This is a genomic window from Flavobacterium tiangeerense, from assembly GCF_007830355.1.
Lineage (GTDB): Bacteria > Bacteroidota > Bacteroidia > Flavobacteriales > Flavobacteriaceae > Flavobacterium > Flavobacterium tiangeerense.
The window spans coordinates 230686-288356 of sequence record NZ_VLKO01000004.1; the positions used below are offsets into that span (position 1 = coordinate 230686).

Consider the following 57671-nt stretch of genomic DNA (forward strand, 5'->3'; position numbering starts at 1 on the left):
AAAACAAAGAAATTATGAAAAAAGAAGCGGAAAAAAGCATTTTTGAAATTGGTGAATCGGCACCAGCTGAATATTTCACAGGAAATGTAAAAGCAAAAGCATTACTTTCTGATGATGAGTATTTTCAATGTAACATTTATAATGTGATTTTTGAAAAAAATGCAAGAACAAATTGGCACACTCATCCTAGTGGACAAATTCTACTAGTTGTTGAAGGAGAAGGCTCTTATCAACGAAAAGGAGAAGCGGTTCAAACAATGAAAAAAGGCAATATTATAACTTTCAAACCTAACGTTGAGCATTGGCATGGTGCATCAATACATAGCGCTATGACTCACATTGCCATTAATCCAAATACAGAAAAGGGCTTAGTAAATTGGCTAGAAAAGGTAACTGACGATGAATTCAAAGATATAAATTTAGAGTAATGAAATCGGACAATAATAATTCTACAAAAGGAAGAAGAGAATTTATACAACAAGCAACACTGGCGGGTACAGGTTTGCTACTGGCCACTCCATTACAATTATTTTCAAACGAAAAAAACACAAAAACGATGAGCACAAATATCAAATCAAGAGGTTACGCAGGTAAAAATATAACTGATCCACTAGTTAAATGGGAATTTGAACGTCGTGCTGTTGGTGATGATGATATTTTAATTGAAATTAAATTTTCGGGGATTTGTCATTCCGATATTCATACTATCAAAGGACATTGGGGGCCACAAAAATACCCTCACGTTCCAGAACACGAAATTGCAGGTATAGTAACTGCCATTGGAAAAAACGTAACTACATTTAAACTTGGCGATCAAGCAGGAATTGGCTGTATGGTAGATAGTTGTATGAAATGTGAAAGCTGTAAAAATGGCGAAGAGCACCATTGTGAAACGGGTATGACAGGAACCTATGGTAGTCCAGAAAAGTCGTCACCAACGGGGATTACCCAAGGTGGTTACGCTAATAACATTGTTGTAAAAGCACATTTTGCTATCAAAATTCCAAATAATCTAGATTTAAAATATGTCGCACCCTTATTATGTGCGGGTATAACCACTTATTCTCCTTTAATGAGGCAAAACTTTAAAAAAGGAGACAAAGTTGGAATTATTGGAATTGGCGGTTTGGGACATATTGCGGTAAAATTAGCAGTCTCTAAAGGAGCCGAAGTCTATGCTTTTACCACCACTGCTAATAAAAAAGCAGATATTTTATCATTTGGTGCCAAAGAAGTAATTGTGGTTGATTCAATGGAAAAACTAAATCCCTATAGAGGAAAATTGGATTATATGCTTTCCACCGTTCCTTATGATTATGATTTGGCTTCGTATGCGAATTGCGTAAAACCGTACGGCAATTTCACTCAGGTTGGTATGCCCATTAACGGACATTTATCATTGAATAATTTTCAGATGATTTTCAATAGGGTGAATTTCAACGCATCGTTAATTGGAGGAATTCCAGAAACGCAAGAGGTAGTAGATTACTGTGCCAAAAACAATATTCACCCTCAAATAGAAATGATTAATGCTACAGAAATAAATGCAGCTTGGGATAAAGTGGTCAATAAAGAAGCACGATACCGATTCGTAATTGATGCCAGTACATTCTAAATCTAAGCACTATGAGATATTTAGTTTCGGTAGTTATGGTTCTCACTTGCTTTTTATTGAGTAGTGCCAGTTGCACTACCGATAAAAATATGGAGCCAACCACAACTCAAACAAATAACACGAGCAATCAAACAAATGGAACTATGAAAATAATAATTGGATCCTCTGTTTATTCGGCAACACTCTTTGACAATGCAACAACTAAAGCATTTAAAGCGATGTTGCCAATAACCCTTAATATGAGCGAATTAAACGGCAATGAAAAGTATTTTTATTTTTCAAATACCTTGCCCACACATTCTGCACCAGGAGGGAATATCCAAAATGGTGATTTGATGCTTTATGGAGATAACTGCTTGGTGTTGTTTTACGAAAGTTTAAATACAACATACAACTACACCAAACTTGGCAAAATCAGTAATCCCAATGGATTAGCCTCAGCATTAGGAACAGGAAGCGTAACTATTAAATTTGAGTTGGAATAAGACTCTTTTTAAGAATAAAATAATGTATTTAGAGGGCTTTTTGGTTTCCTAAAATAAATGGTTTTTTATGAAAAAAGAAAATTCAACAAATGCTATCAACGAAGCCTACCTAAAAGAGCTGTGTGCAGTGCAAGAATCATTAAACTTGATAAGCAGTAGGTGGACTCTTGCGGTATTATACGCCATTGATAAGGGAAATAACAGATTTAGTTCATTGCAAAAGGAATTAGAAAATATTTCAAAAAAGGTATTATCCGATAGAGTAAATCTTCTTTGTGAAAGCGGCATTATTCAAAAAGAAATTATTACTGAGAAACCCCTAAATATAGAATATCAAATAACAAAAAAAGGGCAAGAACTTATAGAAGTACTTGCCCCAATTAAACTTTGGGCTAAAAATAATAGATAACTATTAAAACAAAGTGGCTCCACCATCAACCCGAATGGCACTTCCGGTAATATGCAAACTGCTGAATAAAAATTCAACAGCCAAAGCTACATCTTCGGCAGTTGCTACTCTTTTTGTAAGCAATTTTTCTTCTACCGATTGGTAAATACTTACTCTAACTTCTTCCGAAAAACTGTTGCGCATCAACGGCGTATCCACTAAACCGGGGGAAACTGCATTAACTCTAGTTGGCGATAACTCAACTGCCAAAGCTCTTACCAATGATTCTATTGCACCATTTGCAGCCGACATTACTGAGGTACCCGCATCTGGACGAAGGCCATAAGCACCAGAGGTTAATACAATTGAGCTTCCTTTTTCAAGAAAAGGCACAGCACTTTTTACAACTTTGTATTGTCCCCAAAATTTTGAATTAAATTCATCTTGTGCTTTTGAAATATTTGCACTGCCAACAGGTACAAATGAAGGACTACTGCCTGTTACAAATAAATGTTTAAAAGTTCCAATAGATTCAAAACCTTTTTTCACAGCCTCTTCGTCATTAATATCAAATTGTAGCGTAGTCACCTCGCCTCCAATTTCGTTTTTAGCACTTATTAATTTATCAAGACTTCTACCAGCAATGACAACACTTGCGCCAGCATTTGATAAAATTTTGGCAGTAGCCAATCCCATACCCGAACTGCCACCAACAATAACTACTTTTTGACCTTTAAACTTTTCCATAAAAATATTTTTTATATTACAGGTGCAAAGCTAAAGCGAAAGAAAAGAGCAAGAAAGTAGTAACTAAATTGTAACTAACATAACAACATGAAAAAAGAAGCAATAAATCTTAATATTTAATGGTAAAGTATTCTAATATTTTTCTGCTAAAAGCCATATTACTATCTTTACAGCAACCGAATAAAATACAAAAATTGAATTGTATTATTTCGAATTATAATAAGATATAGTTCAAAATTACTTCCTAATTTCTTAACTCCTGCGATGCCAAAACAAGAACTTTACTTTGACAACAATGCCACTACACAAATGGACAAAAGCGTCCTGAATGCCATGTTGCCTTATTTTACCGAAAGCTACGCCAATGCAACTAGTAACCATCTTTTTGGTTTATCGGTTGGTGAAGCAGTGGATGAATCGAGAGAAAATATAGCTACATTCATTGGAGCACAACCGAAAGAAATCATATTTACTTCAGGTGCAACTGAATCCATTAACTTGGCCATTAAAGGACTACAACACTATTCTAAAAAACACATCATAACAGTCACAACCGAGCATAAAGCCGTTTTAGATACCTGTAGTTTTATGGAACATTGTGGTTTTGACGTAACCTATTTACCTCTTAATAAAGAAGGTTTATTGGATTTAAATTTACTAAAAGCTACCATTAGAAAGGATACTTTGCTCGTTTGCGTCATGTTGGCTAATAATGAAACAGGAGTTATAAATCCAATTCGAGAAATTAGCAAATTAGCTCGTAAAAACAACATTTTAGTAATGACAGACGCCACGCAAGCCATAGGCAAACTTGCTGTTGATGTATCCGATTTGGGAATTGATTTAATGCCGCTTTCTGCTCATAAATTTTACGGTCCAAAAGGAATTGGAGCATTATACGTTTCGGCTGCAGCCAAAATAAAATTGGATTCACAAATTCATGGTGGAGGTCAAGAACGAAAAATACGCAGCGGAACACTAAATGTTCCCGGAATAATTGGATTAGGAAAAGCTTGTGAAATAGTGTCGGCTGAAATGGATACCAACACCAAACAAATTACCATTTTAAGAAATCATCTGGAAAAAGAACTTTTAAAAATAGAGGGTACTTTTGTAAATGGAAGTATTAAAAATCGTTTGTGTAATACCACTAACATCTGTTTTCCGGGCGTTAACTCCGAAAAAATGAAACTGGCTTTACAAAATATTTCCGTTTCCAGTGGTTCAGCCTGTTCTGCGGTCACAACCGAACCATCACATGTTTTAAAAGCAATAGGACTTTCTGATGCTGAAGCTCTAAGCTCCATTCGATTTAGCTTAAGCAAATTTACAACAGCCGATGAAATAGAACTCGTAATTCAAAAAGTAACCCAAGTTGTTGCCGAGTTGAGGCAAAAAAACAATTAATGAGGTTGGTTTTCACGCACATCAAACACATGCAACAGTTGCGGAAAAAGGGCTTCCATCGTTTCTTCTACTCCTTTTTTAGAACCCGGTAAGGTCAAGACAAAAGTTTCTCCAGCAAAACCAGCAACTCCTCGTGATAACATAGCCGTTTTGATGCGTTGCTGTCCATAATTGCGTGCCGTTTCTACAATTCCTGGAACGTGTTTGTCTATCAAAGGTGCAATAGCGTCTGGAGTAACATCTCGAACCGAAACGCCTGTTCCGCCAGTAAATAGCACCAAATTTTTATTTTGAGTAATATAGTTTTTAAAGGTATTTTGTATCATCTCAAATTCATCTGGAATAATGGTATATTCAATGTCAACCATTCCATATTTTTTTAGAATAGCTACAATTGCTTTACCCGAGGTATCTTCTTTTTCGCCTTTATATGCTGTATCTGAACATACTACAACAGCACACATTAGCTTTTGGTTTTCTAGTTTTTTTAGATCCGATTTGCCACCATGCTTTTCTTGCAAACGAATGTTTTGAATTTCTACATTTTTGTCTATTGGCTTTAGCATATCATACATCACCAAGGCAGCAACTGAAGCACCATGCATGGCTTCAACTTCAACCCCAGTTTTATAAATCGTATGCACTTCTACAGAAATCATCACTTGCAAACCTTCTATTTTATAAGTAATTGCGGCATATTCTACTGGAAGCGGATGACAATCCGGAATTACATCGCTAGTTTTTTTAATTGCAAAAAGCGCAGCCGCACGACTAAACTCAAAAATATCGCCTTTAGGAACTTTTCGTTGTTCAATAGCATCAATTGTTTCCTGAGAGGAAGTTTTTACAATTGCCGTGGCAATGGCTTTACGCAACGTGAACGATTTGTGTGTAATATCTACCATATTATTTATTTTCTTTCCATTGATGGGTTTCGTCTTCAAAAATCTCTTTTCCCCAAATAGGTAATTCTAATTTAATTTGTTCTACAATTTCTTCGCAGGCAGCAATAGCCATTTTACGATGCTTAGAAGAGGTGAAAACAAACAGGCAAATTTCACCAGCTTTTACTAATCCTAAACTGTGATGCACGTGCATACAAGTGAGTTGGTATTTGCTAAAAATGGCTTCTCGAATTTCATGCATTTTTTGCGAAGCAAGTTCTTCATAAGCAGTATATTCGATTGCAGAAACCGTTTTTCCTTCCATAACATCTGCACGAACTTGTCCTAGAAAAATACTGTGTGCGCCAATATCTTTTTTAGTGGCATGTTTGGCAATACTATCGGCGATAAAGCTTGGCGGTATTGGTCCTTGTGAAAATATATTTTTAATTGGTTTACTCATTTTTAATTTCTTGTAAGGTGATGATGCCACTTTTGAGATGGCTTATTTTTTTGGAATGACCCCATTTTTCAAATAATATTTGCGCAGCTTTTAAGCTTCGTTTACCACTTTGACAAAACAAAATTATGGTGTCAGAATATATTTGAGGTAAGTTTTCAGCAAAGTTTGATAACGGAATTTGAATTGTTTCAAAATCAACTTTTGGCAATTCACCCACTTCACGAACATCAATAACTGCAGTGTTGGGAATTTTAATTTTCTCAAAAAAAACTGCTGCGTCTATTTCTTGAATTCCATAAGTTCCCATTCCGCAAAACCAATGGTAATCTGTCGCTTGAAAAGACATTTCATCTTTAGGAATTAAAGCAGTAACTGAATCGTTTATTAGAATTTCGACAATAAAACTTTGATAGTTTAAAATACTAAAAGTCATCAGTTTATTAACTATCACCTCTCCTATTCCGGTAAGTAATTTTATAACTTCGGTTGCTTGAAAAAGACCAATAATCCCAGGTAAAACACCCAAAACTCCAGCTTCATTGCAGTCAGAAACTTCTAAAGGATTTGGTGGTATTGGAAATAAATTCCGATAATTGGTGCTATTTCCATTCGCATCAGCGACATTAAAAACGGCAACTTGACCTTCATACTGATGAATTGCTCCAAAAATAAGCGGCTTTTTCAACAAAAAACAAGCGTCATTAATCAGGTATCTTGAAGCAAAATTATCAGTGCAATCTACAATAACATCATAATCTGAAAATAAAACCAATGCATTCGAAGTATCTATTCTTACTTTGAAACTATTAATTTTAATTTCTGGATTCAGCTGATGTAATTTATCTTTTGCAACAGTTACTTTGTCACGACCAATATCTTCTGTACTATATAAAACCTGACGTTGCAAGTTGCTTACCGATACGATATCATCATCAACAATTCCTATTTGCCCTATACCAGAAGCTACAAGGTACTGCAAAACAGGACAACCCAAACCTCCTGCTCCAACAACTAAAATTTTGGCTTGAGCGAGTTTTTGCTGACCTTCCATACCAAAATCCTTCAAGGAATAATGGCGTGCATATCTTGGATTGTACTGTTTCATGTTATCCTCCGGAATACGGCGGCATAAGTGCTACCGTATCATTTTCTGTAAAAATATAATTTTCGTTGACTAGTTTTTGGTTTACAGCTATAGCAAATTTTCGTTCTGCTAATATTGGAAACTGATCGATTAAATTTGACTTTAAAGTATCCAAGTCGCTAGCATTTGCAGAAAAATCCTTTCCTGTAATTTCAGCTATTGAACCAAAAGCAATTACTTTTATAACCATTTATTTGTATTTTGAATTTTGTATTTGTGTTGTTAATAGCAATAAAAAATCATTCCGAAATTAAGCAGTAGTTCCTATTAATTTGTAAGAAGCAACTAAAAGTACTAAGGCCAAAACGTATTTCAATACATTTTGATTGAATTTTTTGGCACCAAAATAAGCACCGAGTAATCCACCAGAAAATGCAATTACAATATACAATGCCATGTTTGCATTAAACGAAATTCCTTGCGTAAGCATACCGCTTAATCCAGCGATCGAATTTACGAAAATAAATGCAGCACTTATGGCAGCCGTTTGTTTTTGATTAGACCATTGTAAAAGCAACAATATTGGCGAAAGAATAATGCCTCCACCAATACCAATCATTCCTGAAAGTAATCCAATAATTCCGCCAATTACTATTGAAATCGTCAAATTAGAGGGCTTTAAATCTTTATCGGCAACATTTTTAAAAAAGAAAAAACGAAGGATTGGAAAAAGCAACAATACACCCAGAATCCGCTTGTAAATACTAGCTTCGACCGTAATCATGCCGCCAATAAAAGCCAAAGGAACAGAAGCCGCTGCAATAGGCAGAAATAATTTCTGAATAAAATAACCTCGACGGTAATATTGAAGGAAAGAAGTAAGTGAGACAAATAAATTAAGCATCAAAGCTGTAGGTTTCATTTCCTCTGGTGCCACGCCATATAGTGCCATCAAAGCAAGATAACCACTAGCACCACCATGACCAACAGCGGCATACAAAAAAGCAACACAAAAAAGAATGCTATAAAATAATTCTATAGTCATAATTAAATGGGTAATAAGTGAACTTCAACAGTAGAACCAACACTAAATCCAACTGATTCTTCTGAAACAACAATAAAACAATTGGCTTGTGCGAAAGAATGCAATCGAAAAGATTCTTGTGCATGCAAAGGCGTAACTTCTCCTTTATTGTAAAAAGCTTTTAGAAAATGAGTTAATCCAGCTGGCTTTTTATAGTCGTGGGTTGCAATTGCTGTTGTACTAATTACGCTTTGCTCTTTGTGCATTGCTTTTTCCAAAGCTGGCAAAACATATTCGTAAAAACAAGTTAATCCACTAGACGGATTTCCGGGAAGTCCAAAAATGAGCTTATTTTCTATAGTACCAAAAAACAATGGTTTTCCTGGCTTTTGTTTGATTTTATGGAATCTTTGTGTTACACCACAAGCTTTTGCAGCTCCAACCACATAATCGTAATCACCTACACTAACACCGCCATTTAAAAGCACCATATCATTACTTTCGATAGCGGATTGTAATACAGCCGCTAATTGCTCAGGATTATCCTCGCTATATAAAATTGTGATATCTGTAATTCCTGCTTTATGCAAAGCTGCGGTTAAAAGAACCGAATTCGCTTCGTAAACTTGTCCGAATGCTAATGGATTTCCAGGTTGTTGTAATTCATTACCTGTCAATATAATGGCCACTTTTGGTGGTAAAAAAATAGAAACATTTGTACAACCAATTCCGGCTAAAAAACCCAAAGCAGCAGCTGATAAATAAGTGCCTTTCTCCATAGCAAGTGCACATTTTTGTACTTCGGCACCTTTAGGACGAACGTTTAAACCTTGCGAAAGATTATCATCATGTATGGTTAGCATATTATTTTCGACGCTTACTTTTTCTTGCATGACAACGGTATCAGCACCATTTGGCAATGGCGCACCGGTAAAAATTCGGGTTGCTTGTCCGTTTTCAATTGTAATTTGATTGGCAATACCAGCAGCCATTTCGCCAATAATTTGTAAAGGTTTATTTTTATCTTCAAATTTAAAAGCATAACCGTCCATCGAAGATTGGTCAAAATTTGGGATAGCCACCGTTGCCGTAATAGATTCGGCTAACGTAAAACCAAAAGCGTCTCGTAACGGCACTTCTTTAATCGTGCTATCAGTCACTAAATTTTGAATAATTTGTTTGGCTTCTTGAACTGCAATCATAATTTGTTAATGAGTTTGTTGTAATCGTCAATGGTATCGATATCAATGGCTCCTTTTTCGAACGCAACAATAGCGATATCATGTTGATGTTGTTGTATCATTTTTTTGGCACCTTCATTTCCTTGTAGATTTTTAAGTGCTGCAAAATAGTCACTATCAAACAGTACTGGAACACCAACAATATTTAAATAATTTGAGGCTACAATGCCTTTTCTAGACACTTTATGTTTTTTGATCAAATCCTCAAATAGAATAGTTGAAATATAGGGTTGATCACAAACCGAAATAATACAAGTACGAATTGCTGGTTTTAGATCTTGTAATTGTTGTAAGCCTACCGCAATTGATGATGCCATACCGCTTTCCCAATATGGATTATGAATGCTTTGTGCTTCTGTTTTAGCAATTTCAATATCTATAGACTCTTTGTATGCGCCAGTTACCACTAAAACAAAACTATTAGGTACTTTTTTTGCCTGAACTATTGTATTTTGTAACAATGACGTATCATTAAATTGCAATAACTGCTTGGGTTGTCCCAATCTTGAAGAATTTCCAGCTGCCAAAAGTAAGATGCCTATTTCCATATTATCCTCCAATAGTAATCATGCTTCGGTTGTCAATGGTTGCAGTATCAATGGTTTCGAAAGCGCCACTAAATTGTCCTCCCAATTCTTTGGCTTTTGCCAAAATAGTTTCTTGAATGAGCGGTAAAATAGCTTCTCCATTTCGTAAAGGAGTTAACAAATCGGTTTCTGATTTACTAAAAAGACAGTTTTTTAATTTTCCATCTGCCGTAAGGCGCATTCTATTGCAGGTATCACAAAATGGTGCACTCATGGTACTAATCACCGCAAAAGATCCAACATGACTTGGAATCATAAACCGTTTTGAAGTATCATTTAGTTCAGCAACTACTGGAATCGCATCATATTTTGTTGCAATTTCAGATAAAATTTCATGCATCGTAAAAACTTGGTTGCTGCTCCATTTATTACCACTAAAAGGCATGAATTCGATAAATCGAATTTCTATATTATTGTGTTTGGTAAGTGCAATAAAATCCAGAATCTCATTGTCATTAAAGTCTTTCATGACCACCACATTAATCTTTACTCGAATGTTGTGGTGTAATAATAGCTCGATATTGCTACGAACACGATGGTACAAATCCCGACGTGTAATTTTTAGAAATTTATCTTGTTGTAAAGTGTCTAAACTGATGTTGATGGCTTTGATGTTTGCAGCCATTAGCTGAGGCAACATTTCATCTACACGAATTCCATTGGTGGTAATAGCTAATTCAACATCTAGTTTCCCCAATGCTTCAATAATTTTAGGCGCATCTTTTCGAACTAGTGGCTCTCCTCCAGTAAGACGGATTTTTTTTACTCCTTGTGCTACAAAAATCTTAGCAAGCTTTTCAATTTCATCTACCTGCATTAATTTGGATGCTGGTGCAAAAGCATATTCTTCCTCTGGCATGCAGTAAAAACAGCGTAAATTGCAATTATCAGTCAGCGATATTCGCAAATAATCGTGAACGCGACCATAGGTATCTTGAATCATATTTTAGTAAACAACTGCTGTAGTTGCATGTATTTTTTCTTGTTTGTATTTTAAAGAAGTACCTACATTTCGAGTCATTACTGCTTTAATTTCTGAAATTATAGACAAAGCAATTTCTTCTGATGTTTCGGCTCCAATATTTAATCCAACTGGTCCATAAAGGCGTGCCATTTGTTTATCTGATAAAACGATTCCTTCCTTTTCTAAATCGGATAGCATTCGATTAAGTTTTGTTTTTGGACCCAAAATTCCAATGTATTCACAATCAGTAGTTAATAAACATTTTAGCACAGCCAAGTCGTAGTTGTAATTATGAGTCATCAAGACAAAAAATGTACTGTTGTCCACTATTATTTGTTCAGAAATTTCCTCTGCTTTAGCAATGGTTACTCGTGTCGCTTTTGGAAATCTATTTGCTGTAGCATGAGTTGCTCGTCCATCAAAAACATTCGTTTCCCATCCTAAAACGGATGCTATTTCTACTACCGGTTTTACATCGTTTCCTGCACCACATAATACTAAAGCAACTGGCACAGGACAATATTCTATCAATGCTTCGTATGGTTCCGAATCAATAGCTATTTTTTTAATAATAGACCTTTTTTGCTCTAAAATAGTTGCACTCTCCTTTGCCAAAAAAGTATATTTTTCGTCGACTGCAGTTACCTTTTCTTTTCTGTAAAACAATACGGTTCCCAATTGAATACTTTGTCTTTTGAGCGAGAAAATCGTAACAATAACGGCATCTTTACGCTCTTTTTCTAGTTGTTGCAGCAGTTGTATTGGGTTATTCTCTTTAGTCGAATCAATATATTCAAAAAGAATATGAACAATACCGTTACAACCCAATTGTACACCAAAATCAGCGTCATCTTCGTTGCTGGTATCATAAGTAATTAACTTATTTTGCTGCTGATGGATCGCCAACAAAGCTTTACGCAACGCATCGCCTTCAAGGCAACCACCGCTTATGGCGCCAGTTAAGTCACCATCTTCAGTGACTAGCATTCGTGCTCCAGGTTGCCTATACGAAGAACCTTCGACTTTAACCACAGTTGCAAGAGCTGTTTTTTTTCCTAAGTTAGTAGCAACTTCATACGCCTTTAGAATATCTCTGATTTCTTTCATTCGTAAATAATTCTGAAAACTAATTTTATAATGATACTTACGACACCTCATCCATGTTGAAAGGCAACTTTCTGATTCTTGTTCCTGTTAAATCAAAAATAGCATTGGTTAATGCTGGTGCAAATGGCGGTAACGCTGGCTCACCAACTCCTCCTGCATCGGCATCATTATCAATAATGTGCACTTCCATTTCTGGCATATCATAAATACGTGGCATGTTGTATTCGTAGAAATTCTTTTTATCAGCCATACCATCGGTAAAAGTCATTTCGTGAAAAGCTGCAGCACCCAATCCCATGATGATAGAACCTTCAATTTGAGCCTCTATAATATCTGGATTTACATACCAACCGCAATCCATAACAGCCCACACTTTATCTATTTTGATACCGCCAGTTCGTTTTTTAGAAACTTTTACAATTTGCCCGACTGTACTGTCAAAACATTCTGTAATCGCAACGCCGTACCCTTCATTTTTCTTTCTTGATTTCCAACCCGAAACTTCTTCCATCTTATCGATCAAAATTTGAACGCGCGGTTCCTTTAAATATTTTCTTCTAAAATCAAGTGGATCAGCTTTGGCTTCATGTGCCATCTCGTCCATAAAGCTTTCATAAGCAAATCCATTAGTTGACGCATATACAGAACGCCACCAAAGTACAGGAATTGGTGTTTCAAAAGGAATATCTGAAAAACTTATGTTTTTAATCGACTCAAAATAAGGCGCTAAAAACCCTTCGGTAGTACTTCCATTTGGTTTTCCTCGTTTGTCTGACATCCAATGATCTATATTTTGACCTGCCATCCTGAATTTTAATGCAGCAATTTCTCCATTCTCAATAACACCTTCGCCTCTATAGGAAACTCCGGGACGGAATGGTCCTTGGGTTGCATCATCCTCGCGCGACCAAACAATTTGAACTGGTTTTTTAATCTCTTTTGAAATAACCACCGCTTCGTGACAATAATCAGTAAAAGCTTTTCTTCCGAAACCACCACCTAAAAAAGTCATGTTAACAATAACCGACTCTGCTGGCAGAGAAAACGTTTTACTGATATGTTGTTGCATCCAATCTGGCGCTTGTAATGGACCCCAAATTTCAATTTTAGTATCTTGATAATGCGCAATGCAATTAACAGGTTCCATGGCATAATGCGATTGGTACGGTGTTTCGTAAACTACATCCAATTTTTTTGTGGCTGCAGCAATAATTTTGCTTGGATCTCCTTCTTTTTTTACAATAAGTCCTTCCTCTTTTTGAAGTAAATCCAACTTTCGTTTTGCTATTTCAGGTGAACTTAAATGTTCAAAACCGCTATCATCCCAAACGACTTTTAACGCTTTTTTACCTTGTAAGGCTGCCCAACTATTGTCTGCAACTACTGCTACGCCATCGCGAAGCGTACTATGCACTTGCATTTGTATCTTGAATACTTTTTTTACACCAGGAATTTTTAAGGTTTCAGCAGCATCAAAACTTACTAATTTTCCTCTCAATCTTGGATTGCGTTCTACTGCTGCAAAAAGCATCCCATCAATTCTTTTATCGAGACCAAAGATGGCCTTTCCATTTGTTTTTAAAGGAGTATCAATACGACGAATGCCTTTGCCAATCAATTTATAATCGGCACGTTTTTTTAATTTTACATCAGTTGGAGTTGGCAATTTGGATGCCTTTTCAGCCAATTGTCCGTAATGCAAACTTTTGCCTGATGGTTTATGAATAATAGCACCTGATTGTGCAAAACATTCATTTGCAGGAACTGCCCAAATACCAGCTGCTGCAGTAATTAACATTTCTCTAGCTGTAGCGCTAAGCTTTAATAAATTCTTGTAAGAACCTCGTATAGTAGAACTTCCGCCTGTAATTTGACCTCCGTATTTTTTACTTCCTTGTGCAAAAATAACGTTGATGTCTTTCAAATCTACTTCAAGTTCTTCGGCGATAATTTGAGGTACAGAGTGAAAAGAACCTTGTCCCATTTCGGCACGGTGATCTACTAGTGTTACTTTTCCGCTTTCCTCAATAATAATCCAAGCATTCATTTCTATTTTACTGGCTGCTGGTAAATCGGGATTTATAACATTTGCGGAAGCATCATCACTGTAAAAAACACCCAGATAAAAAGCGGTTCCTCCTATTCCTGCTAGTTTAAGGAAACTTCTACGTGACGTGTTTGGAATTGTATTTGAATCTGACATCGTTTTTCTGTATTAGGTATAACTATCATTATTTTTTAGCTGGAGCATAAGCGCCATTTTCAAGCCAAGTGGTCCAAGCTTTCTTAAATTCGCTATGACTCATTGGTGGCAATGAATTTCCTTGGGCAGGTTTCCAACCCGATAAAACCAATCCGTCATCAGCATGTTCAAGCAGTTTTTTCATATCCTTATTTCCATTCTGCTTTGTATCGATCAGTTGTTTGGCCAAATCATGAGCTGATCTTCCTTCAAAAACCATTTTCATATTAGCAGGTGGTAAATGCCAGTTTTCAGCTCCAGGAGGTGCATGCTCACCTTTTGTGTTTTCTGATTGATGGCAATTAGCACATTTCATAGCGTATAACCCTTTGCCATCTTCACCACGTTTTGGAAACATTTTGTGCACGTGGCTGTCATCGCCTTGCAACGGAATATCGCCAATGGGATGGCAATTGACACATCTTGGACTCATTAAAACAGCATAAACTTTTTCGAATGCTTTGACCGATGCGATGCTGTCTTTCTTTACTGTTGATTTTGGAATTGCTGTATACGTGTTTTGTGCATTGTATCGGGAATTAATTCCGAATGCTGTTACTGAAATTATAACCGAAAGCACTAGTAATACTGCTATCTTCTTATTTTTTTTGCTGGGGCTGATATAATGGGATGGCCTATTGTTATTCATACGATATTATTGATAAGTTATCTCTATTTTACTCTAATAATGCTACGATTTATTTTCGGCTTTTCGTTGCATATCAGCGGCAATATGAATTGCTTTTCTAACTCTAGGATAGGTTCCACAACGGCAAATGTTTCCAGCCATGGCGTTGTCTATGTCTTCATCAGTAGGATTTTTGTTTTCTCGGAGCAGCACTGCAGCCGACATAATTTGTCCGGAATGACAATACCCACATTGCGGTACATCAATTTCCTGCCAAGCTTTTTGTAATGGATGATCGTTATTTAAGGAAAGTCCTTCGATGGTCGTGATTTTTTTACCTTCGGCACGACTCACTTTGGTTACGCAAGAACGCACAGCTTCGCCATCCAAATGGACAACGCATGCACCACATTGCGCTACACCACAACCGTACTTTGTACCAGTTAAATTAAGAATATCACGCAATGCCCAAAGTAGTGGCATGTCATTACTAATATCACAATCATGTGATTTACTATTTACATTTAATTTAACCATTTTTAAATTAATTTATTGATTACTCAAATTTAAGTATAATTACCATTCGATGTAATTAAGAAACCAAAATTAACAAAATCGAACAAACTTAAATTAAATATTTCAATCTAATAGTTAAGAATATCAAACCTAAATTCGAAAAATAGAAAATGAAATTTTGTCTATATTCTTAGAATAAACGAGTAATAAATTATAAAATCAGATAAATAAATAATTTGAAGCAAAGATGAAAGCATAATAAATCAAACTAATTATTCCCATCGCAGTACTTAAAAAAGATAATTCAACATTAGACTAAAAGATCATGTTTGAAAAAATAGTAACTATAAATCGTTAGCAAAAAACACCAGTCTGTCTTATCTATATTATTGTTTACTACATTTTACTGAGAATAATTATTAAACGATTGTACTTGCTACATTTTATAGTATTCAAAAACTAATTGTTTGAATCAAAATTAGTTTAATAAAACGTTGTCTATACTTCTTCGAGAAACTTCAAAAAATTATAAATTTTTTAAAACGTGCGAATCTTGCAAGTCATAGCGTTTATTGTGTAATACTTTAATCGCTAAAAGAGCGCAACTTTACAGTATTCTATTACAGCTTACAAATCTCTTTGACGCTGAATTGTAAAAACTTCCATAAGAGTTTATCTCTAGCAGAACATTAAGGCTACAAATCATACTCTTTTCAAAAAAAAAGGAAAACAAAATAAACAATTTTTAAATACATTATAAAATGGCAATTCAAACCGTGAACCCGTTCAACAATCAAGTAGTACGAACCTTTGATGAAATGACAGATACAACTGTAGACATGTTAATTGAACAAGCAACAAAAACATTCCACGATTGGAAAAAAACAAACTACGAACAACGCGCCGTGATATTGCGAAGAGTTGCTTCGTTGATGCGTGAAAAAAAAGACTATTTAGCCAAAATTATTACCTTAGAAATGGGTAAACTAATCGCTGAAGCCGAGGGAGAAATAGCATTGAGTGCTGATATATTTGATTATTATGCAACACATGCTGCTACATTTTTAGCTGACAAACCGTTACAACCTACTTTAGGATCAGCATACGTTCGCTCAAGTCCCATAGGAACAATTCTTGGAGTTGAACCATGGAACTTTCCGTTTTATCAAGTGGCAAGATTTGCTGCTCCTAATATTATGGTAGGCAATACAGTCCTTGTGAAGCATGCATCAATGGTTCCGCAATGTGCAGTAGCTATCGAAGATTTGTTTAATGAAGCTGGCGCTCCAGCGGGATTGTATACAACCTTATACATTTCTGGAGAACGTACCTCACTACTCGTAGCTGACACAAGAATTAAAGGTGTAGCATTGACGGGAAGTGAAGCTGCTGGCTCCCATATAGCAGCTCAAGCTGGAAAATATTTAAAAAAATCAGTATTAGAATTAGGGGGAAATGATGCCTTTATTATTCTTGAAGATGCTGATATTGATGAAACCGTAGCATGGGCAATGGTGGGTAGAATAAACAATAATGGTCAATGTTGTGTGGCTTCAAAACGTTTTATTGCAGTAGAAGAAATCGCTGATACATTTATTGAAAAGTTCAAAGAAAAACTTGAACAATTAATTATTGGAGATCCAATGGATCCAGCCACTCAACTAGGTCCTATGAGTAGCGAAGAAGCTGCTGTTCATATTATTGACCAAATTAGAAGATCAGTAGATGCTGGTGCCACAATCCTTTTAGGAGGAACACGAGCTGATAGACCAGGAGCTTTTGTAGCACCTACCATTTTAACGGATTTAACACCGGAAATACCAGCTTATTATGAGGAAATATTTGGCCCTGTTGCTTCCTTTTTTAGAGTAAAAAATGAAGACGAAGCAATTGCATTAGCAAATGACTCTCATTATGGTTTGGGTTGCTCCATTTTTACCAAAGATATAGTACGCGCCGAACATATTGCTGATCAAATTGATGCAGGAATGGTTTTTATCAATCACCCAACTTGGACTCAAGCTGATTTGCCATTTGGTGGTACCAAAAATTCCGGTTATGGAAGAGAATTATCAGAGTTTGGTATTCATGAATTTGTGAACAAAAAACTAATCCGAATCAGTTCAATTTCAGATCCTTTTTAGAGATTGTAAATATTAAATGTAGTTAGATAACTTCTTTTCTAGTTTGCCAGATTGGCGCAACGGCATCAAGAACATAGGGGTTTTCCAATCTTCCGCCTATGACCAACGAATAGGTACACGAGCTTGATACCCGTTAATTAGATTGCAACAAGACTGTTATCTAGCTTCATTTTTTTATAAATAAACTACAAGTCATTTAATACAATATTGATTTTTTAAGGTGCTATTTCTCTCGATATTCTTTTACTTAAAAACACAAAATGAAAACATATCAATTATTTTCTCCAAAAAAAATAGGCTTTATAGCTGTCAAAAAAGTATTATTATGGCAACAATGACGGGCTTTAGACCAAAAGGAAACATTCCGAATGAAACCATGGCTACTTATTATGACAGAGGATACGTCACCTTCTCCAAATGGATTGGGTTATTCTAGAATTCTTAGACTATTTAATACCCATCACGTAAAAGGATAAAAAAACAACCTACAAAATACATCAATATGATGGAAAAATACTCGTGTAGTTGATGCGTTCCGGGATAATTAGTCACCATTTGAATATGGATGCTAATGCTCAAATTCTAGCCCCATCGAAAGTGAAAATAGCTGAATAACTGTGTACATAATAACATAGTCTGAAAGACTACGTAGTTTAAAATAAAATGACCCTGCAAAATATCATTCATGCAAAAACAGAATTTGTAGCCGCAGTAGAAGATTCCGTATTACCTGTTTTAATGATGAAGAATTACATGCTGCCAACGGTAATTTGTTAGAAAAGTTTCTATCACCTATTTGTAATATACGCACAGACGAATTTGGAGGTAGCATAGAGAATCGGTGCAAATTTGTTCTGGAAACAGTAGCTGAGGTTGCAAAAGCAAGTGGTAAAGATAAAACCGGTTTTCGTTTGACGCCTTATGGGGTAGCTGGCGATACACCAAACTATCCTGAAATTGAGGCAACATACGATTACTTGTCTACCGAGATCAATAAGCTTGATATTGTTTACATTCACCTGTCTGATCACAGCGCAATTGGTGCTCCAACATATCTGATATCATTATTGATCAATTGGGTCCTATAGTAGTCCCGTTATATTGCTTCTACAAAGCAAGCGTAAAATCTTCGTCAAAGCTCGCTATTTTATATTTGGTTAAGAAATGAAAAATAAACAATTTAATTTTTTTAACTTTGGTGAACAAATAGTGAACAATAACTCAATAAACAAATTTTTAAAATGTTTGTAAGCTAATTAAAATCAATCGTTTACATTTTAAAAAAATAACAATAGAGAATCCCTCTTTCTCCGCAAGGAAAGCCCGAAACGCAAGTTTTAGGCTTTTTTTATTTCATAAAAGCCTTAAAAATTTTCTTTTATAAATGTTTTCGATTTCATTGCAGGACTCCCCTTCTAGGACCTCATTAGTAATCCAATTTTCTTAGCAAAAATATAAAGATGAAAAATTTGTGGTATTATTTTGTTTTAAAAAATTGATCCGTATACCATACTTATTTTTTAACATTCTTTTTTTAGTAAAATCATAATAGAATGTTGCAGATTCGAAAAAACTTATTATATTTGCACTCGCAATCAAAAAATGATAGCAACATACTGGAGAAATGGCAGAGCGGTCGAATGCGGCAGTCTTGAAAACTGTTGACTGTAACAGGTCCGGGGGTTCGAATCCCTCTTTCTCCGCGGAATTAAAAGCGAAACGCTGTAAAAGTAAAATTTTACAGCGTTTTTTTATTGCTAACGATCCTATCCATTATTCATTAATCGCATCCATGACCGCTTTAGAAATCTGTAAACTCTTTAATTTATCTTGATGGTCAAAAATGGGGCTGGTAATCATCAATTCATTTATGCGAGTATATTGAATAAATTCTTTTAAATCTTTAGTCAGTTTTTCTTTGCTTCCTGTAAAGGTAAGAGCAGTCATTTGATTCACATGAAAGCGTTCTTCCTCATTCATAATGCCATCAAGAGAGGCTACGGGAGGCTGCAAACCTTTTCTATCGTTGCGAATTAAATTCAAAAACATTTGATACAAACTAGTCGATAAAAACTGTGCTTCTTCATCAGAGTCGGCTGCTATGATATTCACGCAAGCCATTGTTTTGGGTTCGTTCAAAAAGGTTGAAGGTTGAAAATTTTCTCTGTAAAATTCAAATGCCTGTAGCATTTGTCTAGGTGCAAAATGTCCTGCAAAAGCATACGGCAAGCTATATTCAGCTGCCAATTTTGCACTATCCATACTCGAACCTAAAATCCAAATGGGCACATTCAACCCTTCGGCCGGAAAAGCCCTCACTTTTTCTGTAGCATTGGCTTCAGAGAAATATCTTTGCAATTTGGATACATTCTTGGGAAATTGTTGGGCTTCTTCAAAAAAATCTTTTCGAATAGCTTGTGCAGTTAACGCATCAGTTCCTGGAGCTCTTCCAAGACCTAAATCAATTCGGTTCGGATACAAAGTAGCCAAGGTGCCAAACTGTTCCGTAATGATTAATGGTGAATGATTGGGCAACATGATCCCACCTGATCCTACCCGAATATTTTGAGTTTGACTGGCAATATAACCAATCAAAACCACCGTTGCAGTACTGGCCACGTGAGCCATATTATGATGCTCTGCCAACCAAAACCGATTGTATCCCAAATGATCTGCCAGTTGCGCCAACTCTTTGGTTTTTTGCATGGTATCACTGGCATTGCTGTTTTCAGTAATTAAAGCCAATTCTAATAAAGATATAGCAATAGCGTTTTTCATAAAAATTTATTTGTAGTACAAAATTAGGCATTAAGATGATGAGGCTATATTTTGAGGTGTTAATTGAATTATAATGTTTGTATGGAATGTTAACCAAAACTAGTATGCTGAGTTTGATTATTAGTTTTTGTGTATCGCTATTTCAGGACAAGACATTTGAAATTGTCCTTGGTTGATTATTGTGATCCAATATTGAAATAGGATATTGTAAGGAAATATACTGACTAGGAGTCAAATTTTTTTATAAAATAAAAAAAGGCTTGATCGCTAATGATTGATATGGAACTAGCGAACTGATTAGAAATGTTATAGCTATTTACTGTAATAGGGTAATTGATATTTAAACCATTAATCTTACTCAAAAGATCAGGATATAGATTCCAATAATCGATTAAAGATTTAAAATCAGCTTCATCTAGAATCAGTTTTTCGAAGTAATTATAGTACACCATAGTTACTGGAAAATCTATTTTTACGATATCATCATCAGTAGCATTTGCATTAATATTATCTACTACTTTTTGATAATCGGCAACAGTATTTACGGCACTTTTAATGAACTTCAAACCTCATCTTTTGAATATTGAAAACAAACAAATTTCAATTTCAATTTATTAATTAAAATCTACATCTTTTAATAAGAAACTAGTTCTTCATTTTACTGATTTTATCATAATCAAGAATTGTTACTGTACTTCCTTTTCTTTCAATCAGTCCTTCATTTTTAAATTCGGTTAAGGTACGGCTAACGGTTTCAGAGGCAGTTCCCGTAAGTGCTGCAAGTTCATCTCTACTAATTCTAATAGTAGTATCATGCTTAAACAACTGCAAAAGTGCTTCCGCAATTCGTTTTCGTACTGATTGGTATGCCAGCTGCAGGAGACTCGCGTCTTTATTTCGAATTTCATTGGATAATATTTCAAGAAATTTTCCAGCAATATCAGGGTAATGCTGCAACATTTTATCAAATTGTATTTTAGGAAAAAAACACAAATAACTATCTTCCATGGCAGTTGCCGTATCATCATACGGTTTATTGCAAAGAATGATATTTATCCCTAAAAAATCCTCCTCTTGGTATATTCCTGTCATGAGTTCATGTCCATCTTCGGTCATTTTAATAGTCTTAATTTTCCCCGAGACTACAAGGTAAATTCCTGTTGCATTATCGCCCTCATAATGTATTACCTGATTCTTTTTAAAAAATCTAGTTTTTCGTTCGTCTATAATTTTTTTTAATTTTTTTAATCCACTGTTTTCAGAAACCAGCTTATCTAAATTTTCTAATGATTTACTATAAAAATGGTGCTGGCTTTCTTTTTTTTTTAATCTGCTTTCAATAGCATTTAAAAGTTCTAATCTCCCAAATGGCTTTGTAAGATAATCATCGGCACCCATTTCCATTCCCTTACGCAAATCAAGTCGCTCGGATTTTGAAGTAATAAAAATAAAGGGGATAGCGGTGGTTTCTAGATTTTTATTTAAAAGATACAGTACATCATAACCATCTAGCACAGGCATCATGATATCACACAAAATTACATCAGGTAAATAGAGTAAAGCTTTATCAACTCCTTCCTTGCCATTTTTAGCAACAAAAACTTCATAGTCTGCCAATTCAAGAATTTCTACTATATTTTCTCTTATTTCATTATTGTCTTCAATTACTAATACTTTGCTCATATCGATGAAAATGTTAGTGTGAATGATGTTCCTTCATTTATAGTACTTACATAGGATATAGAACCATTCATTAAGGCGATATAACGCGCCACAATATTTAAACCAAGTCCAGTTCCTGGGATATTACCAGTATTATGTGCTCTGAAAAAAGGTTCGAATAAATGCAATTGATCTTCTTCAGGAATTCCAATTCCTTCATCCTTCACGCAAATGATACAATGGCTGTCATTAATTTCTGTTGTAAATTCAATAGTACAACCATCCTCTGAATATTTTATAGCATTGGTAATTAGATTGATAATACTATTTTTAATTAAATTTTGGTCTAGGGTTATGAGTTTCTGACATCCATTATGGGAAAAATGTATTTGCTGTTTTTCTTTGGCTAGTAATTGCATCTCTTCTGTAATTTCTTCCGCTAATTGTACCAGATCAAAACATGTTGGTTTAGCTTTTACATTGCCTACTTCTAATTGTTCTATGTATAAAAAATCATTCAATACAGTAGTTAAATTTGTTACAGCATTAATTATTTTACCCGCATGTTTAATGATATTAGCATTATTTAACGGCTCAGCATATTTTTCGATGAGAGAAGCTGATAAATGTGCCGTACTCAATGGAGTTCGAAATTCATGCGAAGCCATAGATAAAAACCTATTTTTTAATTTACTGATTAGTTTTTCCTTCTCTAAACTGGCACTTACTTTTGCTTTTGCTTTTTCAAGTGCTTTAATCGTATCGTTTAAGGTTTTTGTTCGCTCTTCTACAAGTTCTTCTAGATGGGAAGCATAATTTTTAAGGCGCTCCTCATCCTTTTTTTGCTGGGTAAGATCATGAATAAATCCGGCGTAAATTTTTCTTCCTGCATGTTTCACTTCACTTACACCTATTTTAAATGTAAATTGATTACCATTCTTAGTTTTACCAATGAGCTCTCTTCCTATTCCCATAATATGCGATTGACCAGACATTTTGTAGTATTTTAAATAGGAATCATGAGCCACTTTATCGTCAAAAGGCATTAGCATTGAAATATTTTCACCTAATACTTCTGGTTCAGCATAATCAAAAAGTTTACATGCAGATGGATTTATGCTTTCAACAATGCCCAATTCATCAATAGTTATGATACCGTCAATAGCGTTATGCACAAGGGCATCTAGTAAAGCAGATTTCTCCATAACTTATTTTGTCAAAGTGTATTGACTTATGTAAAGATAAGGCCACCTGAGTAGTTATCTCCTTATATTATTATATCTATATCTTTTGAAATTTACTCTTTTAAGCTTTAAAGAATCATAAGTGACGTAAATCACATATAGTTCAGCCGATGCTCATTTCAATACAATACTATATAAACCAACTTTGTAAAGTTCTTTAAAACAATATAGTATTGATATTAAAAACGGAAAATGATAACAGATGATATTTTACGGCAAAATGTAATTCAAGCATTAAAATGGGAACTTTTTAGTGTTGATTGCACTATAATAGTCATTTCAAATAATAGAGTAATTACTCTAAAAGGTAATGTAGATACCTATAAAAAGAAAACGCAAGCCGAAAGAATATCAAGTGCAATATCCGGAGTACAATCAGTAATCAATAAAATTGATGTAACAATAAATCGCTTGGAACAGAAAAAAGATATAGCAATCACAAATGAAATTCTTACTATTTTCAGATGGAACTGGAATACACTAAATGATACCATTAAAGTTAAGGTACTTGAAGGATGGGTAACGCTATCTGGAGAATTAGAATGGAACTATCAAAAAGAAGCTGCTAAAGAAGCTATTACAAGTCTAATTGGTGTAAAAGGAGTTAGTAATAAAATTAATATAAAATCTCAATTGGATACTAAAATAGACAAAACGACTCTTAGACTTGCACTAGAAAACCATCTTGCATTGGATTCAAAAGATATTGAAATTGAGGTATCAGATTCAAAGATAATTTTAAAAGGTTCTGTGGAATCATGGTATCAAAAAGAAATTGCAGGATTTATTGCTTGGAAAACAAGAGGTGTTGTAAGTGTTGAAAATGAATTACTGATTGAAGATGAATAGATTAAATCATTTAAAATCTAACTAAAAAAATAAACATCACCAATTTTAATTAGTAAGGAATATTAAAAAAAAACGAATATCAAAACTTTAAAAAAAGTCCTAAGTTCTTTTCAAAATTAAAGTTTAAAAGTGCTTGGCATCACTTTTTGATGTGCGTATGGTCATTTCCAATTCAACCAAATAGACTCAAATTTGAATTTAAAAGTTTCTTGAATTACGATACGGGTAAAATACTGTAAATAGATAATCTCAAGTAGAATTCTAAAAAAGAATAATGTTTTAAATAAATAGTAGCGACATGAAAATACTTATTGTACTTACATCACATGATGTTTTAGGAACCAGTGGCCTAAAAACGGGGTTTTGGATAGAGGAATTCGCAGCTCCTTATTTTATTTTTAAAGATGCAGGTGCTATAATCACAATTGCTTCTCCAAAGGGTGATCAGCCTCCAGTTGACCCGAAGAGTGAAGACAAAGAAGCACAAACCCAATATACTCAAAGATTTTACAAAGACAATACTGCTATTGACTTAGTAGCGCATTCTATAAAATTAAGCGAAATAAACCAAGCGGATTATGATGCTGTATTTTATCCTGGTGGCCATGGTCCGTTATGGGATTTGGCAAATGATCCAGATTCTATACATCTCATTGAAGACTTTTACAATAACAAAAAACCAATTGCCTTTGTATGTCATGCACCAGCTGCTTTAGTACATGTTAAAATTCAAAATGGTGATTATTTAGTAAAGGGAAAACAACTAACAGGATTTTCTAATACCGAAGAAGAAGCAGTCCAGCTAAGCAAAATAGTACCTTTTTTACTGGAAGATGAACTTACTAAATTAGGTGGACTTTATAGTAAGGGAAAAGATTCTGAATCTTATGTAAAGCAAGATGGTTTGCTGGTCACAGGACAAAATGCAGCCTCATCAGTAGCAGTGGCAAAATTACTGCTAGAAACACTTGAAGGCGAAAAAATTACTAATCTAAATGACAATTAAAATGAAAAAAATACAACTAGTATGTATATGCTTAGCGTATGCAGCAGCCTTAAATGCACAAACTGCCGACAAAAAATGGAACATTGGTATTCATGGAGGTGCAACACAATATCATGGAGATCTTGGACGCAGTTTTTACAAAACAGATAAAGCTATGTATGGCTTTGGAGGAGTATCTGTTTCTAGATATTTAGGAAAACTTTTTGATGCCAATTTGTTATTAACCAAAGGTACTATTGGATACAATGGTGACACGGGGAGTTTTAAAAGCGATTTTAATGCAACTTCATTCAACCTGCGTTTCAACCTGACCGCTCCAGAATATGTTATTAGACCTTACGTGTTAGCTGGTGTCGGTATTATCCTTTTTGACAATCAGGTTAATTTTGATCAAGATAGAATTGACTATGCCTTGCCTACTGCTGGAGCGGGTATCAATTTTAGATTATCTCCAGAAATTATGCTGAATCTTCAAGAAACTTTTTCTTTCTCTAATAAAGACCGAAGAGATGGAGTGACCGCAGGCGAAAAAGACAGCTACCTCTCGCACATGATTGGGCTAACCTTTAATCTTGGAAGTGTAAAAGATGCCGATCAGGATGGAGTTTCAGACAAAAATGACAACTGTTCTGATACTCCAACAGGAATTAGTGTGGATAAAAAAGGCTGTCCTTTAGATCGGGATAAAGATGGTATTGCTGATTATTTAGACAGTTGTCCCGACGTTTCAGGAACTGCTTCATTGAATGGTTGTCCAGACAAGGATAACGATGGTGTTGCTGATTCAGAGGATCGATGTCCAGAACTAGCGGGTCCTAAGGCTTTAAAAGGCTGTCCAGATAGTGATAACGATGGTGTGCCTGATTTAGATGATAAATGCCCCAATACAAAAGCAGGAAGTCGTGTAGATAAAGTGGGTTGTATCATGGATAGCGATAACGATGGTGTCATGGACGATATGGATCGTTGTCCTGATGTTGCAGGATTACTAGCTTTAAAAGGATGCCCAGATAGCGATGGAGACGGAATTGCTAATTTAGACGACAGATGTCCCGAAGTTAAAGGTACGATGGCAAACAAAGGATGCCCCGAAATTACAAAACAAGATGCAGTGCGTATTACTTATTTAGGAAGCAAAATATTCTTTGAAAACAATAGCGATAAACTAAAAGTAGCCTCCTTATCGCAACTGGATGAACTTACAAAAATACTATTCAAATACGATGCTGCTAGTTTAGTCATTGAAGGTTATACAGATAGTAACGGATCAGATCAATTTAATATTGAATTATCACAAAAACGAACCGAGTCTGTTCGGAATTATTTGATTGGGAAAGGAATTGCTTCGGCCAGAATAACAGGAATAGGAAAAGGCGAAAGTAATCCTATAGCAACCAATACTACAGCTCTGGGACGTGCTAAGAATCGTAGGGTTGAATTGAAAACAAACTATTAAATTAATTTAGTGAAGATTGACAACAGTCAATCTTCACTTCAATTATAAAACAAATGATACAAGTCAAAAAAGAAGGGGTATTATTAGCCAAAACGTTAATTCCATTTGAAGATGAGGGTGTACTAAATCCAGCTGCCATAAGAGAAGGCCATTTTGTACATATGTTTTATCGTGCCGTAAGCCAAGGCAATCATTCTAGTATTGGGTATTGTAAACTCAATGGGCCATTATCAGTATTTGATAGGCACAAGAAATCATTGCTAGCACCTGAATTTGACTACGAATGTCAAGGCATGGAAGATCCTAGGATTGTAAAAATAGAAGACACATACTACTTAACTTATACTGCCTATGATGGTATAAACGCGTTAGGATGTCTTGCTATTTCTATAGATTTAATTCATTTTGAAAAAAAAGGAATTATAGTTCCACAAATTAGCTATGCTGCATTTGATCAACTGGCAGAGCAAAGTAGTCCTATTAATAAAAAATATTTTCGTTACAACGAACACATTGGTGTTTTAGAATCTGATTTGGAAAAATCACTGATTTGGGATAAAAATGTTATTTTTTTTCCAAGGAAAATTAAAGGGAAATTTCACTTCATGCATCGAATAAAACCTGATATTCAAATAGTTGTAGGCGTTGAAAATTTAAAAGATTTGACCGAAGCCTTCTATCAAGATTATCTAAGTAATTTTAATGATCATGTGCTGCTTAGTTCAAAACATGATCATGAAATTAGTTATGTAGGTGGTGGCTGTCCTCCCATAGAAACAGATCAAGGATGGCTAATCATTTACCACGGTGTCAAAGATGGTCTTTACGGATATATATATTCGGCATGTGCCGCTTTACTAGATTTGGAGGAACCAAGAAAAGAAATCGCTCGCTTACCTTATCCCCTATTTAAACCCGAATTAGATTGGGAACTAAAAGGCGAAGTAAATAACGTTTGTTTCCCAACGGGAGCTGTAGTATTCGATGACACTTTATACATTTATTATGGTGCTGCAGACGAGAGAATTGCTACTGCTTCTGTTTCCGTTTCGGCATTAATCAAAGAATTATTACTTTACAATAAACAAGATGATAAATAAACTAAGATCAAATCGAAACAAAACATTTCCAGCTCAAAATGGTACATCTTATAATTTGAATAAAACTCAAATCAAAGAAAAAGAAAGCCTGCCCGAAATCTTATTTATTACTACTTATCCGCCGCGTGAATGTGGTATAGCTACGTATTCGCAGGATTTAATTTTAGCATTAAACAACAAATTCCAAAATACCTTCAACATTAAAATTGCAGCATTGGAATTACAAAATAATAGGTATTCTTATAATGATGAGGTCACTTATGTTTTAGAAACAGACAATACATATTCTTATCATGCTCTTGCACAAAATATCAATAGCAATAAGGAGATAGCTCTTGCATTAATCCAACATGAGTTTGGTTTATTCAAAACGAATGAAGCTGACTTTATCCTTTGCTTAAAAGCGATAAATAAACCCATAATTATTGTTTTTCATACTGTGCTACCCAATCCGAATGCGATACTAAAAGAAAACATAGCCGAAATGAATACGCTTGTAGATTCATTTATAGTTATGACAAATGCTTCGGCAAAATTATTGGAAAACGATTACGGTATTTTAAAAAATAAGATTACCGTTATTCCACACGGAACTCATTTAGTAAAACATACGGATAAGGAAGCTTTAAAAGAAAAATACAACTTATCAAAAAGAAGAGTGATTTCAACTTTTGGTTTATTGAGTTCTGGAAAATCAATAGAAACTACATTGGATGCCATGCCCTTAATTGTTGTTGAAAATCCAGATATTCTTTTTCTTATAATTGGGAAAACGCATCCTTCGGTTGTTAAGGAAGAAGGTGAAATATACCGCGACAGTTTGGAACAAAAAATCAAAATATTAGGACTAAAAGAACATGTAAAATTCATCAATTCTTATTTACCACTTGAGCAATTACTGGATTATTTACAACTCACAGATATTTATCTTTTTACCTCCAAAGACCCAAATCAAGCGGTGAGCGGTACATTTTCTTATGCTATAAGTTGTGGTTGCCCTGTAATATCTACCCCTATTCCCCATGCTTCTGAATTATTAAAAAATGGAGGTGGAATAATTATTGACTTCGAAAATTCAGAGCAATTGCAAAAACAAGTTTTAAATTTATTAAACAATCCACAGTTGTGTAAAGAAATCTCCAATAAAGGCATTCATAAAATGGCACCAACAGCTTGGGAAAACGCTGCAATTGCACATGCGTTGTTGTTAAATAGTGTAATGGATCGAAAATCTAAATTAAAGTACAAAACCCCCGCAATCAATTTAGAACACTTTAAAAGTTTGACTACACCTTTTGCAATGATACAATTCTCCATTATCAATAAGCCTGATTTAAATAGCGGCTACACTCTAGATGATAATGCAAGAGCATTAGTAGCCATGTGTCAGCATTTTGAATTGACAAATGATGATAAAGATTTGGCCTATATCATTCAATATTATCAGTTTATTCAGTTTTGTCAACAAAAAGATGGCTCCTTTTTGAATTATGTAAACGAAAATAAAAAGTTTACAGATCAAAATAGTGAAAATCTAGAAGATTCTAACGGAAGAGCAATATGGGCATTAGGATTTCTAGTTTCTATGCATGATTTATTACCAGAATCATTAATCACCAAAGCCAAAAAAACAATGCAAGCTGCCTTGGTATCAGCTACCAGCATGCATTCAACAAGGGCGATGGCTTTTACTATAAAAGGGATTTATTACAGTAATAAAAAAGAAATGAATTTTGAAAATAAGGCGCTCATAAAACTATTAGCAAACCGATTAGTTCAGATGTACAGACACGAATCTAAAGCAAATTGGCATTGGTTTGAGAGCTATATGACCTATGGAAACAGCATTCTTCCCGAAGCCATACTTTGTGCTTACCTTGCTACCGGCGACATGATTTACAAAGAAATAGCCAAGACTTCTTTTGATTTTTTATTATCAAAAACAATAACGGAAAATAGTATCAAAGTCATTTCGAATAAAGGATGGTTACACTATAACAAGGCCGTTACAAAAGAAGTAATTGGCGGAGAACAACCTATTGATGTTGCTTACACCATCTTGGCTTTAGCCAAATTTTACAATACTTTTAAAATCACTGCCTATCTACATAAAATGGAAACAGCTTTTAGTTGGTTTCTTGGTAACAACCATCTCCAAAAAATTATTTACAACCCTTGTACGGGTGGTTGTTATGATGGACTAGAAGAAGATTACATCAATCTTAATCAGGGAGCTGAGTCAACTGTGAGTTATCTTATGGCACGACTAACAATCCAAAAATGCAGAGAGGAAATAGAATACCATAAGGCCAAAACAGTTTTTATTGAAAATAGAAATTTGGAGCTTATAAATTAAAAATCATTTTAAATACTCTAGTTCATAAGACGATTTCAAATGAAACCACAGCTTTGTATTCAAACAAAAACTAAATAATTTCAAAATGAAAAGCAACGAAGAACTGCAAAAAAATGTTGTGGACGCCATCAATTGGGAACCCCTACTGCAAGCCGCAGAAATTGGGGTTATGACTAATAGAGGCGTAGTTACTCTAACCGGATCAGTAAATACTTATGCCAAAAAAAACGAAGCCGAACAAGCTGCTAAAAACGTAGCAGGAGTAGCTAATGTAATCGAAGATATCAAAGTTGTTTGTGGTACTGATGAAAGTAGACCCGATACTGAAATTAAGAATGTAATTGAGAATATTTTTATGTGGCATTGGGATATTCCAACCGAAAAAATTAAAGTCCTTGTTGAAAATGGATGGGTATTTTTAAGTGGCCAACTGGAATGGAACTATCAAAAAGAAGCAACTAAAAATGCACTTAATAACCTCATCGGAATTACAGGAATAACAAATAATATCAAGATAATATCAACATCCAAAGACACTATCAAAAAAAAAGATATTCAAACTGCCATAGAGCGCAATGGTGCCATTAAGAACAAAGACATCCGTGTTTATGTAGTTGATAATGTGGTCACTTTAATTGGACACGTAGATTCTTGCTATCAAAAAAATGAGGCTAGCAGAATTGCGTGGAATGCTCCAGGTGTTACGCAAGTACAAAATGATTTATATATTGAATTTGATGACTAAAAATCCCTTCTCATAAATCTTTAAAAATGCAAACAACTATTGGAATTATTGAATTAAATCTTGCAAGAATAACTGATAAATTGTCAAAAATCTTAGTGGATAATCCTGTTATAGATACCAAAACTAAAAAGGTACGCAGGTTTACTGAAGAACTTGATTTAAATGCCAAGCAAAAATTTTTTGAGGCAAAGTTTTATGAAATTGACACATTGATTGACAGAGTTGTAAAACATATAAAGTAAATAGTATCAAAAAATGGACAAAGTAAAAAAGGATAGTCTGGTTATGGTAATAACTGCTGCTGAAAAACTCGGATTTCATTCCCAATTTAAAGTAAATGGAAAAAATATGATTTCATTAAAAACGGATATTCGATTCCACAGTAATGAAGTTAGAATAGTTCATTTCTATCGTTTTGAAGGTGCATCAAATCTTGAGTACACTTCTATCATTTACATTATTGAATGCGATAATGGGGAGAAAGGCACTTTGGTTGATGGGTTTGATACAACAACAGAAACTGCCAACTTTATGCTCAACGTTAAAAATCAAGAATAACTGAAAGAATGTCAAACACACAATAGTTTTACAAAAACTAAAATAGAATGTTTGTTTAATCTAAAAATTCTTTAACTTCCGAAAACCACCGAAGCCGATTTAAAAAAACTATATTGAAAACTCACCAAGATGTACAGCTAGTTTAAACAGTTATTCCTTCCTACTTAAAATATAAAATATGCTACAACTATAAATACTAGTTTATCAATCCCAAAATCAGTAAATTAGTATTATTTATTGCAATAAAATAAATTAATTATGCACGACCTTCATTAAATTCTAAACAAAAGGTAATTGTATCGCTTAACATGGTCTAACTATTTATGAATTAAAATCTAAAAAAAAATGAAAAAAATACTCTTTTCAGCCATAGTAATGGCAACCGTATTGGTATCTTGTAATAAAAAAAATACTGAAACTAGAACAGATCATTCCCTCATGATGAACAATGATAGTACCATGATGGACAATGACAGTACAATAATGAACAATAAAACTAAAATGATGGGGAATCAAGAAAATAGGTATGCCTGCACAATGCATCCCGAAGTACAAGGAAAAATGAATGACAAATGCTCAAAATGTGGTATGAAATTAACAGAGCCTGTTCCTGAAAAAACAGAGGAAAGTAAATAATTCAACATTACAAAACTGAATTGAACTTAGTAAGTTATTACAAGTTTAATTTATCGTATTTATTGAAATAAAAAATGATACACACTTACAACATTACCGGAATGACTTGTGATGGTTGTCGCACCAAAGTCGAAAAAATATTGAATGCTATGGATGGCGTTGAAGCAAAAGTTTCATTACATCCACCAATAGCTACTATTACTATGGTAAAGCACATTCCTACAACACAGTTTCAAGAAGCTTTAGCTGCTGATGGAAAATATAATATAGAAATGATTAACGGTGAAATACCTCAACTGGTAATAACCAATGAAACTACTTCAAAATCTTGTTGCTCTACTCATACCCATAGCGATAAAAAAGAAATTAAAGTGCCAGTTACTACTAATGGCAAATATTATTGTCCGATGCATTGTGAGGGCGAAAAAGTATATGATAAAGCAGGCGATTGTCCTGTATGTGGAATGGATTTAGTCAAAGGACCAGACTTGACTGTTAGTAAAGCCTCATATACTTGTCCAATGCATCCCGAAGTTATTAGCGAAACGCCAGGCGCTTGCCCTATTTGCGGAATGGATTTAGTACCAATGAATCCAAGTGATACCGAAGACCAAAAGACCTATAAAGATTTGGTCAAAAAAATGAAAATAGCGGTTGTATTTACTGTTCCTATTTTCGTGATTTCAATGTTAGAAATGGTACACAACAATCCATTATTAAAATTAATGGAGACCTCAAAATGGAATTGGATACAACTACTTTTATCTCTTCCTGTTGTTTTTTACGCCTGTTGGATGTTTTTTGAGCGTGCCTGGAAATCTATAATTACTTGGAACTTGAATATGTTCACCTTAGTCGGAATTGGGTCTGGTGTTGCTTTTCTGTTTAGTTTGGTTGGATTGTTTTTTCCAAATATTTTTCCAGCTGAATTCAAAACACACAACGGATCCGTTTCACTTTATTTTGAAGCGACAACGGTCATATTAACGTTGGTTTTATTAGGGCAATTACTCGAAGCCAGAGCGCACAGTCAAACAAGCGGAGCTATCAAAGAATTATTAAAGCTCTCGCCAACCGAAGCTACTTTGGTAATCGATGGAAACGATAAAGTAATCTCAATTCACGATATCAAAAAAGGCGACTTATTGCGGGTAAAACCTGGAGAAAAAATTCCTGTGGATGGAAAAATAACCGATGGCGAAAGCAGCATTGATGAAGCCATGATTACGGGCGAACCCATTCCTATAGACAAAAAGAAAGACGATAATGTAATTGCAGGAACAATAAACGGTAATAAATCCTTTGTCATGATGGCTGAAAAAGTAGGTTCAGAAACCTTGCTTTCACAAATCGTTCAAATGGTAAATGATGCTTCTCGATCAAGAGCGCCTATTCAAAAATTAGCCGATAAGATTGCTAAATATTTCGTACCCACTGTAGTTATTATTTCTGCTATAACCTTTTTCATTTGGGCAAAATTTGGTCCTGAACCATCATTAGTATATGGATTTATAAATGCCATAGCGGTATTAATTATTGCTTGTCCTTGCGCTTTAGGCTTGGCAACACCCATGTCAATTATGGTTGGCGTGGGGAAAGGGGCACAATCAGGAGTTTTAATAAAGAATGCTGAGGCCTTAGAGAATATGAATAAGGTTAATGTGCTAATAACCGATAAAACTGGAACAATAACGGAAGGAAAACCATCGGTAGAAAAGGTTTATTCGTCAAATAATGACGAAAATGATCTTTTACAAAACATCGCTTCATTAAATCAATACAGTGAACATCCTTTGGCGCAAGCCGTTGTAAATTATGCTAAAACAAAATCTATTTCTTTAATTGAAGTTAAAGATTTTGAAGCCATTGCAGGAAAAGGAGTTATAGGAACAGTAACCAATAAAAAGATCGCATTAGGCAATAAAAAACTAATGGAACAAGTAAAAGCTGCAGTTTCAGATGATTTAGAAAACAAAATTAGCACCGAACAAAAACTTGGAAAAACCGTTTCTTATATTGCTGTAGATGGCGTTGCTGTTGGTTTTGTATCCATTACCGATGCTATAAAAACATCTAGCGCAGCAGCCATAAAAGAATTAATGCGTCAAGGTATAGAAGTAATTATGTTAACTGGCGACAATGTGAATACTGCCAAAGCTGTTGCGGATGACCTAAATTTAACTTCTTACAAAGCAGGTTGTTTACCCGAAGATAAACTCAAAGAAATAAAACGATTACAAGCAGAAGGCAATATTGTAGCTATGGCAGGAGATGGTATCAATGATGCACCTGCATTAGCGCAAGCTGACATTGGAATTGCAATGGGGACAGGAACCGATGCAGCCATAGAAAGTGCCAAGATAACTTTAGTAAAAGGCGATTTACAAGGCATCGTAAAAGCCAAAAATTTAAGCCATGCCGTTATGAGAAATAGTAAGCAAAACCTATTTTTTGCCTTTTTCTATAACGTGCTAGGTGTACCAATCGCAGCAGGAGTTTTATATCCATTTTTTGGAATTTTGCTTTCGCCAATGATAGCTGCGCTAGCAATGAGCTTTAGTTCAGTTTCAGTAATAGGAAATGCATTGCGATTGCGGAATTTGAAACTTTAAACCTAGATATTAAACTAAAATCCTCAATATTAACATACTTTTCTATGAATTCTAATACGTTTAATATTAATGGTTTATCAGATGCGCAAGTAGTTGAAGCAAGAGAAAAATACGGTCAGAATAAAACGGTCTATAAAAAAACCAATATGTTTTTAAATGGCTTAATTCAGATTGTCAAAGATCCTATGACCATTTTATTACTGGTCGCATCAACTATTTATTTCGTATGCGGAAAAACTTCGGATGGTATTTTTTTAGCTTCAGCAATTATATTGATAGCTATAATTTCATCTTATCAAAAAGCAAGAAGTCATAACGCTTTAGAAAAATTAAAAGATTTTACAAAACCCAAATGCAAAGTCATTAGAAATAGTGAAGTTATCGAAATAAAGACAGAAGAATTAGTAATAGGTGACAGTTTATTAATTGAAGAAGGAAATGCAATTGCAGCTGATGGAATTATTGAATCCTCTAATGATTTTTCTGTAAATGAATCAATCCTCACTGGAGAATCTATGTCGGTTACCAAAGACAAATCGACCAAAGATAACGCTGTTTATCACGGTACAACCGTAGCAAGCGGACTAGCAATTGCAACCATTACTGCTATTGGCGCCGAAACTAAATTAGGGAAAATAGGTAAAAGCCTAGAAGAAATTCAAGAAGAGAAAACGCCCTTAGAAGTTCAAATTGGCAATTTTGTAAAAAAAATGGCTATTGCAGGAGCCGTAATTTTTGTGATTGTTTGGATAATAAATTTTTTAAATTCTCATAATATATTAGACAGCTTGCTCAAAGCATTAACACTTGCTATGAGTGTTTTACCCGAAGAAATTCCTATTGCATTTACCACTTTTATGGCTCTTGGTGCTTGGCGAATGATGGAAAATGGAATTATCGTTAAACAAATGAAGACTGTAGAAACTTTAGGAAGCGCTACAGTAATTTGCATTGACAAAACAGGAACGATTACCGAAAATAAAATGAGTCTCGCTAAAATATTTACACTCAAATCTCAAAAAATTACAGCTATTGGAAATAAATTATCCAATGAAGAAAAAGAATTAATTACCACCTCCATGTGGGCAAGTGAACCCGTTCCTTTTGATCCCATGGAAACAGCCTTGCACGAAATCTATTCTAAAGTTATTGAAAAGGATCAAAGGCCCGATTTTAAAATGATTCATGAATATCCATTATCTGGAAAACCTCCTATGATGACCCATATTTTTGAAAATAAAACCGGAGAAATGATCATTGCTGCCAAAGGTGCTTCAGAAGCTATAATGGCCATTTCAAAACTTTCGAATGAAGAAAAAGCCGCAATCTTAGGCGCAATAAAGGAATTATCAGCTGAAGGATATCGAATTTTAGCCGTTGGAAAAGCTATTTTTGAAGGAAAAAATTATCCAAAAACCCAACAAGAATTTCAATTTGAATTCTATGGACTTGTAGCTTTTTATGACCCGCCAAAGAAAAATATCCATCTCGTGTTGCAACATTTCTATAAAGCAGGAATTAAAGTAAAAATCATCACTGGAGACAATGCCGAAACCACTTCATCAATAGCCAAACAAATAGGATTTATAGGCTATGAGAAAAGTATTTCGGGTGACGATTTAATGCAATTATCAGATAACGAATTTAAAAAACAAGTTTCAGAAATCAATTTATTTACTAGAATGTTTCCTGAGGCAAAACTAAAAATCATAAATGCATTAAAATCTAATTCAGAAATTGTGGCCATGACTGGAGATGGTGTCAACGATGGTCCTGCACTAAAAGCTGCTCATATAGGCATTGCAATGGGAAAAAAAGGCACCGAAATTGCTAAACAAGCGGCATCACTTATTTTAATCAATGATGATTTATCAAAAATGGTAGATGCTATTGCAATGGGTAGAAAAATTTTTTCAAATTTAAAAAAAGCAATACAATTTATCATATCCATACATATTCCTATTATACTTACCGTATTTATCCCTTTGGCATTAGGATGGATTTATCCCAATATTTTTTCGCCCATTCACATTATATTTTTAGAATTAGTTATGGGGCCAACTTGTTCCATAGTATATGAAAATGAGCCTATGGAAAAGAATACAATGACACAAAAACCAAGACCATTTACCACTACCTTTTTTAGCTGGAAAGAACTTTCTACAAGTATACTTCAGGGTTTGATTATTACAATAGGAACTTTATCTGTTTATCAATTTTCGGTATATAATGGCTTTAATGAAAACATCACACGAACAATGGTTTTCTTGGTTTTAGTTACTTCAAATATATTTTTAACTTTAATAAACCGTTCTTTTTATTATTCTATTTTTACCACTATAAGATATAAAAACAATTTGGTCTTCATAATTATAGGAATTACTATAGCTATTACAGGATTATTGCTTTATCTAAAACCACTTACCATTTTTTTTCAATTTGAACATCTTACTGTGAATCAAGTGTTTATAGCCACTGGAGTTGGTGCAGCTTCTGTATTATGGTATGAGTTGGTTAAAGTGTGGAAGCGTTATACTAAATAAATGGGTTTAATAACGGGTTGAACTAATCTAAGTAGAAAAAAGAAAAAAAAAATTTCACTCTTGTTTTAAATCTAATCTAGTACGATTTATGTAATCTATTCAGGGAATATCAAATAGTAGATTACTGATATTCTTTTTGCTCTTAAATAAGGTCAATAAACACAATTGTACAATTGCCTTTTGATTATGTATCGATTTTATTTAGATTGTAATTAATTGATTCCATAATCCATAGGAAGCATATCCCCTACTTTTTGTTCACTCATTGGACCCGAAAAATATATTTTATCCGAGTGGGAGTTATTTCCAAATTTGTCAACATAAAAAGTTGAAGTTTCAAAAATTATTTTGGATTGATCACCATTTCTCAAGAGATCAAATTCAGCTAAAACTTTCATCTGAGGTTGTTTATTTTTTAAGGTAGAAACTGTAACTTTCTTATAATCTAAAGTATCCTTAACAGTAAAAAAACCTATTGGATTGACTTCCCACCCGCCTCTAAACAATCTAAAATTGTCATTTTTCCAGTTATTAGCTGCAACACTTCTAAAAAAATGCAATCGAGATCCATCATATACTTCATCCCGTTTTCTCTTTATTTTATCAAGATTTGAAATGCTTTCAAAACGAGTTAAACCCGCATAATAACAGCTTCTAATCCCATTTGGTTTAGTCTTCCAAGGGTATAAATTACATTCAAATTTTACAAGCTGGTAATTGATCTTGTATCCAAGGGAATTATTGAGGATACGTATGGGCTCATCTGCAAATGCCTCAAGTATATTCGTTTTTGTATTGTAAGTAAAATAAATATCTTCTTCGTTTTCAATAACAGAACTTTTTCCATTTTTTGTACTTCCCAAAAACTGCTTTTTGAAAACTATCATTTTTTGTGCTCTACTAAATCCGTCGCGTTGCACTACTACCTCTCGGAGCACATTAACAGACATATTAAGTTTTATGTTTAAGAATTCATTTGGTTTAAAATTAGTGAGATACTCAGAGGTATACCCCAAGCAACTAATAACAAGAATACTATTTAACTTAGCCCCAAAATGTAGCGTAAAAAATCCGTTTTTATCTGTTAGAGTTCCTAATGTTGTTCCATCAAAATAAACATTTACTGCTGCAATAGGTTTTGATTGCTCATCTACAACTTTACCCGTAATGGATTGCCCAAAAAAGTTTTGTGTCAAAAAAAGGAAGTAAAAAATGAAAATAAAATTTTTCATAAAAAATTATATGATACTCAAATCTCCTTTTCCTTCTCTAATCACAATAGGCTCATCTCCAGATAAATCTATAATACTGGATCCTATATTGTCACCATAACCACCATCAATGACAAGGTCTACAAGGTTTTGCCATTTCTCAAATATTAATTCAGGATCAGTTGTATATTCAATTACATCATCTTCATCCCTTATTGAGGTAGAAACTATGGGATTCCCTAGTTGTTTTACTATTTCAAGAACTATACTGTTGTTTGGAACCCTGATCCCTACTGTAGTTTTCTTTTTAAACTCTTTTGGTAAATTGTTATTACCAGGCAAAATGAAAGTATACGGTCCAGGAAGTGCTCTCTTTAAAATTTTGAATGTGGGTGTATCTATCTGCTTCACATAATCTGACAAGTTGCTTAAATCATGACAAATAAAAGAGAAGTTTGCTTTGTCAAGTTTGATTCCTTTGATTTTTGCAATGCGCTCAAGAGCCTTTGTATTTGTAATATCGCAACCCAAACCATACACCGTATCTGTGGGATAAATAACTAACCCTCCATCACGAAGTGTTTTTACCACTTTTGCTATTGCAGCTTCGTTGGGATTATTTTCGTAAATTTTAATAAATTGAGCCATTTTTTATATTTTAAATTGCTTTAATTATGAATTTCTAATACCCTTTGAAGGATTAATTTTAAATCTTATTCAATGATATTCAGTTTGGCAAAGCGTAATAATAATTTTTTTATCCCTCCAACTTCAAATTTAATTTCAGCTTTCTTATCAGCGCCAACTCCTTCTAAATTTAAAACTTCACCTTTGCCAAAACGTTCGTGCATCACAATTTTACCAGCCATGAGACCCGAATCAAGCATTCCTGTATTAGTTGATGGCGCGTTACTATTTAAAGGTTTTAATTTTCGAATTGTAATCTCCTGATTACGTTCTGGTTCACTATAATTTTTTACGGGTGGAACTCCATTAGCTGGCTTTGCAAGACGTAATTTAGATTTATCAATATCCCCAAAGATATCACTATCAATCATGGGTTTGTACCTATAATTATTTTCTGGAGGTGTCATGTATTCCAGATATTGACTGTCAATTTCTTCAATAAATCGAGACGGTTCACTATCTGTTAATTTACCCCAGCGGTACCTAGATTGAGAATAGGTTAAATACGCTTGATGCTCAGCCCTAGTGAGCGCTACGTAAAACAAACGACGTTCTTCTTCAAGTTCGCTTCGGGTACTCATACTCATGGCACTTGGAAACAAATCTTCTTCCATTCCCACCACAAAAACATGAGGAAATTCTAATCCTTTTGCCAAGTGAATTGTCATAAGTGCCACACGATCTTCGTCACTGGTATCTTTGTCCAAATCTGTTGCTAAGGCTACATCCTCCATGAACTCCGCTAGAGATCCTCTGGCGCCATCAACCTCAACTTGGCCTTCGGTAAAGTCCTTGATACCGTTTAACAATTCTTCAATATTTTGAATCTTAGCCATTCCCTCAGGAGTAGCATCTTTCTTAAGTTCTTGAATTAAACCTGTTTTCTTGGCTACATGTTCGGCAAGATAAAAGGCATCCTGATTTTCATTAATGGCCTGAAAACTCTGAACCATGGTTACAAAATCCAATAGTTTCTGTTTGGTTCCCGAGTTTAATTTTAAATCAATTCGCTCAATATTCTGCATTACTTCAAAAATAGAACGCTTGTAATGATTTGCAGCAATGGTTAGTTTTTCAATAGTTGTATTTCCTATTCCTCTTGCCGGATAATTAATCACACGCATTAAGGCCTCTTCATCCTTTGGATTAATAACTAGTCTAAGATAGCACAAAACATCTTTTACCTCTTTTCTTTGGTAAAAAGATAAGCCTCCATAAATACGATAAGGAATGTCTCTTTTTCTCAAAGCATCTTCCATAGCACGGGATTGCGCATTGGTTCTGTATAAAATGGCAAAAGCACCGTTTGGTAATTGTTGCTGCATTTTTTGCTCCCAAATAGTACTTGCCACAAAGCGCCCTTCTTCATTATCTGTTAAGCTTCTATGAACTTTTATTTTGGGACCAAAATCATTTGCGGTCCAAACAATCTTATCTAGCTTAACCTTATTTTTATCGATTATGGTATTCGCAGCTTCAACAATATTTTTTGTGGAACGGTAATTTTGCTCTAATCTAAAGGTTTTTACACCTTCATAATCTTTTTGGAAATTAAGAATGTTATTGATGTTTGCACCTCGAAAAGCATAAATACTTTGAGCATCATCTCCCACAACGCAAATATTTTGAAATTTATCAGATAAAGCTCTTACAATTAAATATTGAGAGTGATTGGTATCTTGGTACTCATCAACAAGTATGTATCTAAAACGGTTTTGGTACTTGGCTAAAATTTCTGGGAAACGTGTAAGCAACTCGTTCGTTTTTAATAACAAATCATCAAAATCCATAGCACCTGCTTTAAAGCAGCGGTCTACATAATTTTGATAAATTTCGCCCATTCTAGGTTTTTTAGACATAGCATCGGCTTCTTGTAATTCAGGATTGTTAAAGTAGGCTTTTACGGTTATCAAACTATTCTTGAAATTAGAAATACGCCCTAAAACTTGTTTGGGTTTGTACACATCCCTATCCAGTTGCATTTCTTTAATAATTCCCGAAATAGCTCGAAGTGAATCCTGCGAATCGTAAATGGTAAAGTTAGATGGATATCCTAAATGTTCAGCCTCTGAACGTAAAATTCGGGCAAAAACCGAGTGAAAAGTACCCATCCATAAGTTTTTGGCTTCGCCTGCTCCTACTATGTCTGAGATTCTTTTTTTCATCTCACGAGCCGCTTTATTGGTAAACGTAAGTGAAAGTATGCTAAATGCATCAACCCCTTGATGCATGAGGTAAGCAATTCTTATGGTCAACACCCTAGTTTTTCCTGAGCCTGCACCAGCAATAATGATCATTGGCCCATCTTTTTGTAAAACAGGTTCACGTTGGGCTTCATTAAGTTGATCTATATAATTCTGCATGGATAATAGTATATTTTGTAGAGCAAAAATAACGAATTTGAACGAAGTTTTAGATGTAAATACGACAACATTTGCATTTGTATATTTGAATCTAAATGCTTTGAATTACTTGCTTTTTATTTCCAAAAAACATCGTAAGCAAAGCGTAATAAAGTACCTATCACTACAATCAAAAAGAAGATCCTAATAAAGGAATTCCCCTTGTTTATAGCAACTTTTGCACCAAGCCAGCCTCCTAAAGCATTGCAGGCTGCCATGGGCAAAGCTATAGCCCAAATAATTTTTCCTTTATAAATAAACAAACATATAGATCCAAAGTTTGTTGCTAAATTGACCATTTTAGCATTGGCGGAAGCATGCAAAAAATCAAAACCCATGATAACAATAAAGGCAACTACCAAAAAACTTCCTGTTCCAGGCCCAATAAAACCATCATACATCCCTATCACAAAACTTATTCCCACAGCATTCGCTATTTGGGTTCTAGTAGATTGATTTTTTTCTATGTGTTGCCCAAAGTTCTTTTTTGCAAAAGTATACACCACTAACAATGACAAAACAACTAAAAGCACTGGTTTCATAAAATCATTGCTTACATACGTGAGCAAGGTAGACCCTAAAAAAGCCGAGGGAAATGCTAAAAGCATCATTATGGCCAGTAACTTCCAGTTTAAAGTTACTTTTTTTAAATATTGATAGGCCGCAAAAGATGTTCCGCTAAAAGCTGGAACTTTTAGGGTACCAATAACCGTTGAAACGGGTAAACTTGGCAATAAAATAAGTCCCATCGGAGTTTGGATAAGGCCACCTCCTCCTACTACTGCGTCAATAAAACCGGCCGCAAATGCTGCTAAACATAATAATGGTAAAACATATGAATCCATTGTATAGTCCTATTACTTTCTAAATATTGTATGCAAACATAAGATTCCATTTGCAGTTATTCGTTTAAATAGAAGTTGATTTATTACTAAAAAAGTATATTTTTGTTACAAAAAATTAGAAAATAGAAACATGACAAAGATTCTTGAAATACTGGCTTATACTTTACCCTCATTGATTACAGGCGGAGTTGCTTATTCTATTTTTATATCTTACTTCAAAGATCAACAAAATACCCGAAGATGGTTGATTCAAAAAGAAAATCAAAAACTAGCTTTTCCGCAAAGACTACAAGCATACGAGCGCATGGTGTTATTCCTGGAGCGTATCAATCCCACTAAAATGTTGTTAAGAGTTGCTCCTATTTCTCAAGAAAAAAGTGATTATGAAAACTTGATTATATCGCAAATTGAACAAGAATTTGAACATAATTTAACCCAACAATTGTATTTATCCGATGCTTCTTGGACTATTATTTTGACTGCAAAGAACAGTACGATTCAAATGATTCGCAAAGTCAGTAGAACCGAAGATATTGCAAATGCTGACGCAATGCGAGAAAAAATCTTAAATGATTTACTAGACAAACAATCTCCAAGTAACGCTGCGCTGGCTTACCTAAAAAACGAAGTGAGTGAGTTGTGGTAACCAATTAGTTTCAACTTCATAAACTATTCATTTAATAACCGTTGCAATTGTAACCTTTCTTGTTCCAGCAGCGTAGGTTGCAAGGTTTGATAAACAGTTCTTATTTCTGAATTTTTTATCAATTTTCGAATTGTATCTCGACCAAATTTAGAAAACTGCCAAGCATGATGAGTAGTTGCATTTACTAGACTTCGTAACACTTCATCACTCAAAATTTGATTCAGTAAAAGCTGCTCTAATGCATTTTGCCTAACGCTTGCTTCGTAAATTGGAGATGTGTATGATATCAGTTCCTTTTGCAAAATATCTTGATCCAAAGCATAGTTTGGTGTTGCCAGCGCCAGTGAAAGCCATACAATTCGAAGGTTTAAATCTTTAAAACCAATCCAGTTTTTGGATACATCAAGGTAACGTGATCGATGATTTGGGAAATTATTCCACAAAGTGGTCAATGCAATTTCTTGCGTTTCATAAGATGCATCTAAAAGCAAGGTTTCATATTGCGATCTAAAATTTTCTGGAATAGTAGAGACCGTAACGGCCAGCAATTGGCGTACAGATGTATTATTAGAGTTTAAAGCCATTTCATAGAGTTTAATTTTATCGCTCCAACTTTCATTTTGAATTTGACTTAAAACTGCTTCCTTAACTTTAAAATAAACATCCGATTGCATTACTTTTTCTAAGTACTGTCTCTTTTCTTGAAATGGTGTATTCTTTAGTTTGTTCACTTCAAAAAGCTGTTGAATAAATTTATTTTTCAGCAGTAATTCGTTCGCCTCTAATGTATTAAATGCTGTGGTTTCTAGCCATACTTTACTAAAATTTTCAGTATCAAATTTTGAAACCTTTGTAACCTCATCAAAAAAATCTTGTGTATTTACGTTTTGAAATGCGTTCTTTTGGAGATAGTTTTTAATCACTTTCTTGAAATCTTTATCTCCTAAAGTTTCATGCATTACAAAGAGCGCCCAAGCTCCTTTTTGATAAAAAGTGAGAGAACTTGCCTTTGGATTTAAAACCGGAATCGTATCAGTTCTGGATGCAAATTTTAATTGCTGCGCTGTTTCATACAAGGCATGATAAAAATGATCTTCCCCATAAATGTTACGTTCCGCTAATAATGCGAAATAGGTTGCAAATCCCTCTTGCAACCAATGATGGGTACCTGTTTCTGCTGTAATCAAGTTTCCAAACCATTGGTGCGCTAATTCATGTGCATTTACATTCAGGTAACTGCGGTCTTTAAACCCTATAGCATCCACAACATAGCGCGTATTAAAAAGAGTTGCACTCGTATTCTCCATTCCAGCATAAAGAAAATCTTTAACCGGCGCTTGTCTATAAACATGCCAAGGATAATTAAAACCTATTTCTTTTTCTAAAAAATTAAATATTTTTTGGGTATGCATGTAGGTTGTTTCATAAAGGAGGCTGTCTTTTTCATCTAGATATAGTTCTAGAGGAACACCTGACTTTGAACGCTGCGTTTGTTTTCTAAATTTACCAATGGCTAACATCAACAAATACGAACTCATGGGTTTTTCCATCCGATATTCCCATTTTTTTGTTTCACCTTGATTGGATTGTTTTGTTAAGACCCCATTCGACAAAACTTCATACTTTTTATCAAAAATAATATCCAAATTGAACACCACTTTTTCATTTACATCATCAAAACTTGGAAACCAATTACTTGTATACTTTCCTTGCCCTTGAGTCCATATCTGTAAATCATCTGTAACTTGTGAACCTATGAAATACATGGCTTGTATGGGTTTTGCCTGATAATCAAAAGTCAAGTTGTTATTTCCTTTAACAAACGGAAAAACAATTTGCATTTCTTTACGAGTATTTATAAATGGAACCGGTTTATCATTTAGTTTCACATTAGAAAACTCCATATTTTGAGCGTCAATTTTTATGGTATCGATTGCATTTAACACCTTAAATTCAAATTCAACCGTACCTTTTACAATTTTGGAAGTATCATTTATTGTAACTTTGCCCAAAGCAGTTATAAAATCAACGTGATTTGATTGCTGTGCCATAGCAACTGTTGAAAATAATAAAAATAGAACTTTTTTCATTGCTTAATAATCCTTAAAAATTCAAAGTTACAAAGGTTTTCTATATGAAATTCGTTTATATTTCGTCAAAACTTTTGTGTTACTAAATCGTATGAAAAACAAAGCCCTTTTTAATTGGAGCAGTGGCAAAGACTCTGCACTAGCCTTATACAAGACCCTTCAAGACCCTACTCTTGAAATCATAACCCTACTTACAAGTGTAAACCAGTTATACCAGCGCGTATCTATGCATGGAGTGCGTGTTGATTTACTAGAACTTCAAGCTAAAAGCATTGGGTTACCGCTTGAAATCATGCAAATTCCAGAAATGCCTACTATGGAAATTTATGATAACATCATGAAAGAAACCTTAAAAAACTGCAAAGTACAAGGCATTACACATTCTATTTTTGGGGATATATTTTTAGAAGATTTACGTAAATACCGCGAAGATAAACTAGCCGAAGTTCAAATAAAAGGTTTGTTTCCGCTCTGGAAAACGCCTACTCCAGATTTAATTCAGGAGTTCATTTCATTGGGATTTAAAACCATTGTTGTTTGTGTAAACGAACGGTTTTTAGACAAAAGTTTTGTAGGTAGAACTATAGATCAAGATTTTTTGAATGATTTGCCAGCCGATGTTGATGTATGTGGAGAAAACGGAGAGTTTCATACTTTTACCTATGATGGACCAATATTCTCTACACCTATACTATACGAAAAAGGAGAAATTGTCTATAGAAAATATGAAAAACCAGCAACAAACGAGTCCTCTAATACAGCTTGTGATACTAGTGATGAGAGTGTATATGACTTTGGGTTTTGGTATTGCGATTTAATTCCGGTAAGCCTTTAAAAATGTAACCATAAAATATTACTTTTTTTTGGCTTTCGCCAAAGTAAAATCAAACGTAGCACCAAGTCCTATTTCCGAATTTACTGTAATATCTCCTCCCATATTTTCGATTATTTTTTTAACAGTAGCCAATCCTATCCCGTGACCTTTTTCTCCAAAACGATCTTTATCTATAGCGACTTCAAAGATTTCGAAAATTACTTCTTGATGTTCCTTTTCAATACCAGCACCATTATCTGATACGGTAATTTTGTAATAATCAACCTCTTCAGAAATGAAGATATCTATATTTGTTTGTTCTTTATCACTGTATTTTATAGCATTTGAAACCAAATTGATTAAAATTTGCTCAAATGCTGTTTTATTAGTTTCTACAAATTGCAACTCAGATTGTATTGCAATACTACAATTATAATTAAAAGAAAAGAGATCAACAAGTTCATTTTCAAGTTTAGAAATGGATACTTTGGTGTAGTTTTCATGGGACAATTTGTTTGATTTACTGTACAGCAACAAACTCTCTATCATTTCTCTTAATTTTAAAGAGGAACTCTTAATCAATTGAATAATTTCGATGCCTTCTTCATCAATATTGTCATTGTAATTTTCGATTAAAAAATCTGTAAGACCCGATATATTAGCCAATGGAGATTTTAAATCATGGGCTGCCGTATATGCAAATTGTTCTAACTCAATATTCTTATTTTCTAGTGAATGAAGCGCTCCTTCTAATTTAATTTTATTAACTCTTAATTCTAGTAGTTTCATTGTCTGTTGAGACAAGGCTTCTAACGATTTAATTTGTGCTGGCGACAAAGAATTAGGTTTATGATCAATTACACAAATAGTCCCTAATGGAAAACCTTCATCATTTACCAGAGAAACGCCTGCATAAAAAACAACTTTCATATCACCCGTAACCAAGGGATTATTAAGAAAGCGGTTGTCCAAGCGAGCATCTGGAATAATGAAAACAGTATTAGGCTCTTGAATTGCATGCGTGCAAAAAGAATATTCTCTAGGATTTTGAGTTAGATTATTAATTCCTACAGCTGATTTGAACCAATGTCTTGTTTCATCAACAAAACCAAGTAAAGCTACAGGTGTACCACAAATTTGCGAAGCCAAAAACGTTAAATTATCATATTCCTCTTCCTGCAAAGTATCTAAAATCGAATACGATTCAAGTGCTTGTAAACGCTCGTATTCATGTTTGTATGCATCTGTCTTTATCATGGTTCGTTTTTGAGGTTAAACCAAAACATTTAAGTATTCTAAGTAAATAGTAAGTAAATTATTTCAAAGAATATTTACCTGTTTTAGCATACTTCAAAGGTAAACTATTCCATTTTTAAAGGATTTACAATGGAAAAAAATTATAAAAAATTTAGTAGTTTAGAAACTCCATTGAACACTTAAAACACAAAAAATAACATTTAGTAAAATTACTTCTTGTATTCTAAACCAGGTCCATCACAGTTTTTCCAAGTACTTGAAAGGGTATTTTTATCTGAAAAATAGAAAATCTCTTGCAAATTTCCCATGCAACTGCCTATGAGTTCCGTTTTCTTTGTATGAGTAAGAATTAAGTATTCACCATCAGTTTCTTTTTTAAAAGAAAATGTACCTGATACTGTTGTGCTTTTTGCGTTTTCAACCCGAGTTTTAGTAAAAGTACTGTCCTTGTCAAACGTATACGATTCTTGCCAAGACATTGCTTCACCAGTTGCAACAGAATTCGGTCTTGATCCAGACATGGAAACCAAGTTCCATTTCCCATAAATATCTTTTTTAGAACCATTGCCTTCTTGCTCTTTAATACAAGAGTGAAATGAAATACTGAGAATTACTAATGCTATTAATTTTTTCATGAATTTCAATTTAAAGTTGTTTAAAGATACAAAATTCGCAATTAGATTGCTTCTTTTTTAGGTACTTAAAAAATAGAATTTGATGAACTACAAAATGATAATTTTTAACTTATAGCAAGTCATTTCCCATGCGCTCCTTATAAATTTGCAGCAAATTAGTAACGGTGTTCCAGTTTCGAATTGTTGCAATAACATTTAATTTTTTTTCAATATATTTTTGATCTAACCTCGTTTTACCAGCTCCAACAGCATATTTTATAAATATTTTATTGCCATCAATACTGGCTTCATCTGGCTTAAACTGACTAATTTTAAGATCATTCATACTATTTCCCTGCAAAGTTGTGGACAAAAATGCAACGTATAACTTTTTATTATCAATTTCTTTCTCTTTTAAATAGGGATTTTCCTGAAAACATCTTTCTAAATCTCCTTGTGTAACAACTACAACAGGAACTTCATGCCCAAAAACTTTAAAAATTTCTTGTTTTATTTTGAATCCTACGGCGGCGCCACTTTGCTCATCCGTATCCACAAAAACATTTCCAGATTGAATGTATGTTTGTACATTATGGAAACCTATGGCTTCTAAAGCTGATTTTAGCGCTTCCATTTTGATCATACTGTGACCAGATACGTTGATGCCACGAAGCAATGCGAGATGAGTTGTCATGTTTAAAGTGCTTTTCAAGAGTTTTTAGTAATTATATTTAGATCATCCACTTTAAGAAAATCATTAAAAAACAAAACTCTTTAATTTTAGAACCAAATATATATGATTGCTACTCCATTTCCAAAAGAACTCATTTCCAAATTTCCATTCAATAAACTATCTTCGCATTTTACAAATTATCAAAACAGAATTTTTTTTTACATTTCGTATAATTGTCCACTAAAATAGATTCATTTAATAACGTTTCAATGTCAAACAACCTCTTACTTACCCCTATTGAATTTTTGAAAGGCGTTGGTCCGAACAGGGCTGAACTACTTCGAAAAGAATTAGGAATCTATAAGTATCAGGATTTAATCAATTTTTTTCCAAACCGTTATATTGACCGGACACGGTATTATAAAATTAATGAACTCCATTCTAGAAGTGCTGGTTCTGTTGCTGAAATCCAAATTATTGGTAAAATTGTAAACATCAAAACGGTTGAATTTGGCAAGAATCAAAAAAGATTAGTAGCTACTTTTGTTGATGATACAGGCCAAATGGAACTTGTGTGGTTTCAGGGTCACAAGTGGATTAGGGAAAGCCTAAAGATTAATGAAATGTGTGTTATTTTTGGAAAATGTACTGCTTTTGGTAGTAACTTCAATATGGCCCATCCAGAAATTGAATTGTTGAGCGAGCATGAAAAAAGCTTAAGATCAGCCATGCAACCCGTATATCCATCAACTGAAACCTTGACAAACAGAGGTATTACAAACAGAGTGATTAACAAACTCATGCAGCAATTGTTTCATGAAACGCACACTTTGTTTACTGAAACTTTGCCCGCAAAAATCATTGATGAATTAAAATTAATTCCAAAAAATGCTGCTTTATTCAATATTCACTTCCCAAAAAATACGGAGGTATTGGCTAAAGCCAAATTCAGGCTTATTTTTGAAGAGTTATTTTTCATTCAGTTGCAATTGATAACTAAAAACTTAGTTCGAAAGCACAAAATAAAAGGTCATCCGTTTACTACTGTTGGCCACTATTTTAATGATTTCTACCAAAATCATTTGCCTTTTCAATTGACCAATGCTCAAAAAAGGGTAGTCAAAGAAATCCGATCGGACATGGGAAGTAATGCCCAAATGAATCGTTTGTTACAAGGTGATGTAGGTTCTGGCAAAACAATTGTAGCTTTTATGAGCATGCTTTTAGCACTTGATAATGGCTACCAGGCTTGCTTGATGGCTCCTACCGAAATTCTAGCCAACCAACATTTTATAGGATTATCAGAACTAGCGCAATCATTAAACATCAATATAAAATTACTAACAGGATCTACAAAAATAGCTCAACGCCGCATTATTCATGAAGAATTAGAAAATGGATCTTTGCACCTACTTATTGGTACACATGCCTTACTAGAGGATAAAGTAAAATTTAAAAATCTTGGTCTTGCAGTTATTGATGAACAACACCGTTTCGGTGTAGAACAACGCTCTAAATTGTGGAAAAAATCAAATCCTGATCCAATAAAAGGTGGCGAAATTGTTCCTCCACACGTTCTAGTAATGACTGCAACTCCCATACCTAGAACACTGGCCATGAGCCTTTATGGCGATCTTGACATTTCGGTTATTGATGAACTTCCCCCGGGACGTAAACCCATACAAACGGTTCATAGATACGATAGTAACCGATTGAAAGTCTGGAAATTTATTCGGGATGAGATTGCCTTGGGGCGCCAAATTTATATTGTGTACCCATTAATTCAAGAATCGGAAAAAATGGATTTTAAAGATTTAATGGACGGTTACGAGAGTATTTCAAGAGATTTTCCTTTACCGCAATATGCCATTTCTATTCTTCACGGAAAAATGAAACCCGCAGATAAAGATGCCGAAATGAAGCGTTTTGCTGAGGGTAAAACCAATATAATGGTAGCAACCACCGTAATTGAAGTGGGTGTAAATGTACCCAATGCTAGTGTTATGATTATTGAAAGTGCAGAACGTTTTGGGTTATCACAGCTACACCAATTACGCGGACGTGTAGGTCGAGGAGCTGAACAAAGTTATTGCATATTGATGACAAGCCATAAATTAAGCAACGATAGTAAAACCAGAATGGAAACCATGGTACAAACTAACGATGGTTTTGAAATTGCAGAAGTAGACCTTAAACTTCGCGGACCTGGTGACATCATGGGAACACAACAAAGTGGCGTTTTAAATCTTCAAATAGCTGATTTAGTTCGAGACAGAGATACCTTGGCTCTCGCTCGTAGTTATGCTGTCAAATTATTAAAGGATGATGCTCCCATGCAAAAACCAGAACATGCAGCACTACGCGCGGTTTTTATAGAAATGACAAAAAAGAAAAATATCTGGAACTATATCAGTTAAATTATACTCGGTTTTAATATACGTATGTTTCGAAATAGTCTAAAATGAACTATTTCCTTTTTGATCTATTTTACACAATGCATAATTACAATCTTCTTTTAAAGATTCTTTTTAAGAATAATCGTCATTTTCTAAACCCTTTATTATAATTTATCAAAAAATAATATTTTTTTACAAACAGAGATTAAACCTTTAGGCTTTTCTAATGTCAAAGTTTTTTTAGCATTTTTATTGTGAAGTGGCATTTTTGTTTTTATTGTTAATACTTGTAGGTACAAACGTTAAATAATAATTAACATGAAGTCAATATTCAATCATAAAGGCTAATTTTGAATTTAACTTATTTTATTGCAACTAAATCTTACTTTACAACTCAAATTATGAAAATAAAATACCTCGTTTACGCCATGTTACTCATCGGATTTATTGGTTTTATAGGATACCGTATTAGCGAAAACAAAAGCGAAGGCGGCGACTCAAAAGACCCAAAAGGAAAAGGCAAAACCATGAATGTAACTGGAATTGTTGCCACTCCAGAAACATTTGATAATAATTTATCTTTATCTGGATCCATAGAAGCCAACGAGCAAGTTGAAATAAGAAGCGAAGTTTCTGGTATTGTAGAAGGAATTTATTTTCAAGAAGGAAGCAATGTTAGTAAAGGTCAAATTTTGTTCAAGGTAAATGATATTGAACTGCGTGCACAATTGAGACAAACCACAACCCGTGAAGGTTTAGCATCAGAAAATGAGCGAAGAGCAAAATTATTATTGCAAAAAGAAGCCATCAGTCAAGAAGAATATGATCTGGCTCGAGCCGATTTAAAATCAGCGCAAGCACAAAGTCAATTAATAAAAGCTCAAATAGCAAAAACAGCGGTAAGAGCACCGTTCTCTGGTAGAATAGGATTACGATCTATATCACCAGGAACATACATCACTCCTGCTATTCTTGTTGCAAAACTGGTTAATACAGGTAAATTAAAAATTACTTTTTCTATTCCTGAAAAATATGCTACTCAAGTTAAAAACAACACTTCGCTAAGCTTCAAGGTTGCAGGATCTACTGAAATATTTAGTGCTAAAGTATACGCCATAGAACCAGAGGTTGAAGTAGCTACACGCACACTTCAAGTTCGTGCTATTGCAGATAATAAAAACGGAATTTTGTTGCCAGGTACTTTTGCTGATGTAGAATTGCCGCTAGATATTATAAAAGATGCTATTGTAGTACCTACCGAAGCAGTAATACCAGTACAAAAAGGAAAGAAAGTATTTATTACAAGTAACGGTCAAGCCAAAGAAGTTATGATTGAAACTGCTACTAGAACTGCTTCTTCATTACTTGTACTATCTGGATTAAAACCAGGAGATACTGTTATTACAAGTGGAGTAATGTCCTTAAAAGATGAAACTCCAGTAAAAGTAAAAATCAAATAAACAAAGCTTTTAGAATCTTGCAAACCAAAATCTAAATTAGCAACTTTAATTACAATCCTTAAATGAGTTTATCAACCACGAGTATTAGAAGACCTGTATTTACCATCGTAATCAATGTAGCCATTGTTTTGTTTGGGTTGATTGGTTATACCTTTCTTGGAGTACGAGAATTTCCCTCTATAGATCCCGCACAAGTATCCATCAGTACCCGTTATGCTGGTGCCAATGCTGATATTATTGAATCACAAATCACTGAACCACTAGAAAAGGCGATAAATTCAATAGATGGTATTAGAAACGTAACTTCATCTAGCGCACAAGGAAGCAGCAACATCACCATAGAATTTAATTTAGATAAAAATCTTGAAGATGCGGCTAATGATGTACGTGATAAAGTATCACAAGCGGTGCGTAACTTACCACAAGATATTGATTCACCTCCAGTAGTTTCAAAAGCTGATGCCAACGGAGATGCTATTATTTCGATGACGGTACAAAGCGATACTCGGAATGCTTTAGAATTAAGTGATTATGCTGAAAACGTTATCTCACAACGTCTAGAAACAATTCCTGGTGTAAGCGGCGTTCAAATTTGGGGTCAAAAACGTTACGCCATGCGATTGTGGATTGATCCCGTAAAGCTTGCTGCTTACGGTTGCACAGTAGCTGAAGTGCGTGATGCATTGAACAAACAAAATGTGGAGTTACCATCTGGAAAATTAACCGGAAACAATACAGAACTTACTGTAAAAACAATTGGAAATCTTTCAACTGCCGAGGAGTTTAACAATATAATTATTCGAACTGAAGGAGAAAAAGTAGTGCGTTTTAGTGATGTAGGGACAGCAAGCATAGGCCCTGAAAACACCGAAACCAAAATGACTCAATCAGGTACTCCTCTTGTAGGAATTGCGATTGTACCGCTCCCTGGTGCTAATTATTTGGATATTTCGGCCGCATTTTATAAAGAATTCGAAAAATTAAAGAAAGATTTACCAAAAGATATCAAGCTTAATATTGCCATAGACAATACCATATTTGTAAAAAAATCAGTTATTGAAGTTGCTGAAACGTTAGGAATCTCAATTATATTGGTAATTTTAATCATCTATTTATTCTTTAGAGACTGGGCAATTGCTTTTAGACCTTTAATTGATATTCCAGTATCATTAATCGCTACGTTCTTTATTATGTGGCTCTTTGGTTTCTCCATAAATGTATTGACATTATTAGCTATCGTTCTCGCTACAGGTCTTGTAGTTGATGATGGAATTGTGGTGACCGAAAATATCTTCAAGAAAGTAGAAGAAGGTATGACACCTATCGAAGCTGCGATTAAGGGATCGAATGAGATCTTCTTTGCCGTAATTTCAATCTCAATCACATTAGCCGCGGTTTTTCTTCCTGTAATCTTTTTAGAAGGATTTGTTGGCCGACTCTTTCGGGAATTTGGAGTAGTCATAGGAGCTGCCGTATTGATATCCGCTTTTGTATCCTTGACGCTTACGCCAATGTTGAATGCGTATTTAATGAAAGGCGGCGAACAAAAAAAATCAAAATTCTACATTCGTACAGAACCGTATTTTGAGAAACTTAACAATGGTTATGCAAGTGCGTTATCAAGTTTCATGAAGAAAAAATGGTTGAGTTTCCCAATCTTGATTGCTTGTTTCGGATTGATATACATGTTCTTTACACTTTTACAAAAAGAAACCGCACCTTATGACGACCGTTCTGGTTTTGTATTGCGTATGTCTACTCCCGAAGGGTCCTCATATGAATACACCGACCGATTCATGCAAGAAATTTCTAAATTGGTTGATGATTCTATTCCTGCCAAAAAAGTGGCTCTAGTAATCACTTCTCCTGGTTTTGGGTCTTCATCTGTAAACAGTGGTTTCATACGAGTATCTTTGGTTCAACCCAATGAAAGACCAAATACACAAAAGGAAATAGCTGAAAAACTAACCAAATGGACGAAACAATATCCTGACGCAAAGACATCTGTGATAGAACAGCCTACCATTGCAGTAAATAGACGTGGTGGGTTACCAATTCAATATATCATACAAGCTCCCAACTTTAATAAACTTGAAGAGAAGATTCCGCTTTTTATGGATGAAGTAGCTAAGAATCCAACGTTTGCGGTAAGTGATGTGAACTTAAAATTCAATAAACCCGAAGTCAATGTTACCATAGATAGAGAAAAAGCAGAAAGCCTGGGCATATCAGTTATTGATATTGCACAAACGCTGCAACTTTCTTTGAGCGGACAACGTTTTGGCTATTTTATGAGAAACGGAAAACAATATCAAGTCATTGGACAATTTGATCAAGAAGACAGATCAAAACCGTTAGACTTAACCTCAATGTTTGTAAAAAATAATATGGGACAATTAATCCAAATGGATAATGTTGTGACCATTGAGGAAAAAAGCAATCCGCCGCAATTGTACCACAACAACCGTTATATGGCTGCAACAGTTTCTGCAGGTCTTGCTCCAGGCAAAAGTATTAGCGACGGTATTGATGCCATGAACGAAATAAAAGCAAAAGTGCTTGACGATACTTTTACAACCGACTTGGGCGGTGAATCTCGGGATTTTGTTGAAAGTAGTTCGAATACTGCATTCGCTTTTGGACTTGCCTTATTGTTGATATTCTTAATACTAGCAGCGCAATTTGAAAGTTTTATTGATCCATTCATTATTATTTTGACTGTGCCAATGGCCGTTGCGGGAGCTTTATTTTCATTGTGGTTATTTGATCAAACTTGGAATATTTTTAGTCAAATTGGAACCGTAATGCTTATTGGTTTGGTAACCAAAAATGGAATCCTTATTGTCGAATTTGCCAATCAGTTACGCGAACAAGGAAAACCAAAACTAGAGGCGATTCTTGAAGCATCAGAAGCGAGATTGCGACCTATATTAATGACTAGTTTAGCCATTTCTCTAGGTGCTTTACCTATTGCATTATCTCTAGGAGCGGCATCTACAAGCAGAATAGGTATGGGAGTAGTTATTGTAGGAGGAACTATTTTTTCATTAGTACTTACGCTATTTGTAATTCCAGCACTTTACTTAATGTGGTCAAAAGCTCGTAAACATTATCCAGAATTTGATCATATTGAGGAGTATGAGAAAAATTTTAATTAAAATTATAAAATAGAGCTGTTTAGATTATTAAAAAGGATTTTACAATAAAAATCTAAACAAAATAAGATACCTATGAAACATACTAAAATACTGTTGTACAGTTTTATTTTACTGTTATTTTTTATACCAAAAGTTGAGGCTCAAGAAGTTCTCACACTTGAAAATGCATTAAAAATTGCATTAGAAAACAATTATGAAATTAAAATTGCATCCAACAATTCCTTAATTCAAAAAACAAATGTAAGTTTAGGAAATGCTGGCATGCTACCAACTCTGTCAGCAAATGTTGTTGATAATAATAGCATACAAAATAGTTCACAAACCAGACAGGACGGAACCAAAAACGAACTTGATAATGCGAAAAACAACAGTTTAACCTACGGCGTAGGATTAGATTGGACCATTTTTGACGGAATGCGCATGTTTGCTAGAAGAGATCAGTTAAAAGAGTTACAAAAACTAGGAGAAGCGCAACTTAAACTTGCCATCATTACTAGAATTAGCGATGTAAATGCGGCTTACTATGACTTAGTGCAGCAACAACAACAACTTGCTGCACTTGACACTACAATTGTCATCTCAAATCAACGATTGCAACTCGCTCAAAACAGATTCACAATTGGTAAAGCATCAAAGCTTGAGGTTTTGAATGCCCAAGTAGACTTAAACACTGATCAAGTAGCTTTGTTGCGTCAGAAAGAATTATATGCTAATGGTAAAATTGCTTTGAACCAACTTTTAGCAAGAGATGTTACAACAAACTTTACAGTTATTGATAAATTAGATGTCGATAAATTGTTACAACTAGCTGAACTAAAGGCACTGGCAGAAAAGCAAAACCCGCAATTAGAAGCTCAAATAATCAATAAAAGAGTAGCCGAATTGGAACTAAAACAAGTAAAAGCAGGTCGGTATCCTACCATACGAGTGAATAGTGCCTATAATTTTTCTGAAAGTCAATCTAGTTTAGGGTTTGTGGCTCAAGCACAGTCCCGAGGTTTTAATTATGGCTTCACAGCATCAGTAAATATTTTTGATGGATTCAATCAAAGAAGAAACGAAAAAGTAGCCTCATTACTTGTTGAAAATGCCAAATTGAATATTGATCAACAAAATCTGATTCTCAACTCCCAATTAGCGACTACTTACCAAACGTATTTAACTAATTTAGAGTTGATCACACTAGAAGAGAACAACGAGGCTATAGCCAAGCAAAATTTAAATATTACCCTTGACAAATTTAGAATAGGAACGATAACAACCTTGGAGTTTAGAACCGCACAGCTCAATTATGTGAATGCAAAAGTGCGTTATAACAATGCTCAATTTCAAGGAAAACTCTCAGAAATAGCACTTAGAGAATTGGCTGGGAATTTGGTGTTCTAAAAAAATTTAAGTAGCATTATGATTTCATACAATACCAAAGATTGGTTTACATTTATTTTTAGATTTCACAAAGCAGATACGTTTAGGACACTGTTTCCAGTAATGATTGCTATTGGTATCTATTCTGGCTTTATTGGATATCTAGAAGTTGAATATTTTAAACTTAGTGACAACAGTTATGTAAAGAACATCACCATTATGCACGGTATGCTTGGTTTTGTAATTTCACTTTTACTTGTTTTTAGAACTAATACAGCCTATGATAGATGGTGGGAAGGAAGAAAATTATGGGGCTCACTCGTGAATAATAGCCGTAATTTTGCCATTAAACTTTCGGTAATGCTTAATGATAAAGAGGATCTAGAATACTTTAAAAAATGGATTCCCATGTACGCAACTGTTCTTGATGAGCATCTAAAGGATATAGAAACTAGTAAAGAATTGTTTGATGATGCAATATTTGAAATAGACCATGAAAAACACAAACCGAATCAGGTTGCTAAATTATTATTTCAAAAAATAAATGAGCTTTATAAAAGAAATGTAATTTCTGGAGATCAATTGATCGTATTAAACGAAGAAGTAAAATCATTTACAGAAATATGTGGCGCTTGTGAGAGAATTAAAAACACGCCTATTCCTTATTCCTACAGCGCTTTCTTGAAAAAATTCATATTCTTTTATGTAATGACTTTACCTTTTGGATACTCTTTTAGTTTAGGTTATTATGTGGTACCAGTTGTAATTTTTATCTTTTATGTACTAGCTAGTCTTGAATTAATAGCAGAGGAAATAGAGGATCCTTTTGGTACTGATGAGAATGATTTACCCACTCCAAAAATTGCTGCCAACATCAAGAAGCATATAGAAGAACTTATTTAAATTGTGTTAAAGTTTCAATTACTAGCTATTTAATTTTGTAAATTTAGATTCTGTTTTTTAACAAATTTAAGGATATGAA

Annotated in this window: 51 protein-coding genes and 1 tRNA gene (1 of these 52 running past the window's edge); 27 read left to right on the forward strand and 25 right to left on the reverse strand. The window is 34.3% G+C overall.

Annotated features, from left to right (window positions below):
* Positions 1 to 14: 14 nt before the first annotated feature.
* The 4 genes from IQ05_RS05810 to IQ05_RS05825 all read left to right on the forward strand — a co-directional run bounded on the left by IQ05_RS05810 (position 15) and on the right by IQ05_RS05825 (position 2509).
* Entirely contained in the window at positions 15 to 428 is a 414-nt protein-coding gene (locus IQ05_RS05810; RefSeq protein ID WP_144890947.1) for a (R)-mandelonitrile lyase, read from the forward strand.
* Positions 428 to 1615 (forward strand): NAD(P)-dependent alcohol dehydrogenase, encoded by a 1188-nt coding sequence (locus tag IQ05_RS05815; protein ID WP_144890949.1) that lies wholly within the window; start codon positions 428 to 430, stop codon positions 1613 to 1615. The genes IQ05_RS05810 and IQ05_RS05815 overlap by 1 nt, the downstream gene beginning before the upstream one ends.
* 11 nt (positions 1616 to 1626) lie before the next feature.
* On the forward strand, positions 1627 to 2100 hold the full coding sequence (locus IQ05_RS05820) for a cyclophilin-like fold protein (RefSeq protein ID WP_144890951.1): 474 nt from the start codon (positions 1627 to 1629) through the stop codon (positions 2098 to 2100).
* A gap of 67 nt (positions 2101 to 2167) precedes the next feature.
* Entirely contained in the window at positions 2168 to 2509 is a 342-nt protein-coding gene (locus IQ05_RS05825; RefSeq protein ID WP_144890953.1) for a winged helix-turn-helix transcriptional regulator, read from the forward strand.
* A gap of 3 nt (positions 2510 to 2512) precedes the next feature.
* On the opposite strand, the gene IQ05_RS05830 is transcribed toward IQ05_RS05825, so the two are convergent.
* Positions 2513 to 3235: an SDR family oxidoreductase gene (locus IQ05_RS05830; protein ID WP_144890956.1), complete on the reverse strand. Its 723-nt coding sequence runs from the start codon at positions 3233 to 3235 to the stop codon at positions 2513 to 2515.
* Positions 3236 to 3499: 264 nt separating this feature from the next.
* On the opposite strand from IQ05_RS05830, the gene IQ05_RS05835 reads away from it, so the two are divergent.
* Positions 3500 to 4642 (forward strand): cysteine desulfurase family protein, encoded by a 1143-nt coding sequence (locus IQ05_RS05835; protein WP_144890958.1) that lies wholly within the window; start codon positions 3500 to 3502, stop codon positions 4640 to 4642.
* Here IQ05_RS05835 and moaCB read toward each other — a convergent pair.
* Genes moaCB through IQ05_RS05895 form a run of 12 tightly spaced genes read right to left on the reverse strand, consistent with a single transcriptional unit; the run spans position 4639 to position 15403 of the window.
* A complete protein-coding gene (moaCB, locus tag IQ05_RS05840) occupies positions 4639 to 5547 on the reverse strand; it encodes a bifunctional molybdenum cofactor biosynthesis protein MoaC/MoaB (protein WP_144890960.1) in 909 nt (302 codons plus the stop codon). The genes IQ05_RS05835 and moaCB overlap by 4 nt on opposite strands.
* A gap of 1 nt (position 5548) precedes the next feature.
* Positions 5549 to 5989: a molybdenum cofactor biosynthesis protein MoaE gene (locus IQ05_RS05845; RefSeq protein ID WP_144890962.1), complete on the reverse strand. Its 441-nt coding sequence runs from the start codon at positions 5987 to 5989 to the stop codon at positions 5549 to 5551.
* Positions 5982 to 7094 carry a HesA/MoeB/ThiF family protein gene (locus IQ05_RS05850; protein WP_144890964.1) on the reverse strand — a complete coding sequence of 371 codons (1113 nt, stop codon included), beginning with the start codon at positions 7092 to 7094 and terminating at the stop codon, positions 5982 to 5984. The genes IQ05_RS05845 and IQ05_RS05850 overlap by 8 nt, the downstream gene beginning before the upstream one ends.
* A gap of 1 nt (position 7095) precedes the next feature.
* A complete protein-coding gene (locus IQ05_RS05855; RefSeq protein WP_208653351.1) occupies positions 7096 to 7323 on the reverse strand; it encodes a MoaD/ThiS family protein in 228 nt (75 codons plus the stop codon).
* A gap of 60 nt (positions 7324 to 7383) precedes the next feature.
* A complete protein-coding gene (locus IQ05_RS05860) occupies positions 7384 to 8118 on the reverse strand; it encodes a sulfite exporter TauE/SafE family protein (RefSeq protein ID WP_144890966.1) in 735 nt (244 codons plus the stop codon).
* 2 nt (positions 8119 to 8120) lie between these two features.
* Positions 8121 to 9299 (reverse strand): molybdopterin molybdotransferase MoeA, encoded by a 1179-nt coding sequence (locus tag IQ05_RS05865; protein WP_144890968.1) that lies wholly within the window; start codon positions 9297 to 9299, stop codon positions 8121 to 8123.
* On the reverse strand, positions 9296 to 9886 hold the full coding sequence (locus IQ05_RS05870; RefSeq protein WP_144890970.1) for a nucleotidyltransferase family protein: 591 nt from the start codon (positions 9884 to 9886) through the stop codon (positions 9296 to 9298). The genes IQ05_RS05865 and IQ05_RS05870 overlap by 4 nt, the downstream gene beginning before the upstream one ends.
* Before the next feature lies 1 nt (position 9887).
* Complete coding sequence (gene moaA / locus IQ05_RS05875; RefSeq protein ID WP_144890972.1) at positions 9888 to 10868, reverse strand: GTP 3',8-cyclase MoaA; 981 nt, start codon at positions 10866 to 10868, stop codon at positions 9888 to 9890.
* 3 nt (positions 10869 to 10871) lie between these two features.
* Positions 10872 to 11996: an XdhC family protein gene (locus IQ05_RS05880; RefSeq protein WP_144890974.1), complete on the reverse strand. Its 1125-nt coding sequence runs from the start codon at positions 11994 to 11996 to the stop codon at positions 10872 to 10874.
* 37 nt (positions 11997 to 12033) lie between these two features.
* Positions 12034 to 14199, reverse strand: coding sequence for a xanthine dehydrogenase family protein molybdopterin-binding subunit (locus IQ05_RS05885; protein WP_144890976.1), 2166 nt, complete (start codon positions 14197 to 14199; stop codon positions 12034 to 12036).
* Positions 14200 to 14227: 28 nt separating this feature from the next.
* Entirely contained in the window at positions 14228 to 14887 is a 660-nt protein-coding gene (locus tag IQ05_RS05890; RefSeq protein ID WP_144890978.1) for a cytochrome c family protein, read from the reverse strand.
* 42 nt (positions 14888 to 14929) lie between these two features.
* Complete coding sequence (locus IQ05_RS05895) at positions 14930 to 15403, reverse strand: (2Fe-2S)-binding protein (protein ID WP_144890980.1); 474 nt, start codon at positions 15401 to 15403, stop codon at positions 14930 to 14932.
* A gap of 740 nt (positions 15404 to 16143) precedes the next feature.
* Between IQ05_RS05895 and IQ05_RS05900 the strand changes: the two genes are divergently transcribed.
* The 3 genes from IQ05_RS05900 to IQ05_RS05910 all read left to right on the forward strand — a co-directional run bounded on the left by IQ05_RS05900 (position 16144) and on the right by IQ05_RS05910 (position 19229).
* Positions 16144 to 17526: an NAD-dependent succinate-semialdehyde dehydrogenase gene (locus IQ05_RS05900; RefSeq protein ID WP_144890982.1), complete on the forward strand. Its 1383-nt coding sequence runs from the start codon at positions 16144 to 16146 to the stop codon at positions 17524 to 17526.
* 770 nt (positions 17527 to 18296) lie between these two features.
* Positions 18297 to 18614: an oxidoreductase gene (locus tag IQ05_RS15595; protein WP_158634576.1), complete on the forward strand. Its 318-nt coding sequence runs from the start codon at positions 18297 to 18299 to the stop codon at positions 18612 to 18614.
* Between the two features lie 530 nt (positions 18615 to 19144).
* Positions 19145 to 19229, forward strand: a tRNA-Ser gene (locus IQ05_RS05910).
* A 70-nt stretch (positions 19230 to 19299) separates the two neighbouring features.
* Here IQ05_RS05910 and IQ05_RS05915 read toward each other — a convergent pair.
* The 4 genes from IQ05_RS05915 to IQ05_RS05930 all read right to left on the reverse strand — a co-directional run bounded on the left by IQ05_RS05915 (position 19300) and on the right by IQ05_RS05930 (position 23171).
* A complete protein-coding gene (locus tag IQ05_RS05915) occupies positions 19300 to 20304 on the reverse strand; it encodes an LLM class flavin-dependent oxidoreductase (protein ID WP_144890984.1) in 1005 nt (334 codons plus the stop codon).
* A 224-nt stretch (positions 20305 to 20528) separates the two neighbouring features.
* Positions 20529 to 20870, reverse strand: a complete 342-nt coding sequence (locus IQ05_RS05920; RefSeq protein WP_244289530.1) for a hypothetical protein — start codon at positions 20868 to 20870, stop codon at positions 20529 to 20531.
* 79 nt (positions 20871 to 20949) lie between these two features.
* Positions 20950 to 21987 (reverse strand): response regulator, encoded by a 1038-nt coding sequence (locus tag IQ05_RS05925; RefSeq protein WP_244289531.1) that lies wholly within the window; start codon positions 21985 to 21987, stop codon positions 20950 to 20952.
* Positions 21984 to 23171 (reverse strand): PAS domain-containing sensor histidine kinase, encoded by a 1188-nt coding sequence (locus IQ05_RS05930; protein WP_144890988.1) that lies wholly within the window; start codon positions 23169 to 23171, stop codon positions 21984 to 21986. The genes IQ05_RS05925 and IQ05_RS05930 overlap by 4 nt, the downstream gene beginning before the upstream one ends.
* Positions 23172 to 23402: 231 nt before the next feature.
* Here IQ05_RS05930 and IQ05_RS05935 point away from each other — a divergent pair, with 231 nt between their 5' ends.
* The 11 genes from IQ05_RS05935 to IQ05_RS05985 all read left to right on the forward strand — a co-directional run bounded on the left by IQ05_RS05935 (position 23403) and on the right by IQ05_RS05985 (position 37071).
* Positions 23403 to 24059: a BON domain-containing protein gene (locus IQ05_RS05935; RefSeq protein WP_144890990.1), complete on the forward strand. Its 657-nt coding sequence runs from the start codon at positions 23403 to 23405 to the stop codon at positions 24057 to 24059.
* 298 nt (positions 24060 to 24357) lie between these two features.
* The gene (locus tag IQ05_RS05940; protein WP_144890992.1) at positions 24358 to 25065 is read left to right on the forward strand and encodes a type 1 glutamine amidotransferase domain-containing protein; all 708 of its coding nucleotides are present in this window, start codon (positions 24358 to 24360) and stop codon (positions 25063 to 25065) included.
* Between the two features lies 1 nt (position 25066).
* Complete coding sequence (locus IQ05_RS05945) at positions 25067 to 26521, forward strand: OmpA family protein (protein WP_158634577.1); 1455 nt, start codon at positions 25067 to 25069, stop codon at positions 26519 to 26521.
* Positions 26522 to 26574: 53 nt separating this feature from the next.
* Entirely contained in the window at positions 26575 to 27621 is a 1047-nt protein-coding gene (locus IQ05_RS05950) for a glycoside hydrolase family 130 protein (RefSeq protein ID WP_144890996.1), read from the forward strand.
* Complete coding sequence (locus tag IQ05_RS05955; RefSeq protein ID WP_144890998.1) at positions 27611 to 29977, forward strand: glycosyltransferase; 2367 nt, start codon at positions 27611 to 27613, stop codon at positions 29975 to 29977. The genes IQ05_RS05950 and IQ05_RS05955 overlap by 11 nt, the downstream gene beginning before the upstream one ends.
* 85 nt (positions 29978 to 30062) lie before the next feature.
* Positions 30063 to 30722, forward strand: a complete 660-nt coding sequence (locus IQ05_RS05960; protein WP_144891000.1) for a BON domain-containing protein — start codon at positions 30063 to 30065, stop codon at positions 30720 to 30722.
* A 26-nt stretch (positions 30723 to 30748) separates the two neighbouring features.
* Complete coding sequence (locus IQ05_RS05965) at positions 30749 to 30964, forward strand: hypothetical protein (RefSeq protein ID WP_144891002.1); 216 nt, start codon at positions 30749 to 30751, stop codon at positions 30962 to 30964.
* A 13-nt stretch (positions 30965 to 30977) separates the two neighbouring features.
* A complete protein-coding gene (locus IQ05_RS05970; protein WP_144891004.1) occupies positions 30978 to 31280 on the forward strand; it encodes a hypothetical protein in 303 nt (100 codons plus the stop codon).
* Between the two features lie 345 nt (positions 31281 to 31625).
* Complete coding sequence (locus tag IQ05_RS15445; RefSeq protein WP_208653352.1) at positions 31626 to 31916, forward strand: heavy metal-binding domain-containing protein; 291 nt, start codon at positions 31626 to 31628, stop codon at positions 31914 to 31916.
* A gap of 74 nt (positions 31917 to 31990) precedes the next feature.
* On the forward strand, positions 31991 to 34528 hold the full coding sequence (locus IQ05_RS05980; protein ID WP_144891006.1) for a heavy metal translocating P-type ATPase: 2538 nt from the start codon (positions 31991 to 31993) through the stop codon (positions 34526 to 34528).
* Between the two features lie 44 nt (positions 34529 to 34572).
* A complete protein-coding gene (locus tag IQ05_RS05985) occupies positions 34573 to 37071 on the forward strand; it encodes a cation-translocating P-type ATPase (protein ID WP_144891008.1) in 2499 nt (832 codons plus the stop codon).
* A gap of 212 nt (positions 37072 to 37283) precedes the next feature.
* Here the strand turns inward: IQ05_RS05985 and IQ05_RS05990 are convergent, their stop codons facing one another.
* The 4 genes from IQ05_RS05990 to IQ05_RS06005 form a co-directional block, all read right to left on the reverse strand.
* The gene (locus tag IQ05_RS05990) at positions 37284 to 38303 is read right to left on the reverse strand and encodes a carboxypeptidase-like regulatory domain-containing protein (RefSeq protein WP_144891010.1); all 1020 of its coding nucleotides are present in this window, start codon (positions 38301 to 38303) and stop codon (positions 37284 to 37286) included.
* A 6-nt stretch (positions 38304 to 38309) separates the two neighbouring features.
* Entirely contained in the window at positions 38310 to 38930 is a 621-nt protein-coding gene (locus IQ05_RS05995; RefSeq protein WP_144891012.1) for an L-threonylcarbamoyladenylate synthase, read from the reverse strand.
* A gap of 65 nt (positions 38931 to 38995) precedes the next feature.
* Complete coding sequence (locus tag IQ05_RS06000; RefSeq protein WP_144891014.1) at positions 38996 to 41332, reverse strand: ATP-dependent helicase; 2337 nt, start codon at positions 41330 to 41332, stop codon at positions 38996 to 38998.
* Positions 41333 to 41448: 116 nt separating this feature from the next.
* A complete protein-coding gene (locus IQ05_RS06005; RefSeq protein ID WP_144891016.1) occupies positions 41449 to 42216 on the reverse strand; it encodes a sulfite exporter TauE/SafE family protein in 768 nt (255 codons plus the stop codon).
* A 130-nt stretch (positions 42217 to 42346) separates the two neighbouring features.
* Here IQ05_RS06005 and IQ05_RS06010 point away from each other — a divergent pair, with 130 nt between their 5' ends.
* Complete coding sequence (locus tag IQ05_RS06010) at positions 42347 to 42862, forward strand: DUF7935 family protein (protein ID WP_144891018.1); 516 nt, start codon at positions 42347 to 42349, stop codon at positions 42860 to 42862.
* Positions 42863 to 42885: 23 nt separating this feature from the next.
* Here the strand turns inward: IQ05_RS06010 and IQ05_RS06015 are convergent, their stop codons facing one another.
* A complete protein-coding gene (locus IQ05_RS06015) occupies positions 42886 to 44952 on the reverse strand; it encodes a M1 family metallopeptidase (protein ID WP_144891020.1) in 2067 nt (688 codons plus the stop codon).
* A gap of 91 nt (positions 44953 to 45043) precedes the next feature.
* On the opposite strand from IQ05_RS06015, the gene IQ05_RS06020 reads away from it, so the two are divergent.
* Positions 45044 to 45787, forward strand: a complete 744-nt coding sequence (locus IQ05_RS06020; protein ID WP_144891022.1) for a Dph6-related ATP pyrophosphatase — start codon at positions 45044 to 45046, stop codon at positions 45785 to 45787.
* A gap of 18 nt (positions 45788 to 45805) precedes the next feature.
* Here the strand turns inward: IQ05_RS06020 and IQ05_RS06025 are convergent, their stop codons facing one another.
* From IQ05_RS06025 to IQ05_RS06035, 3 genes are all read right to left on the reverse strand, one after another.
* Positions 45806 to 47023 carry a sensor histidine kinase gene (locus IQ05_RS06025; RefSeq protein ID WP_144891024.1) on the reverse strand — a complete coding sequence of 406 codons (1218 nt, stop codon included), beginning with the start codon at positions 47021 to 47023 and terminating at the stop codon, positions 45806 to 45808.
* Between the two features lie 209 nt (positions 47024 to 47232).
* Positions 47233 to 47658, reverse strand: a complete 426-nt coding sequence (locus tag IQ05_RS06030) for a DUF5004 domain-containing protein (protein WP_144891026.1) — start codon at positions 47656 to 47658, stop codon at positions 47233 to 47235.
* A gap of 109 nt (positions 47659 to 47767) precedes the next feature.
* On the reverse strand, positions 47768 to 48331 hold the full coding sequence (locus IQ05_RS06035; RefSeq protein ID WP_144891028.1) for a DUF1697 domain-containing protein: 564 nt from the start codon (positions 48329 to 48331) through the stop codon (positions 47768 to 47770).
* A 248-nt stretch (positions 48332 to 48579) separates the two neighbouring features.
* Here IQ05_RS06035 and recG point away from each other — a divergent pair, with 248 nt between their 5' ends.
* The 6 genes from recG to IQ05_RS06065 form a co-directional block, all read left to right on the forward strand.
* A complete protein-coding gene (gene recG / locus IQ05_RS06040; RefSeq protein WP_144891030.1) occupies positions 48580 to 50727 on the forward strand; it encodes an ATP-dependent DNA helicase RecG in 2148 nt (715 codons plus the stop codon).
* Positions 50728 to 51107: 380 nt separating this feature from the next.
* Positions 51108 to 52166 (forward strand): efflux RND transporter periplasmic adaptor subunit, encoded by a 1059-nt coding sequence (locus tag IQ05_RS06045; protein WP_144891032.1) that lies wholly within the window; start codon positions 51108 to 51110, stop codon positions 52164 to 52166.
* Positions 52167 to 52228: 62 nt separating this feature from the next.
* Entirely contained in the window at positions 52229 to 55324 is a 3096-nt protein-coding gene (locus IQ05_RS06050; RefSeq protein WP_144891034.1) for an efflux RND transporter permease subunit, read from the forward strand.
* Positions 55325 to 55396: 72 nt separating this feature from the next.
* On the forward strand, positions 55397 to 56710 hold the full coding sequence (locus IQ05_RS06055; protein ID WP_144891036.1) for a TolC family protein: 1314 nt from the start codon (positions 55397 to 55399) through the stop codon (positions 56708 to 56710).
* 18 nt (positions 56711 to 56728) lie between these two features.
* Positions 56729 to 57592 (forward strand): bestrophin family protein, encoded by an 864-nt coding sequence (locus IQ05_RS06060; RefSeq protein ID WP_144891038.1) that lies wholly within the window; start codon positions 56729 to 56731, stop codon positions 57590 to 57592.
* Positions 57593 to 57666: 74 nt separating this feature from the next.
* Positions 57667 to 57671, forward strand: the 5' portion of a protein-coding gene (locus IQ05_RS06065) for an AraC family transcriptional regulator (RefSeq protein ID WP_144891040.1). 919 nt of this gene lie beyond the right edge of the window; 5 of the gene's 924 nt are visible here — the first part of the coding sequence; it begins with the start codon at positions 57667 to 57669; the stop codon falls past the right edge of the window.

Coding starts and splice junctions, on each gene's coding strand:
- IQ05_RS05810 (WP_144890947.1), top strand. CDS start 15: ATGAAAAAAGAAGCGGAAAAAAGCATTTTTGAAATTGGTGAATCGGCA.
- IQ05_RS05815 (WP_144890949.1), top strand. CDS start 428: ATGAAATCGGACAATAATAATTCTACAAAAGGAAGAAGAGAATTTATA.
- IQ05_RS05820 (WP_144890951.1), top strand. CDS start 1,627: ATGAGATATTTAGTTTCGGTAGTTATGGTTCTCACTTGCTTTTTATTG.
- IQ05_RS05825 (WP_144890953.1), top strand. CDS start 2,168: ATGAAAAAAGAAAATTCAACAAATGCTATCAACGAAGCCTACCTAAAA.
- IQ05_RS05830 (WP_144890956.1), bottom strand. CDS start 3,235: ATGGAAAAGTTTAAAGGTCAAAAAGTAGTTATTGTTGGTGGCAGTTCG.
- IQ05_RS05835 (WP_144890958.1), top strand. CDS start 3,500: ATGCCAAAACAAGAACTTTACTTTGACAACAATGCCACTACACAAATG.
- moaCB (WP_144890960.1), bottom strand. CDS start 5,547: ATGGTAGATATTACACACAAATCGTTCACGTTGCGTAAAGCCATTGCC.
- IQ05_RS05845 (WP_144890962.1), bottom strand. CDS start 5,989: ATGAGTAAACCAATTAAAAATATATTTTCACAAGGACCAATACCGCCA.
- IQ05_RS05850 (WP_144890964.1), bottom strand. CDS start 7,094: ATGAAACAGTACAATCCAAGATATGCACGCCATTATTCCTTGAAGGAT.
- IQ05_RS05855 (WP_208653351.1), bottom strand. CDS start 7,323: ATGGTTATAAAAGTAATTGCTTTTGGTTCAATAGCTGAAATTACAGGA.
- IQ05_RS05860 (WP_144890966.1), bottom strand. CDS start 8,118: ATGACTATAGAATTATTTTATAGCATTCTTTTTTGTGTTGCTTTTTTG.
- IQ05_RS05865 (WP_144890968.1), bottom strand. CDS start 9,299: ATGATTGCAGTTCAAGAAGCCAAACAAATTATTCAAAATTTAGTGACT.
- IQ05_RS05870 (WP_144890970.1), bottom strand. CDS start 9,886: ATGGAAATAGGCATCTTACTTTTGGCAGCTGGAAATTCTTCAAGATTG.
- moaA (WP_144890972.1), bottom strand. CDS start 10,868: ATGATTCAAGATACCTATGGTCGCGTTCACGATTATTTGCGAATATCG.
- IQ05_RS05880 (WP_144890974.1), bottom strand. CDS start 11,996: ATGAAAGAAATCAGAGATATTCTAAAGGCGTATGAAGTTGCTACTAAC.
- IQ05_RS05885 (WP_144890976.1), bottom strand. CDS start 14,199: ATGTCAGATTCAAATACAATTCCAAACACGTCACGTAGAAGTTTCCTT.
- IQ05_RS05890 (WP_144890978.1), bottom strand. CDS start 14,887: ATGAATAACAATAGGCCATCCCATTATATCAGCCCCAGCAAAAAAAAT.
- IQ05_RS05895 (WP_144890980.1), bottom strand. CDS start 15,403: ATGGTTAAATTAAATGTAAATAGTAAATCACATGATTGTGATATTAGT.
- IQ05_RS05900 (WP_144890982.1), top strand. CDS start 16,144: ATGGCAATTCAAACCGTGAACCCGTTCAACAATCAAGTAGTACGAACC.
- IQ05_RS05915 (WP_144890984.1), bottom strand. CDS start 20,304: ATGAAAAACGCTATTGCTATATCTTTATTAGAATTGGCTTTAATTACT.
- IQ05_RS05925 (WP_244289531.1), bottom strand. CDS start 21,987: ATGAGCAAAGTATTAGTAATTGAAGACAATAATGAAATAAGAGAAAAT.
- IQ05_RS05930 (WP_144890988.1), bottom strand. CDS start 23,171: ATGGAGAAATCTGCTTTACTAGATGCCCTTGTGCATAACGCTATTGAC.
- IQ05_RS05935 (WP_144890990.1), top strand. CDS start 23,403: ATGATAACAGATGATATTTTACGGCAAAATGTAATTCAAGCATTAAAA.
- IQ05_RS05940 (WP_144890992.1), top strand. CDS start 24,358: ATGAAAATACTTATTGTACTTACATCACATGATGTTTTAGGAACCAGT.
- IQ05_RS05945 (WP_158634577.1), top strand. CDS start 25,067: ATGAAAAAAATACAACTAGTATGTATATGCTTAGCGTATGCAGCAGCC.
- IQ05_RS05950 (WP_144890996.1), top strand. CDS start 26,575: ATGATACAAGTCAAAAAAGAAGGGGTATTATTAGCCAAAACGTTAATT.
- IQ05_RS05955 (WP_144890998.1), top strand. CDS start 27,611: ATGATAAATAAACTAAGATCAAATCGAAACAAAACATTTCCAGCTCAA.
- IQ05_RS05960 (WP_144891000.1), top strand. CDS start 30,063: ATGAAAAGCAACGAAGAACTGCAAAAAAATGTTGTGGACGCCATCAAT.
- IQ05_RS05965 (WP_144891002.1), top strand. CDS start 30,749: ATGCAAACAACTATTGGAATTATTGAATTAAATCTTGCAAGAATAACT.
- IQ05_RS05970 (WP_144891004.1), top strand. CDS start 30,978: ATGGACAAAGTAAAAAAGGATAGTCTGGTTATGGTAATAACTGCTGCT.
- IQ05_RS15445 (WP_208653352.1), top strand. CDS start 31,626: ATGAAAAAAATACTCTTTTCAGCCATAGTAATGGCAACCGTATTGGTA.
- IQ05_RS05980 (WP_144891006.1), top strand. CDS start 31,991: ATGATACACACTTACAACATTACCGGAATGACTTGTGATGGTTGTCGC.
- IQ05_RS05985 (WP_144891008.1), top strand. CDS start 34,573: ATGAATTCTAATACGTTTAATATTAATGGTTTATCAGATGCGCAAGTA.
- IQ05_RS05990 (WP_144891010.1), bottom strand. CDS start 38,303: ATGAAAAATTTTATTTTCATTTTTTACTTCCTTTTTTTGACACAAAAC.
- IQ05_RS05995 (WP_144891012.1), bottom strand. CDS start 38,930: ATGGCTCAATTTATTAAAATTTACGAAAATAATCCCAACGAAGCTGCA.
- IQ05_RS06000 (WP_144891014.1), bottom strand. CDS start 41,332: ATGCAGAATTATATAGATCAACTTAATGAAGCCCAACGTGAACCTGTT.
- IQ05_RS06005 (WP_144891016.1), bottom strand. CDS start 42,216: ATGGATTCATATGTTTTACCATTATTATGTTTAGCAGCATTTGCGGCC.
- IQ05_RS06010 (WP_144891018.1), top strand. CDS start 42,347: ATGACAAAGATTCTTGAAATACTGGCTTATACTTTACCCTCATTGATT.
- IQ05_RS06015 (WP_144891020.1), bottom strand. CDS start 44,952: ATGAAAAAAGTTCTATTTTTATTATTTTCAACAGTTGCTATGGCACAG.
- IQ05_RS06020 (WP_144891022.1), top strand. CDS start 45,044: ATGAAAAACAAAGCCCTTTTTAATTGGAGCAGTGGCAAAGACTCTGCA.
- IQ05_RS06025 (WP_144891024.1), bottom strand. CDS start 47,023: ATGATAAAGACAGATGCATACAAACATGAATACGAGCGTTTACAAGCA.
- IQ05_RS06030 (WP_144891026.1), bottom strand. CDS start 47,658: ATGAAAAAATTAATAGCATTAGTAATTCTCAGTATTTCATTTCACTCT.
- IQ05_RS06035 (WP_144891028.1), bottom strand. CDS start 48,331: ATGACAACTCATCTCGCATTGCTTCGTGGCATCAACGTATCTGGTCAC.
- recG (WP_144891030.1), top strand. CDS start 48,580: ATGTCAAACAACCTCTTACTTACCCCTATTGAATTTTTGAAAGGCGTT.
- IQ05_RS06045 (WP_144891032.1), top strand. CDS start 51,108: ATGAAAATAAAATACCTCGTTTACGCCATGTTACTCATCGGATTTATT.
- IQ05_RS06050 (WP_144891034.1), top strand. CDS start 52,229: ATGAGTTTATCAACCACGAGTATTAGAAGACCTGTATTTACCATCGTA.
- IQ05_RS06055 (WP_144891036.1), top strand. CDS start 55,397: ATGAAACATACTAAAATACTGTTGTACAGTTTTATTTTACTGTTATTT.
- IQ05_RS06060 (WP_144891038.1), top strand. CDS start 56,729: ATGATTTCATACAATACCAAAGATTGGTTTACATTTATTTTTAGATTT.